The organism is Psychrobacter sp. I-STPA10 (assembly GCF_021012795.1).
Lineage (GTDB): Bacteria > Pseudomonadota > Gammaproteobacteria > Pseudomonadales > Moraxellaceae > Psychrobacter.
In genome coordinates this window covers 1-57,671 of the sequence record NZ_VFYU01000007.1, presented here as the reverse complement: position 1 = coordinate 57,671, position 57,671 = coordinate 1, and the positions used below count along the sequence as shown (strand labels likewise).

General features: G+C 39.4%; 55 protein-coding genes, 1 tRNA gene and 2 riboswitches (1 of these 58 running past the window's edge). Of the genes, 34 read left to right on the top strand and 22 right to left on the bottom strand.

Features of this window, described 5'->3' with window-relative positions; translation table 11 throughout:
- Both FHK89_RS03530 and FHK89_RS03525 read right to left on the bottom strand, forming a co-directional pair.
- A protein-coding gene (locus FHK89_RS03530) for a phospholipase D family protein (RefSeq protein WP_230656857.1) crosses the window boundary here: on the bottom strand, positions 1-131 show its 5' portion. The gene continues 1,480 nt to the left of window position 1, outside the view; only the first 131 of its 1,611 coding nucleotides appear in the window; the start codon lies at positions 129-131; its stop codon lies off the left edge, out of view.
- Positions 132-338: 207 nt separating this feature from the next.
- Entirely contained in the window at positions 339-1,295 is a 957-nt protein-coding gene (locus tag FHK89_RS03525) for an NAD(P)-dependent oxidoreductase (protein WP_230656839.1), read from the bottom strand.
- Between the two features lie 398 nt (positions 1,296-1,693).
- Here FHK89_RS03525 and FHK89_RS03520 point away from each other — a divergent pair, with 398 nt between their 5' ends.
- The 6 genes from FHK89_RS03520 to FHK89_RS03495 all read left to right on the top strand — a co-directional run bounded on the left by FHK89_RS03520 (position 1,694) and on the right by FHK89_RS03495 (position 9,255).
- Complete coding sequence (locus tag FHK89_RS03520) at positions 1,694-2,998, top strand: O-succinylhomoserine sulfhydrylase (RefSeq protein WP_230656837.1); 1,305 nt, start codon at positions 1,694-1,696, stop codon at positions 2,996-2,998.
- Between the two features lie 148 nt (positions 2,999-3,146).
- Positions 3,147-4,580: a WG repeat-containing protein gene (locus FHK89_RS03515; RefSeq protein WP_230656830.1), complete on the top strand. Its 1,434-nt coding sequence runs from the start codon at positions 3,147-3,149 to the stop codon at positions 4,578-4,580.
- Positions 4,581-4,717: 137 nt separating this feature from the next.
- Positions 4,718-6,124 carry a WG repeat-containing protein gene (locus FHK89_RS03510; RefSeq protein WP_230656828.1) on the top strand — a complete coding sequence of 469 codons (1,407 nt, stop codon included), beginning with the start codon at positions 4,718-4,720 and terminating at the stop codon, positions 6,122-6,124.
- 190 nt (positions 6,125-6,314) lie between these two features.
- Entirely contained in the window at positions 6,315-6,647 is a 333-nt protein-coding gene (locus FHK89_RS03505; RefSeq protein WP_230656826.1) for a YbaB/EbfC family nucleoid-associated protein, read from the top strand.
- Between the two features lie 450 nt (positions 6,648-7,097).
- Positions 7,098-7,691: a recombination mediator RecR gene (gene recR / locus FHK89_RS03500; RefSeq protein ID WP_230656824.1), complete on the top strand. Its 594-nt coding sequence runs from the start codon at positions 7,098-7,100 to the stop codon at positions 7,689-7,691.
- Between the two features lie 355 nt (positions 7,692-8,046).
- Entirely contained in the window at positions 8,047-9,255 is a 1,209-nt protein-coding gene (locus FHK89_RS03495) for a ribonuclease D (protein ID WP_442966555.1), read from the top strand.
- A gap of 64 nt (positions 9,256-9,319) precedes the next feature.
- Here the strand turns inward: FHK89_RS03495 and FHK89_RS03490 are convergent, their stop codons facing one another.
- The 3 genes from FHK89_RS03490 to FHK89_RS03480 all read right to left on the bottom strand — a co-directional run bounded on the left by FHK89_RS03490 (position 9,320) and on the right by FHK89_RS03480 (position 10,973).
- Positions 9,320-9,898, bottom strand: a complete 579-nt coding sequence (locus FHK89_RS03490) for a surface-adhesin E family protein (protein ID WP_230656821.1) — start codon at positions 9,896-9,898, stop codon at positions 9,320-9,322.
- A 36-nt stretch (positions 9,899-9,934) separates the two neighbouring features.
- Positions 9,935-10,612: an alpha/beta hydrolase gene (locus tag FHK89_RS03485; protein ID WP_230656819.1), complete on the bottom strand. Its 678-nt coding sequence runs from the start codon at positions 10,610-10,612 to the stop codon at positions 9,935-9,937.
- Positions 10,613-10,763: 151 nt separating this feature from the next.
- Entirely contained in the window at positions 10,764-10,973 is a 210-nt protein-coding gene (locus FHK89_RS03480) for a hypothetical protein (protein WP_230656817.1), read from the bottom strand.
- Between the two features lie 134 nt (positions 10,974-11,107).
- Between FHK89_RS03480 and FHK89_RS03475 the strand changes: the two genes are divergently transcribed.
- Together FHK89_RS03475 and FHK89_RS03470 are read left to right on the top strand one after the other, a co-directional pair.
- The gene (locus FHK89_RS03475; RefSeq protein ID WP_230656815.1) at positions 11,108-11,428 is read left to right on the top strand and encodes a type II toxin-antitoxin system RelE/ParE family toxin; all 321 of its coding nucleotides are present in this window, start codon (positions 11,108-11,110) and stop codon (positions 11,426-11,428) included.
- Positions 11,415-11,702 carry an addiction module antidote protein gene (locus FHK89_RS03470; RefSeq protein ID WP_230656813.1) on the top strand — a complete coding sequence of 96 codons (288 nt, stop codon included), beginning with the start codon at positions 11,415-11,417 and terminating at the stop codon, positions 11,700-11,702. Before FHK89_RS03475 ends, FHK89_RS03470 begins: the two co-directional genes overlap by 14 nt.
- Positions 11,703-11,796: 94 nt before the next feature.
- Here the strand turns inward: FHK89_RS03470 and gcvP are convergent, their stop codons facing one another.
- The 6 genes from gcvP to gcvT form a co-directional block, all read right to left on the bottom strand.
- Positions 11,797-14,688 (bottom strand): aminomethyl-transferring glycine dehydrogenase, encoded by a 2,892-nt coding sequence (gcvP, locus tag FHK89_RS03465; protein WP_230656811.1) that lies wholly within the window; start codon positions 14,686-14,688, stop codon positions 11,797-11,799.
- Positions 14,689-14,716: 28 nt separating this feature from the next.
- Positions 14,717-15,607: a nitroreductase family protein gene (locus FHK89_RS03460; protein ID WP_230656809.1), complete on the bottom strand. Its 891-nt coding sequence runs from the start codon at positions 15,605-15,607 to the stop codon at positions 14,717-14,719.
- Between the two features lie 257 nt (positions 15,608-15,864).
- On the bottom strand, positions 15,865-16,245 hold the full coding sequence (gene gcvH, locus FHK89_RS03455; protein WP_230656806.1) for a glycine cleavage system protein GcvH: 381 nt from the start codon (positions 16,243-16,245) through the stop codon (positions 15,865-15,867).
- A 95-nt stretch (positions 16,246-16,340) separates the two neighbouring features.
- Positions 16,341-16,733 (bottom strand): type II toxin-antitoxin system VapC family toxin, encoded by a 393-nt coding sequence (locus FHK89_RS03450; protein ID WP_230656805.1) that lies wholly within the window; start codon positions 16,731-16,733, stop codon positions 16,341-16,343.
- Positions 16,730-16,972: a DUF2281 domain-containing protein gene (locus tag FHK89_RS03445; protein WP_230656803.1), complete on the bottom strand. Its 243-nt coding sequence runs from the start codon at positions 16,970-16,972 to the stop codon at positions 16,730-16,732. Before FHK89_RS03445 ends, FHK89_RS03450 begins: the two co-directional genes overlap by 4 nt.
- Before the next feature lie 51 nt (positions 16,973-17,023).
- Entirely contained in the window at positions 17,024-18,163 is a 1,140-nt protein-coding gene (gcvT, locus tag FHK89_RS03440; RefSeq protein WP_230656801.1) for a glycine cleavage system aminomethyltransferase GcvT, read from the bottom strand.
- A 197-nt stretch (positions 18,164-18,360) separates the two neighbouring features.
- Positions 18,361-18,510: riboswitch (glycine riboswitch) on the bottom strand.
- A 7-nt stretch (positions 18,511-18,517) separates the two neighbouring features.
- Positions 18,518-18,620, bottom strand: a riboswitch (glycine riboswitch).
- 171 nt (positions 18,621-18,791) lie between these two features.
- On the opposite strand from gcvT, the gene FHK89_RS03435 reads away from it, so the two are divergent.
- The 7 genes from FHK89_RS03435 (at position 18,792) to FHK89_RS03405 (ending at position 24,970) form a co-directional block, all read left to right on the top strand.
- A complete protein-coding gene (locus FHK89_RS03435; RefSeq protein WP_230656799.1) occupies positions 18,792-19,112 on the top strand; it encodes a YcgL domain-containing protein in 321 nt (106 codons plus the stop codon).
- Positions 19,113-19,320: 208 nt separating this feature from the next.
- Positions 19,321-19,881: a hypothetical protein gene (locus FHK89_RS03430; protein ID WP_230656797.1), complete on the top strand. Its 561-nt coding sequence runs from the start codon at positions 19,321-19,323 to the stop codon at positions 19,879-19,881.
- Between the two features lie 130 nt (positions 19,882-20,011).
- Positions 20,012-20,863 carry an AAA family ATPase gene (locus tag FHK89_RS03425; protein ID WP_230656795.1) on the top strand — a complete coding sequence of 284 codons (852 nt, stop codon included), beginning with the start codon at positions 20,012-20,014 and terminating at the stop codon, positions 20,861-20,863.
- Positions 20,864-20,957: 94 nt separating this feature from the next.
- Positions 20,958-21,812, top strand: a complete 855-nt coding sequence (locus FHK89_RS03420; RefSeq protein WP_230656793.1) for an NADAR family protein — start codon at positions 20,958-20,960, stop codon at positions 21,810-21,812.
- A 135-nt stretch (positions 21,813-21,947) separates the two neighbouring features.
- A complete protein-coding gene (locus tag FHK89_RS03415; protein ID WP_230656791.1) occupies positions 21,948-23,180 on the top strand; it encodes a vWA domain-containing protein in 1,233 nt (410 codons plus the stop codon).
- Between the two features lie 99 nt (positions 23,181-23,279).
- Positions 23,280-24,050, top strand: a complete 771-nt coding sequence (locus tag FHK89_RS03410; protein ID WP_230656789.1) for a DUF3944 domain-containing protein — start codon at positions 23,280-23,282, stop codon at positions 24,048-24,050.
- Positions 24,051-24,061: 11 nt separating this feature from the next.
- Positions 24,062-24,970 (top strand): hypothetical protein, encoded by a 909-nt coding sequence (locus FHK89_RS03405; RefSeq protein WP_230656787.1) that lies wholly within the window; start codon positions 24,062-24,064, stop codon positions 24,968-24,970.
- 218 nt (positions 24,971-25,188) lie between these two features.
- On the opposite strand, the gene FHK89_RS03400 is transcribed toward FHK89_RS03405, so the two are convergent.
- The 5 genes from FHK89_RS03400 to metG all read right to left on the bottom strand — a co-directional run bounded on the left by FHK89_RS03400 (position 25,189) and on the right by metG (position 32,092).
- Complete coding sequence (locus tag FHK89_RS03400) at positions 25,189-25,983, bottom strand: ABC transporter ATP-binding protein (RefSeq protein WP_230656784.1); 795 nt, start codon at positions 25,981-25,983, stop codon at positions 25,189-25,191.
- A gap of 144 nt (positions 25,984-26,127) precedes the next feature.
- Positions 26,128-27,027 (bottom strand): ABC transporter permease, encoded by a 900-nt coding sequence (locus FHK89_RS03395; protein ID WP_230656782.1) that lies wholly within the window; start codon positions 27,025-27,027, stop codon positions 26,128-26,130.
- A gap of 396 nt (positions 27,028-27,423) precedes the next feature.
- Entirely contained in the window at positions 27,424-28,464 is a 1,041-nt protein-coding gene (locus tag FHK89_RS03390; RefSeq protein WP_230656780.1) for an ABC transporter substrate-binding protein, read from the bottom strand.
- 211 nt (positions 28,465-28,675) lie between these two features.
- Entirely contained in the window at positions 28,676-29,746 is a 1,071-nt protein-coding gene (locus FHK89_RS03385) for an ABC transporter substrate-binding protein (protein ID WP_230656778.1), read from the bottom strand.
- 240 nt (positions 29,747-29,986) lie between these two features.
- A complete protein-coding gene (metG, locus tag FHK89_RS03380) occupies positions 29,987-32,092 on the bottom strand; it encodes a methionine--tRNA ligase (protein ID WP_230656776.1) in 2,106 nt (701 codons plus the stop codon).
- A gap of 104 nt (positions 32,093-32,196) precedes the next feature.
- Between metG and FHK89_RS03375 the strand changes: the two genes are divergently transcribed.
- From FHK89_RS03375 to FHK89_RS03360, 4 genes are all read left to right on the top strand, one after another.
- Entirely contained in the window at positions 32,197-32,538 is a 342-nt protein-coding gene (locus FHK89_RS03375) for an SMR family transporter (RefSeq protein WP_329958680.1), read from the top strand.
- A gap of 161 nt (positions 32,539-32,699) precedes the next feature.
- On the top strand, positions 32,700-33,044 hold the full coding sequence (locus FHK89_RS03370; protein ID WP_230656774.1) for a hypothetical protein: 345 nt from the start codon (positions 32,700-32,702) through the stop codon (positions 33,042-33,044).
- 143 nt (positions 33,045-33,187) lie between these two features.
- The gene (locus FHK89_RS03365; protein WP_230656772.1) at positions 33,188-33,583 is read left to right on the top strand and encodes a hypothetical protein; all 396 of its coding nucleotides are present in this window, start codon (positions 33,188-33,190) and stop codon (positions 33,581-33,583) included.
- Positions 33,584-33,688: 105 nt separating this feature from the next.
- The gene (locus FHK89_RS03360; protein ID WP_230656770.1) at positions 33,689-34,972 is read left to right on the top strand and encodes a hemolysin family protein; all 1,284 of its coding nucleotides are present in this window, start codon (positions 33,689-33,691) and stop codon (positions 34,970-34,972) included.
- A gap of 118 nt (positions 34,973-35,090) precedes the next feature.
- On the opposite strand, the gene FHK89_RS03355 is transcribed toward FHK89_RS03360, so the two are convergent.
- A complete protein-coding gene (locus FHK89_RS03355; RefSeq protein WP_230656765.1) occupies positions 35,091-36,482 on the bottom strand; it encodes a GntP family permease in 1,392 nt (463 codons plus the stop codon).
- Positions 36,483-36,765: 283 nt separating this feature from the next.
- On the opposite strand from FHK89_RS03355, the gene FHK89_RS03350 reads away from it, so the two are divergent.
- The 12 genes from FHK89_RS03350 (at position 36,766) to FHK89_RS03295 (ending at position 47,719) form a co-directional block, all read left to right on the top strand.
- Positions 36,766-38,106, top strand: a complete 1,341-nt coding sequence (locus tag FHK89_RS03350; RefSeq protein ID WP_230656763.1) for a short-chain fatty acid transporter — start codon at positions 36,766-36,768, stop codon at positions 38,104-38,106.
- Positions 38,107-38,261: 155 nt separating this feature from the next.
- The gene (locus FHK89_RS03345; RefSeq protein WP_230656761.1) at positions 38,262-38,966 is read left to right on the top strand and encodes a CoA transferase subunit A; all 705 of its coding nucleotides are present in this window, start codon (positions 38,262-38,264) and stop codon (positions 38,964-38,966) included.
- Between the two features lie 75 nt (positions 38,967-39,041).
- Positions 39,042-39,671 (top strand): 3-oxoacid CoA-transferase subunit B, encoded by a 630-nt coding sequence (locus tag FHK89_RS03340; protein WP_230656759.1) that lies wholly within the window; start codon positions 39,042-39,044, stop codon positions 39,669-39,671.
- A gap of 188 nt (positions 39,672-39,859) precedes the next feature.
- Complete coding sequence (locus tag FHK89_RS03335; RefSeq protein WP_230656757.1) at positions 39,860-40,660, top strand: 3-hydroxybutyrate dehydrogenase; 801 nt, start codon at positions 39,860-39,862, stop codon at positions 40,658-40,660.
- A 248-nt stretch (positions 40,661-40,908) separates the two neighbouring features.
- Positions 40,909-42,159, top strand: coding sequence for an iron-sulfur cluster carrier protein ApbC (gene apbC / locus FHK89_RS03330; RefSeq protein WP_329958679.1), 1,251 nt, complete (start codon positions 40,909-40,911; stop codon positions 42,157-42,159).
- Entirely contained in the window at positions 42,159-43,268 is a 1,110-nt protein-coding gene (locus tag FHK89_RS03325; protein WP_230656755.1) for a DUF2804 domain-containing protein, read from the top strand. The genes apbC and FHK89_RS03325 overlap by 1 nt, the downstream gene beginning before the upstream one ends.
- A gap of 98 nt (positions 43,269-43,366) precedes the next feature.
- The gene (gene dcd, locus FHK89_RS03320; protein WP_230656753.1) at positions 43,367-43,942 is read left to right on the top strand and encodes a dCTP deaminase; all 576 of its coding nucleotides are present in this window, start codon (positions 43,367-43,369) and stop codon (positions 43,940-43,942) included.
- Between the two features lie 159 nt (positions 43,943-44,101).
- Positions 44,102-44,746, top strand: a complete 645-nt coding sequence (locus FHK89_RS03315; RefSeq protein ID WP_230656751.1) for a DUF6915 family protein — start codon at positions 44,102-44,104, stop codon at positions 44,744-44,746.
- A 118-nt stretch (positions 44,747-44,864) separates the two neighbouring features.
- Complete coding sequence (locus FHK89_RS03310; RefSeq protein WP_230656749.1) at positions 44,865-45,641, top strand: hypothetical protein; 777 nt, start codon at positions 44,865-44,867, stop codon at positions 45,639-45,641.
- Between the two features lie 268 nt (positions 45,642-45,909).
- On the top strand, positions 45,910-46,503 hold the full coding sequence (locus FHK89_RS03305) for a hypothetical protein (RefSeq protein ID WP_230656747.1): 594 nt from the start codon (positions 45,910-45,912) through the stop codon (positions 46,501-46,503).
- Between the two features lie 161 nt (positions 46,504-46,664).
- On the top strand, positions 46,665-47,159 hold the full coding sequence (locus tag FHK89_RS03300) for a hypothetical protein (protein ID WP_230656745.1): 495 nt from the start codon (positions 46,665-46,667) through the stop codon (positions 47,157-47,159).
- Positions 47,141-47,719, top strand: a complete 579-nt coding sequence (locus tag FHK89_RS03295) for a GNAT family N-acetyltransferase (RefSeq protein ID WP_230656743.1) — start codon at positions 47,141-47,143, stop codon at positions 47,717-47,719. Before FHK89_RS03300 ends, FHK89_RS03295 begins: the two co-directional genes overlap by 19 nt.
- A gap of 31 nt (positions 47,720-47,750) precedes the next feature.
- Here the strand turns inward: FHK89_RS03295 and FHK89_RS03290 are convergent, their stop codons facing one another.
- The 3 genes from FHK89_RS03290 to FHK89_RS03280 form a co-directional block, all read right to left on the bottom strand.
- Complete coding sequence (locus FHK89_RS03290; RefSeq protein ID WP_230656741.1) at positions 47,751-49,139, bottom strand: M48 family metalloprotease; 1,389 nt, start codon at positions 49,137-49,139, stop codon at positions 47,751-47,753.
- A 17-nt stretch (positions 49,140-49,156) separates the two neighbouring features.
- Complete coding sequence (locus tag FHK89_RS03285) at positions 49,157-49,750, bottom strand: LemA family protein (protein WP_230656738.1); 594 nt, start codon at positions 49,748-49,750, stop codon at positions 49,157-49,159.
- A 267-nt stretch (positions 49,751-50,017) separates the two neighbouring features.
- Positions 50,018-50,950 carry an ATP-binding protein gene (locus FHK89_RS03280; protein ID WP_230656736.1) on the bottom strand — a complete coding sequence of 311 codons (933 nt, stop codon included), beginning with the start codon at positions 50,948-50,950 and terminating at the stop codon, positions 50,018-50,020.
- 41 nt (positions 50,951-50,991) lie between these two features.
- Between FHK89_RS03280 and FHK89_RS03275 the strand changes: the two genes are divergently transcribed.
- The 3 genes from FHK89_RS03275 to FHK89_RS03265 all read left to right on the top strand — a co-directional run bounded on the left by FHK89_RS03275 (position 50,992) and on the right by FHK89_RS03265 (position 53,898).
- Complete coding sequence (locus tag FHK89_RS03275; RefSeq protein ID WP_230656734.1) at positions 50,992-52,116, top strand: protein kinase domain-containing protein; 1,125 nt, start codon at positions 50,992-50,994, stop codon at positions 52,114-52,116.
- Between the two features lie 148 nt (positions 52,117-52,264).
- Positions 52,265-52,349 (top strand) — tRNA-Leu (locus FHK89_RS03270).
- A 1,066-nt stretch (positions 52,350-53,415) separates the two neighbouring features.
- The gene (locus tag FHK89_RS03265; protein WP_230656731.1) at positions 53,416-53,898 is read left to right on the top strand and encodes a hypothetical protein; all 483 of its coding nucleotides are present in this window, start codon (positions 53,416-53,418) and stop codon (positions 53,896-53,898) included.
- Between the two features lie 218 nt (positions 53,899-54,116).
- Here FHK89_RS03265 and FHK89_RS03260 read toward each other — a convergent pair whose 3' ends face one another.
- Together FHK89_RS03260 and FHK89_RS03255 are read right to left on the bottom strand one after the other, a co-directional pair.
- Complete coding sequence (locus FHK89_RS03260) at positions 54,117-56,150, bottom strand: sigma 54-interacting transcriptional regulator (protein WP_230656729.1); 2,034 nt, start codon at positions 56,148-56,150, stop codon at positions 54,117-54,119.
- Between the two features lie 42 nt (positions 56,151-56,192).
- The gene (locus tag FHK89_RS03255; protein ID WP_230656727.1) at positions 56,193-57,512 is read right to left on the bottom strand and encodes a two-component system sensor histidine kinase NtrB; all 1,320 of its coding nucleotides are present in this window, start codon (positions 57,510-57,512) and stop codon (positions 56,193-56,195) included.
- Positions 57,513-57,671 lie beyond the last annotated feature (159 nt).

The window sequence follows — 57,671 nt, the reverse complement described above, 5'->3', positions numbered from 1 at the left end:
GCACTTAAAGAGTTTGGCTGATAGCTCGGGTCTGCATATATTTGAGCAAGATTACTACCCAAAGCAATACTTTGCGGTGTATGTGGGGTTTTGGGCAGACTTTGACAGCCAGTTAATAACGCAACTGTAATGATGAGGCTAAAGCAGACAACAAGCTGTAAAAAACAGTGCTGAGCTGCCTTATTATCTGAATATGAAGCATCAAAAATAAATGTAAAAGTCAGCTTTTGCAAAGTGGGTCAACCTTAGCGCATCATAATGGATGAAGTATTTTAAAAAAATTCATGTTTGTTGGCTACGTTTGGCATTATTATATCTAAATCTAAGTCTAGATAACGTTACTCATCTTGCAGGGTGAGGGTTGTCCATGACTCATAAAATTTGGCAAATTCAGAAAAATCAGCACTGCCTATGTCATGCTGCATGCTGGCAGCTCGTATTAGACTGGCGACTTGTGCCATGACAGGTGTGGGTAGTTTTTTTTCAGATTGTAAATCCATGGCGATGCCGCAGTCTTTTGCCATCAAATCAATGGTAAAAGTTTTGGGAAATTGACGGTTAATGATGCGATTTGGAAAGGTGTTTGAGGAAGCCATACTTTGCCCACTTGAATGATTAATACAAGTGAGGGCAGAACTGGGATTGACACCATGTGCTTTTAACACGCTCAAGCCTTCAGCACATGCCCACGCATTGATAGCAAATAGAGTGTTATTGACTGCTTTAACCGCAAAGCCTGCACCTGATGCCCCCACATGTTCAATCAGTCCTGCAAAGCAATCAATGGCAGGGTAAGCATGGTTGAGTGCTTGTGCTTCACCGCCTACCATGACAGTAAGCGTACCTGCTTTTGCCCCTGTGGTTTGCCCTGAGACAGGCGCATCTAAAAAGTAGCAGCCTTGTTGTTGTAGCTTGGTATTTGCTGCTTTTGCTTGTGCAGGCACGCCACTGGTACAATCCACCCAAACGCTACCTGAGTGTATATGAGGCAAGACCTTTGCAATAATGGCATCCACTTCATTGCTGGTTGGCAGGCACGAAAAAATTACATCAGCAGTGGCAGCTTGCTCAAGACTGACCGCTTGTGAACCAAACTCTTTAGCATGTTGTTCGGCTTTGGCTGAAGTACGATTATAAACCATGACCGTATCAAATTTGCCCACCAAATGAGTTGCCATTAAGTAGCCCATTGCTCCAAGTCCAATAAAACTAACACTTTTTATTTCAGTGGATATGGTCTGGGTGATGGAAGATTTGTTGGTGTTTGTATGATGAGTTGGATTTGCTTGGGTCATAAGTACCTCAGTGTAGGCGGTATGGTTGTATTGAGAATATGGAATAAGCATTTTGCTAAAAAGTTGATAAAGTAGGCGTATAATAGATGTTTTGACTTTTAACAAATCACCTTTTTACCCAAAAATTTTATAGTCGATGCAAAATACTACTGTTACGTAAAAGCCGAGTGAAAATGTACCTATAGTACTGTAAGCGAGGCTGCCAACGTAACAGTTTTGTATTGATATTTGTATTGATATTTATATTTATATTGTTTCGACTATATCTTGCTTTGACCTAGCCTAAGTCTAGCATCAGCCTAGCAGTGTTGGGTCACACGCCATGAAGCTATGACATCATAAAACCATGACATACAAAATGATATCCAAAAATTTAGCAAAAATAGAGAGAGTATAGTATGACGCAATCAAGCAATAAAGCAAATGATAACCCGACCAATGCCAGTCGCAATCTAACATCTAGCTCACAGCTTGATGGCAACTGGCAAGATGATGCCCTTGACCTAAACGCAGGCTTTGCTCCGCAAACCATTGCGGTACGAGCAGGGCATCATCGTAGTGATGAAGGTGAGCATAATGAAGCCATCTTTACTACCAGCTCTTATGTTTATGAGTCTGCTGCCGATGCTGCCGACCACTTTAATGGTAGTAGGACAGGTAATGTTTACTCACGTCATACTAATCCCAGCGTGCGCACGTTTGAACGCCGCTTGGCAGCCTTAGAAGGGGGTGAGCGTGCCGTTGCTACTGCCTCTGGCATGGGGGCAATTTTGACCATGTGCTTGGCGTACCTTAAAGCTGGCGACCATTTATTGGCAGCCAAGCAGTTATTTGGCTCATCTATTGGTTTGTTTAATAATTACTTTGTTAAATATGGTGTTGAAGTTACTTATGTGGACTGCTTTGACAATGACGCATGGGCAGAGGCAATACAAGACAATACCAAAGTATTATATTGTGAAAGCCCAAGCAATCCTTTAGGGCAAATCGCTGATTTGCAGTTTTTAAGTGAGCTTGCGCATAAGCACGATGCGTTATTTATCGTTGATAACTGCTTTGCCACCCCAGCCCTACAAAAGCCATTGGATTTTGGTGCAGATATTGTCATTCATTCAGCGACCAAATATATTGATGGGCAGGGACGTGTTTTAGGTGGCGCACTCGTTGGTAATGACGAGCTGATGCAGCAAGCCTTTGTGGTGGTACGCTCAGGCGGTATTAGCATGAGTCCATTTAACGCATGGGTATTTAGCAAAGGTTTAGAGACGCTTAATCTACGTATGCAAGCACATTGCCAAAATGCCAATAAAGTTGCTGAATTTTTAAACAATCACCCCAATGTATCTACCGTACATTTTTCAGGATTGGATAGCCATCCTGCGCATGAATTGGTCAAACGTCAGCATCATAAAGCGGACAGCTTTGGGGCGATTATGAGCTTTGAAGTCGCTGCAAAAGGTGATAAATCAGCAAAACAGGCAGCATGGCATGTGATTGATAGCACCCAGATGGTGTCTATCACCAATAATCTTGGTGATGCCAAAACCACCATTACCCACCCTGCAACCACTACCCATTTTCGCTTGAGTGATGAGGATAGGCTAGCGGCTGGCGTGACTGATGGCTTAATCCGTCTGTCGGTTGGTTTAGAAGATGTCGATGACATCATTGCTGATTTGCAGCGAGGGTTGGATAGCTTGTAATTTGACTGTTTATTAGGGTGACTGGCTAACAAAACAGTTGCCCACTGTGGTGTCTGTGTGTTATTTTTTATCCAAATGTTTTTTATTGTTATCAATCGTTATTAGCTAATGAATCACTAAGATTATCCTAAAATAAAAGGACAAAAAAATGAGCCCTCAGATACCAAGTAAAGCTAAGAGTTACCTTACCCGCACCATGCTGTCGCTCTCAGCGATGCTAACAATGGCAGTTAGCCCATTGGTAATGGCAAATACAGACTTAATGCCATATTGTTTAGGCGGTGAATGTGCTTATTTTGATACATCAGGAAATCAGGTGATAAAGCCGCTTAATTTTGATTCTGTTTATAATTTTACAGATAATGGTTTGGCTGCTGTTTCTAAAGATGGTCAATGGGGTTTTATTGATAAATCAGGAAAGCTAGTTATTCCATTTCAATATGACTATGTTGGGCCTATGGAGTATAGCGTGACAAAAAAAGGCTTTAGTGAAGGTTTGGCTGCTGTTTACAAAGATGGTCAATGGGGTTTTATTGATAAATCAGGAAAGTTAGTTATACCCTATCAGTTTAAATATGCCTATAGTTTCCAAAATGGTGTTGCCAGTGTTTCCAAAGATGATAAATGGGGAGTAATAGATAAAACGGGTAGGACAGTTGTGCCATTTCAGTTTAATTTAGTCTATCCAGTTGTTAATGGTGTTATGTCAGCTCAAAAAAACGATAATTGGGGGCATATGGATAGTACGGGTAAAGAGGTGACACCCATACATTTTAAAGTTGCTGGAGACTTTGGAATTAAAGGTTTTGGTATGGTGCAAAATAAGGCAGATGATAAGTTTGCATTGGTAAATAAATCAGGTGAAATTGTCAAAGCTTTAGCATTTGATATGGTTAAAGGTTTTTCAAGAAATGGTTTGGCAAGAGTAGAAAGAAGTGGTAAATGGGGGTTTATTGACCAATCTGGAAAAGTAGTTATCCCTTTACAATTTGATGAAGAAAAAGCATTTTTAGAAAATGATTTGGCGAGCGTTAAAAAAGATGGACTATATTATATAATTGATGAAGCAGGTAACAAAGTAGTTCCTTTTTCATTGAACGAATATACAGTATATAGTAATAATTTTATTAAAAATGATAATGATGGCACTGTATTTAATAGACAAGGTAATAAAATATTATTTACAAAAACTATATGTAATACCAAGGTATTAACCAATAATAAAGATGCCATACTTTTACCCAAGAAAACTGAACAACAAATATGTAAAGAAGCAGCTAACCGTAAGGTAGCTGAAGAGCAGCAACAAGCTGAACAACGTCGTCAAGCCGAAGAAGCAAAAAAACAAGAAGAACGTAATAGTAGGGAATGTGACCATGTGTATGTAGGAAAGACTTTTCGAGGGCGGCATCTTGTGGGTGGTACGATGTTTTCTAGTGCCTTTGAAACCAGTACTACATTTGTTGTCACAGGCTTCTCAGCTAAAACTGGGCGTGTATCTGTTAAAAATACAGAAACTAACAAATATGGCGAAACTTATTGTTCACAAGTGGGTAGAAATCCATTTATAGCTTCATATTAATCCATTATCTTGCTGAATCTGACTAAGATTGGGTGTATGTTGTTTATACACCCAATTTTTTTAGTTAGAATTATTTGTTTTATATATAAATTTTTAGTTTTATTTAATATATAATTGATATTATAAAGATAATAACAATGACTAAAAAAATCCACCAAAAACTCAAAGCCTATCTCACCCGCACCATTCTATCCATCTCATCATCTCTAGCAATGTTCTTTAGCCCATCATCATTGGCATCGGCATTAACAGATACTGCTATAAAAAAAATAGCAGATGCTGACTTAATTCCTTTTTGTTTAGACAATGAAGGCTGTGCTTATTTTGATATTTTTGGTAATCGAGTGATAACGCTAAGGGGGATTGATAGTGCTTTTAGTTTTAAAAATGGGCTGGCATTAACCAAAAAAAATGGCAAATGGGGATATATTGATAAAACTGGAAAATTTGCGATTCCTGCTCAATTTGAGGCGGCTGGAGAGTTTGCTAACAATGGCTTGGCAAATGTGAGTAAACTTGGTAAATCAGGATATATTAATAAAACAGGCAGATTTATCATTGCACCTATATTTGATGTTACGTTGCCTTTTGATGATGACAATCTGGCAAGAGTGGAGCAAGATAATAAAAAAGGAATGATTAATCAACGTGGTCAGTGGGTTATTAAGCCACAGTTTGATTATATTGGTGATTTTGCCAGTAATGGATTGGCAGTGATTAGAAAAGATGATAAATATGGTTTTATAGATAAAAATGGAGAAATAAAAGTCTATCCAATATATGAAGATGCGGGTAACTTCACTGTCAGCAATGTCACAGCCAGCAACTTTATAGATAATAGCTTAGCCAAAGTACAACAATCTGGCAAGTATGGCTATATCAACGCATCAGGAAAGGTCATTATTGATTTTGAGTTTGATTATGCAGGTGATTTTTCAGCACAAGCGTTGGCTTATGTTAAGAAAAATAATAAGTTTGGTTTTATTAATCAAAGAGGAGAAATTGTTATTCCTCTCAATTTTGATAGTGCAGATGATTTTGATAAAAATGGCTTGGCTATTGTCACATTAAATAATAAAGATGGTTTGATTGATAATACAGGAAAGATAGTTTTACCTTTACAGTATGATATTGCAATGCCTTTTTTAAATGATGATTTGTTAAAAGTTGAAAAAAATGCAAAGACAGGCATTATCAATAAGCAAGGGCAAATCATCATACCATTTGAGTTTGATGAGATATTTACTTTTTATGATGATAAACTGCTCAAAGTAGAAAATGATGGCAAAACTGCAATTATAGATATGTCAGGAAAGATAATCATTCCTTTCATTGATGGCTCAGTATTTTTTGATGAGTATCACCAGATAATTAAGCAGTTTAATGATGATTGTCAGTTAGATGCCATAGTGAATAAACAAGGTGAAAAAATTATTTTTACCAAAATTATCTGTAACAAAAAAGTGGTGGTCAATGCCAAAGGGGAGATTGTCATTCCTGATACTACGATAGACGCGCTTTGCCAGACTCAAAACCAAAATTAATTAATAAAAGTTAAATAACAAAAGCTAAATAACCATAGATGGTTTAATGCAGTCTAACTAACTCATTCAGTACGCTTTAAACACAAGTTGCACATACAAGTAAGGTTTACAATTGGCTTTTATAGGCAGTTTTTCGTTATAATAGCCATCAATCTTAAGATTATCTTTTATTATAAAACCAGAGGATACTATGAATATTCAAGCCTTGATGCAACAAGCGCAAACCATGCAAAAGCAAGTTGAGCAGAATGTCGAAAAAGCCAAAAAAGAGCTTGCTACTAAAGAAGTACAGGCAGAAGCGGGCAGCGGCTTGGTAAAAGTGACCATGACGGGTCGCCATGTGGTCAAGCGTTTGAGCATTGACCCAAGTTTATTGGAAGAAGAACCCGATATGATTGAAGACTTAATCGCTGCTGCCGTTAATGATGCGGTACGTCAAGCTGATGAGTTATCAGAAGCGACCATGACCAAAGCCACCAGCGGTATGGGCTTGCCACCAGGAATGCAAGGTTTATTTAGCTAAATCTATCATATTAGGCAGCCTGATAGCTTAAAAGCTATAACCTAAAAAAAGCGAAAAGAAAAGCTAAAAGAAAGAAAAGGAGGGTAGGGTTGTTATTGATACAAATCTGCCCTTTTTTGTGTCATTTTTCGTTTTATTTTTGATGGTGTTTCAAAAAGTATGCTGTGGATATTTTTAATAAATTACCATAGCCTCAGCCCTCCCCCTAGCCCCCTCCTTGTAGGAATTTCTATTTAAAGAAATTCCCTTGCGAGGCTAAAATTGCAATGCAATTTTTTAACGCCTCTCAGGGAGGGGGAATAGTTCCCTCCCCCTTGGAGGAGGGTTAGAGAGCGGGTAGCATACTTTTTAGAACCCATTCTATTTTTTATTTACTGTGTCAGTATTGCATATCATGTCTTGATTTATCATGTAATTCTTCTATATTAACGATTGTTTGAAGGAAGTCTATTGTTAACCCCAAAGTTTGATAATCTGGTCAAGCAGTTGCGCGTACTGCCCGGTGTCGGGCAAAAAACTGCCCAGCGTATGGCACTGCATCTGCTATCACAAAAACGCCCTCAAGGTATTGCTTTGGCACAAGCACTGGATATGGCGATGCATGATATTATCGAATGTCAGCAGTGTCATAGTTTTAGTGATGACAAGGTATGCCCAATTTGTCAAGACCCACGCCGAGATGACAGCATATTGTGCGTGGTAGAAACCGCTGCTGATGTGATGGCAGTTGAGCAAACTGCTGGTTTTCGAGGGCGTTATTTTGTGTTAGGTGGACATTTATCCCCACTTGATGGCATTAATGCGGATGATTTGCACATTGAGCAGCTTATTTATCGTCTAAAGCAAGAGCCAATAGAAGAGCTTATCTTGGCGACAGGTACGACAGTCGAAGGACAGACGACGGCGCATTTTATCAGTGAGGCGGCAAAAAACCATGTCAATAAAATCACGCGTATCGCTCAGGGTATCCCAATGGGAGGGGAGCTTGAATATCTTGATAGCATGACATTGACACAAGCATTACAAAATCGTAGTTTTTTATAGTATCGTTTTTTATATTATCAATGAAGCAGGTAGTTTTAGTTAAATGTCTTTATTTAATGAACTTTACTTGCTATTGACAACGGTGGGGATAGTTTTTATAGTCAAATCACACTAGAACGATTATCAATATAAAGGAATTAATTTGATGGTTTTAGTGATATGGAATTGACTCTATTTAAAAAGGAACTTATTTGTGTCTACTGCTCCAAATGTACCATCAAAACCCCCCGCTAGTCATAGTACGGCGGCTCCTAAAGAGCCTACGCCGCCAAACAACTCAATAGCAAAACCAACAGAAGATTCAGTAGAAAAACTGGTGCACAAAGTCGCTGTTATTGATAACCCACATAGACCAATTAATGCTAAGCAAATCCACGCCACATTACAAAAGGCAGCCACTTTGCCTGTATATTGGGTGCGTAGCTTTGATGACTTGGAAAACTGTCTAGATGTGCTAGAAACATGCGAGCGCATTGCTTTGGATACCGAGTTTATCAAACGGGATACCTATTATCCTAAGTTGGCACTGGTACAAATTAATACAGGTGATGCTATCTATCTGATTGATGCTCCCAAGCTTGATTTGAGTGAGTTTTGGGTGGTATTAGAAGAGATGCCATTAATGGTATGGCATGCCTGTGGTGAAGATTTAGGCATCTTTTATTTGTTGTCAAAGTGTGAAGCATTAACGAATGTGTTTGATACCCAAATTGCGCTGTCTTATCTGACAGGGCAGCTACAAATGGGCTATCAGCAAGCATTAGCAGAACAGCTAGCAATTAAGGTCGATAAAGGTGAGAGTCAGTCAGACTGGTTGGCTCGTCCTTTGACGTATGAGCAAGAGCAGTATGCCATTGATGATGTACGCTACCTGTTGGCATTACATGATATTTTGCAGCAGCAGCTTGAGCAGCAAGGCTTGTTATCCAAAGTGATTGAGGATTGTCAGTTGTATGCTAAAGAGTTGTATGACAGCGCAAATATTGAAGATGATGCAACCTATCTGGCAATGGCAGATTATCGTTATACAACGCAGCAGCTTGCTGTGCTGCAAGCAGTGTCCGCATGGCGAGAGGCATTGGCTCGGGCAACCAATCAACCCAAAACTTTTATTCTAAAAAAACAAGCAGTACGTGATATTGTGGTAGAGATGCCGCTGAATATGAAACAGCTTGCACACAAAACTTCAATGTATCGCAGTATGTTGCGCTTATATGGTGAAGAGCTACTTACCATCGTGAACGATGCTAGACAGTTGAGTGCCGCTGAACAACCTGCCCGAATTACGCCACCTTATCGCTCCAAAAATAAGATTTTATGTAAAGCAGTTGAACAGGCGACTAAAGCCTATGAGCAGCAAATAGGTGTCCCCGCTAATGTATTACTGCGTAAAAAGTGGCTGAGCCAGTTGTATGAAGTGGTCGCTTATGAGCTGCCACTTGAACATCTACCCGAAGGACTGCAAGGGTGGCGACGAGAGTGGGTGGTCAATACCTTAATACCAGTCATTGAGCAGCATAAAGAAGAGTTAAAAATGGGTATGGGACTGTTAGATAATGGCTAGATAACAGCTAGGTAATACTCAGTCTTAGTTTATTATCGCTTATTTGAATCTAATTTTTTTAAACTCACGAAGTTTGTGCATCAGTTGTGGTAACTGTGGTTAACCTATCTTCTATACTTAAATCCTTTAAATAGCAGGCAGTGTCAGCACTATAGTAAGCAGCAGTATTTGGCGTAATCAGTTTAGCTGCTGTTGGTGTTGCGTTAGTATTCATATAGCGTTTTTTGTCATTATCTAGAGTGTAGCTGGCATTGAGTATTTGATAGGTATGATTTTTACAGTCCACCAATAGATGAGTTAATGCGCTTTTTATTGGAGCATCAAATTTAAACATCAGCTCATCATTAATTGATGCATCGATGGGCATTCCTTGTTTTAATTCTATTTTTTCCCAATAGTCTACTTTAGTGTTTTTCTTATCGTTTTTTTTGTTTTCTAAGTTTATGTTGGATATATCGACAGATATGTCGGACTTATCACTTGCAAAGGCAAGTAGCCAAAGGGGCATTAATTTTGGCTCATTAGCTTGTACAACATGAATTTGAAAGTTGCGATAAGATGAAAATGCAACAAAGATAGTGGAAAAAAGACCAATGAGCATATATCTTTTATTAAGCTTATCTTTTTGAGATGGGTGATTCATAAAACCCTGTATTTTTACGGTTGTATTATTAAAAAACTAAAAAGTCGCCTCTTTATCAAATCTGCCATGATTTAAAAAATAAATCGTCTGCTGTGCCACTTCTTTATCCATCAGCATACCAGTGTGTGATACAGGCAAAATTAAGTGGTCAGTGGCATTGGGCAGGCGAGTTTCATATAAAAATACGCTGCCATCGTGCTGGCGTTTGTCTTCATCAAGCAGTTGCCGCTTGACATAATCTTGCAAAAAAAACTGCCCCACACCTCGTGGTTTATTACCTGCAATTACCCCCAAACATACTTCATCAGCAAGTACAGGTGTGTCACCATTTAATGCCCCTGTATAGGCTTGTCTAACCAAAGGAGAGAATAGCCGCTTAACATAGTCAGCCGATACACTGCCTGTATGCGGTGTGCCAAGAGTGACACAACGCCCAATCTGCCACTGTGGATAGCGAGATAAAAAGTCTCGAATCACCAAACCACCCAAACTATGCCCCACTAAGTTAATGGGGTCACGAGGGTGATGGTGTTGGCTAAGCCAGTTGTTAAGTGATTGGCTATGGGTATTTATGGAGTTTTTTAGACTGTAGTAACGGTGGCAATGGGTATCAAATCCTGCTTGTTGCAAGCGTTTTGCCAATGGTCGCATCACCCATGTGGTTTGGTGTAGACCGTGTAGTAAGATGGTTTTGGTGGGTTGAGAGTTTGTCATTTGTCTTATACATTTTAGTATGTTGGGAGTTGCTAATTATTAGCAAAATATTGACAGTTATTATATTGTCAATCTGTTACCCAATCCTCAACCTTTAAGCCAATTATTCGCTGAAATTCAAGAATATTATGAGTAACCAATAACATATAGGTCATAATGATTCTCTATCTTGCATAGGTAAATCATTTCTATTTTCTAGGTTTTTAATAAAATCTTTATCAAATTCAGAAAGTATCACCAATAACTGCTGACCTCGTGTCAAAATATTTTTATTTTCATTAATGGGTAAGGGTTGTAGTAATAATTTAGCATGAGTTGTTTTGGTGATTTTGACATTATCTATCTCTTTTTTTTGTCCCATAATTATTTATATTCCTATTTTTGGTAGATAAAGAGATGATATATCAATGCTGATGGCGTTAGCAATTTAGTCATAAAAAACTTGCTTGAATGTAGCCTATAGGCTACTATGAAGGTAGATATTAAGGGTTATTTATGACTTTAGAAATTGAAACGACAGAATATTTTGATAAATGGTTGTCGAAACTGAAAAATACTCAAGCGGTTAGATTAATAGCATTACGGTTGTTACGTTTACAGCAAGGACATTTTGGTGATGCGAAATCTATCGGTGCTGGGGTGAGTGAGCTAAAAATTAATACAGGTGCAGGTTATCGTATTTACTATACAATGAAAGGTGAAAAATTGGTGCTTTTATTGATAGGAGGTGATAAATCATCACAGAGCAGAGATATAGAAAAAGCCCAAAAGCTATTGCAAGAATATGAAAAGGAAGGCGATGATGAAAACGACTAAATTTAACCCTTTTAACTACATCACTAACGAGACTGAAATTCAGATATTTTTAAATGATTGTTTGCATGATGATGATCCACAAACTTTTATCAATGCTTTAGGGTATTTGGTGGATAAAAAGGGGGTGTCAGATGTGGCTAAATTAACTGGGCTAAATCGTGAAAGCCTTTATAAAACCATGAATGGTCAAACTAAGCCGACATGGGATACAGTTTATCGTTTAATGCAAGCCTTAAAGGTTGATTTGTCTGTTAGTTTATTAGAGCCAGTATAGGATTTGATTTTAGTGAAACACTAAGATAAAAAAGACACCTTTATGGTGTCTTTTTTATTAAAGCAAACATTTCAAAGTAAGAATATTTTAAATTCTACTCATAATTATCAATACTAGGGCAACTACACATCAAGTTTTTATCACCATAAACATCATCAATACGCCCAACCGATGACCAGAATTTATGCTGACGCACATACTCTAATGGGAAACTTGCCTCATCACGACTATAAGGGTGTGACCACTCCTCGCTAGCAATCACAAATGCAGTATGTGGTGCATTGACCAATGGGTTGTCCTCAAGTGTCCAACCGTCCTCACCTTTTTGCACCTTTAATGCCTCTTGCTTGATTTGTTTCAGGGCAGAGATAAAGCGGTCAAGCTCTTCTTTTGACTCACTTTCGGTCGGTTCAATCATCAAGGTACCTGCCACAGGGAAACTCATGGTTGGAGCATGGAAACCATAATCCATCAAGCGTTTGGCGATATCACTTTCGCTAATGCCGGTTTGCTCTTTAAGTGGGCGAATGTCGATGATACATTCATGAGCCACCCGACCATTTTTACCCGTATAAAGCACAGGGTAGTCATCTTTAAGCTGGCTGGCGATATAGTTGGCGTTTAGCAGTGCCAATTTGGTCGCCTCAAGCAAGCCGTCACGTCCCATCATGGTGATATACATATAGGAGATGGGCAGAATGCTTGCCGAGCCATACGGAGCAGAGGATACAGCGGTGCAGTCATTTTGAGCATTATGCACAGGGCTAACACTATGGTTTGCCATAAATGGGGCAAGGTGCGACTTCATGCCGATAGGTCCCATACCCGGGCCACCGCCACCGTGTGGGATACAGAAAGTTTTGTGCAGGTTCATATGTAGCACGTCCGCACCAACGTCGGCAGGTTGCATGATACCGACTTGAGCGTTCATATTTGCCCCGTCCATATACACTTGTCCGCCATGTTGGTGGATTAGGTCGCAAATATCACGGATACCTTCTTCAAACACGCCATGTGTTGATGGGTAGGTAATCATTAACGCCCCTAATTGCTCGCTATGTTCTTCACATTTGGCGGTTAGGTCGTCCAAGTCCACATTACCATTGTCATCAGTATTGACCACCACCACTTTCATGCCCATCATTTGCGCGGTGGCAGGGTTGGTGCCGTGTGCAGAACGTGGGATTAAGCAAATATTACGCTCATTTTGCCCAAGCGATTCATGATAACGGCGAATGGCAAGCAAGCCTGCATATTCCCCAGATGCCCCAGAGTTGGGTTGCATAGAAATCTCATCAAAGCCAGTAATGGCTTTTAGTTGCTCTTGCAAGCCGTCAATCATGGCGATATAGCCTTTTACCTGTTCACGAGGGGCAAAGGGGTGCACATTGGCAAACTCATTCCAAGTAATTGGCAACATTTCACTGGTAGCGTTTAATTTCATGGTACAGCTACCCAATGAAATCATGCTACGGTTCATCGCCAAGTCTTTGTCTTCAAGCGATTTAAGGTAGCGGAGCATTTCATGTTCGGTATGATGAGAGTTAAACACAGGGTGGGTTAAAATTTCGTCTTTGCGTAATAACTCATCTGCCAATGTGGTGCTTGCTTGCTCAGGTAGGCTATGCGATTTATTAACAAACAGTTGTGTTAGGATTTCAAAATCGGTTTGGTCGCTGGTTTCGCTAAAGGCGATTGCTAATTTGTCCGAACCAATTCGCCATAAGTTATAGCCCACATTTTCGGCATTTTCAAAGATTTGTGTTGCCAGTTTTTCACTGCCACAATCCACCAAAACGGTATCAAAAAACTGCTGATGAACCACGTTTAAAGGTGCATCTGCATTGTTAATCACCTCAGCAAAAGCACTGGCTAAGGCATGGATACGGTTGGCAATACGTTTTAGCCCAACAGGTCCATGATACACGGCATACATACCGGCTAAGTTTGCCAATAATACTTGTGACGTACAGATGTTAGAATTGGCTTTTTCACGGCGGATATGTTGCTCACGAGTTTGTAGCGCCATGCGTAGGGCAGTGTTACCCTGAGCGTCTTTGGATACGCCGATAATACGACCGGGGGCAGAGCGTTTGGCTTTGTCAGTAAAGGCAAAATAAGCGGCGTGTGGGCCACCAAAGCCCATTGGGATACCAAAACGCTGAGTGCTACCAAGTGCTACATCAGCCCCCATATCGGCAGGGGATTTTAGCAATACAAGGCTCATGATATCGCTGGCAACGATGGCATAAGTTTTGTTTTCTTTTACCGCAGTGATGATGTCAGTTAAATCAACCACATCACCTTCACGTCCAACATATTGGAACAATGCCCCAAAATAGTCGCCTGATTTGGCGGTTTCAAAATCACCAACCACCACGTCCCAACCAAAATATTTGGCACGGGTTTTAATCACATCTAGGGTTTGTGGATAGACGCGTTCATCCACAAAAAACTGATTGGATTTGCTTTTGCTGACTCGTTTTGCCATTGCCATTGCCTCGGCAGCGGCGGTAGCTTCATCAAGTAGTGATGCTCCTGCCAACTCAAGCCCAGTTAAATCAATACACACTTGTTGAAAGTTTAACAATGCTTCAAGGCGACCTTGTGAGATTTCTGCTTGATATGGGGTATAAGCGGTGTACCAGCTTGGATTTTCTAATACGTTACGTTGAATGACCGCAGGCATACGCACAGGTGAATAGCCTTGTCCGATATAGCTTTTATTAACAGTGATGTCATCTGCCATCGCCCGTAATTTTGCTAACGCATGGTGTTCACTGATGGCGGCTGGTAAATCAAGGGCTTTGTTTAGACGTACAGGGGCAGGCACAGTGGCGTCAATAAAGCTATCCATATCTTCATAACCCACCGCTTTTAGCAGTTCGGCTTGCTCGGTGGCATTTGAGCCTAAATGACGATGGATAAATTCACCTTCGTTAAAAAGGTCTTGGAAACTATCAAAAGTGTGTTGCTGTTTTTGCATAAAAATTCCTAGTTAGGTGGGGTTAATACTAAACTCGCTTAACAAACTGGCTTTGAGCAAAACGAAACTGCTCATGATAAATACCTTTTTCGGCACGTTCCCCAGCAGCAATCATCATCACAATATGGTGATTATCGCTAAGTTTGAGTAATTTTTTCATCGCAGGCTCATCAAATCCACCCATCGCACAGCTATCAAAACCGTACGCTCGCAGTGCTAGCATTAAATTTTCAGCAGCAAGAGAGGCGTTAATGCTTGCCCAGTTTTTAACATCATCAGCATCATAATAAGGCGATTTAATAGGACCTTTAAACTGTCTAAATCCTTGAATGAGTCCCCATTTTGCTACTGACAACACATTGGCAGGGCCTCGTAAAAAGTCGATAGTCACTGCTTGGTTATAATAGGCTTTGACCTTTTTTGGTACGGGTCGTTTGGGGTATTCACGCAAAATTTGCTGGGCGTGTTTGTGCCAAGTATCGGTACGAGCGACTACTGCAATCAATCTAGCAGCCGTTCTAGCAGCATTTTGGTTCATACAAATCTTGTTGGCTTGTTGACGCATGGTTGCTGAGTCAATGATATAAAACTCCCACGGTTGCAGGTTGCTAGAGTTAGGGGCAAGCATGGCAAGGCGTAAGCAGTCATCTAGCACTTCATCAGAGATGGGGGTATCGGTAAAACGACGCACCGAACGCCGAGATTCCACCACTTGCTTAAATGCGTCAAGCTGTGGGGTGTGATTGGGTGTGGCAAAATCAATGTTATTATCATTATTATTAGCACTGTTACTCTTGCTATCAGAGTTTTGAGAAGGTTGGCTGTTGTTTGTGGAATTACTATCAGAAGATTGATTTTCTTTAAGAGTTTGTGAGGCAGTATTTGAAGTGTCTGGAGTATTTGCGATCTGATCACTCATAAATAATTCCTATGTTTCATGGTAGTTTTTATACTGTAGCTATTTTTATAAATTGTCACAGCTTTTCGCTCTCCCCCTAGCCCCTCTCAGTATGAGGGGAAACAGTTCCCTCCACCTTTGGGGGAGGGTTAAGGAGGGGGATATTTCATAATAAAAACTTAAAGAAAATAAATATCTGCTTTAGGGGTAAGGGTTAGGCATAAAAACAGATATATTTCTATGCCTAATAAAAATCTAAAAAAGTTAGCGAATAACTATTACAGCTCGTTTTGATACTCTTCAGCCGTCAATAAGCTCTCATAATCATCAATATTGTCAGGCTTGATTTTAAAGAACCAGCCATCGCCATAAGGGTCAGAGTTGATAATCTCTGGCTCATCTTCTAGTGATTCATTGATGGCGACAATTTCACCAGTAATCGGGGCATAAACGTCTGAGGCGGCTTTGACTGACTCAACAACAGCGACTTCATCATCAGCGGCAACGGTAGCGCCTACTTCAGGTAATTCAACGAATACGATGTCTCCCAATAAATCTTGGGCATGTTCGGTGATACCAACGGTAATTGTACCGTCGTCTTCTAGGCGTAACCACTCGTGGCTGGCAACGTATTTTAATTCGGCTGGGATATGGCTCATGGAACTCTCCTAATAAAAACATAAGGGTTAAATGGCTATAGTAGCCATTTCATTGGCTAAAAATCAATGGTTAGTTTTGCATTATCTATGGCTTGCTAGTGTTGCACTAACAATGCCACCTCAGGGTGTTTGGCAAGTTTTTTATCAAATGTCCATAATTGATAATGGTTACTTTGGCAGTTTGATAAAATTAAATAGTCAGGAAAATCAGCATTTCCAGTTTTATATTTTTGCAAAGCAGATAAAAACTGAGCTCTATTTGCAAGCATATAATTTGAGTGATTTGCCATACTTTCTAATATCAATAAAATTTCTGCTTTTGATATTTTATAAGCTCGTTTTAATACCCAAACTAACTCCACTTGTACCACTTGAGAAATATAAACTACTTTAGCGGATTTCACTAATTCACGAACTAAATTAGATTGATTATTACTGGGTTCGTTGACAAATAAACGCACCAAAACATTGGTATCTAAAGCAATCAAAGTCTGCCACCTTCTTCTTCAATGGCTTGTTGTATATCCTCTAAGGATACATTGTGGTTAACGGTTACCAAGCCAAAGCTACTTTCTATACCTTGTATATCATTATCATCACTGACATTGATAGTTTGTGTTGGATAGGTTTTTTGTTTATTTGCCAAAAATTCTGCAAACTCAACGACTTGCTGTTGAGCATTTTTAGGCAAATTATTAATTAGCTTAATTTCGTCATCAGCAAGCATAAATTACCTCGTTAAGTTGTAATAGAACTGGTATCTAATTATTAGATAAAATTAATCAAATTGCTTTTTACCATTTCTGACAAATGGCATTTTAATCACACGTACATCAACAAATTTACCTTTACCACGCAAATCCACTTGTACCGTATCGCTATCAACGCTGGCAGGAATACGCGCAATGGCGATGGATTGTTTTAGACTCGGTGAGAAGGTGCCACTGGTGATAACGCCTTCTTGAGAGTTATCTGTACCTTGGTTAATGGTGACTTTCATTCCCTCACGTAATACACCTTTTGACTCAAGCAATAAACCAACTTGCTTCATTGCTGTGCCATTTTCTTTTGCTTGTTTGCGTTTGCTCACCAGTGCGTCACGACCGACAAAATCTCTATCGTCTTTTAGAGCGAGTGTCCACGCCATACCACACTCATAAGGACTGATACTCTCGTCCATATCATGTCCATAAAGGTTCATGCCCGCTTCCATACGCAAGGTATCTCTTGCACCAAGTCCGCAAGGTTTCACGCCATTGTCTTGTAAAAGATTAAAAAATTCGATGGCATTGTCTTTATGCAAAATCACTTCCACACCATCTTCGCCAGTATAGCCAGTCCGAGCAACAAACCAATCTTGCCCTTCAACGTCAGTCAAATCATAACCCACAAATGGTTTAAGATTATCCAAAACGTCTGTCCAGTTTGGCTTGGCTTGTTTTAGTTTTGCAATGGCGTTAGGACCTTGTATTGCTAGCATACCCAACTCTGGGCGTTCGGTTAAGGTAACATCAAAGTCTTTTGCGACTTTTTCAAATTGTGCCAAATCTTTATCACGAGTTGCGGCATTGGATACAATACGATATTGAGTTTCTTCCTCATTCATACGATAAGTAATCAAATCGTCAATCACCCCGCCTTCGTCATTAAGCATCGCGGTGTATAAGGCTTTGCCAACGCTGCTGAGTTTTGCCACATCATTGGCAAGCAGTTTTTGTAACCATGCTTTTGCATCACTGCCTTCAATATCAGTTACCACCATGTGGGAGACATCAAACATACCTGCGTCAGTGCGGACAGCTTCATGTTCCTCAATCTGTGAGCCATAATGAATGGGCAACTCCCACCCTGAAAAATTGACAATTTTGCCACCTGCATCTAGGTGAGCTTGATAAAAAGGGGTGCGTTGTAGGGTCATAATCAAAGTCCTTTGTTGTTAATAAGAAATATATTGCCAATTTTTCCTAAAACCTTTTTTCTTTTAATTAAAAAGAAAAGGTTTAATAACCAGTTCCTCCCCTTATTGTAGGTGGAGGCTTGGAGGGGGTGGCATAAAAAAGGGCAAATAAAACCAACATCACCATACCATCAAAAATGGCTAGTCTGTTGCTTTTATTTGCCCTATCTGTCCTGAAACCTGAGATTTTCAATAACTTAAATCAAGTCTAAGCAATAAAAGCTGATCAAATTAAGTTATCTTTGCCCCTTCGGTGGGTGTCTTATTGTTAATTAATATGGTGGACACCACTCTCCAGATTTTTCACTATGAATAATGAGTCTTTCAGTCCATTTACCTGAGCGATTGGCAGGGTAGATGCGCCTTCGGTGGTCAGTTATCATTATGTTTAAACCTGACACTCTCCTGAGAGACGCATTTATTATGAAAGGTAATCGGGTAATTTACAAGCGCAATTTACAGGGCAGTTTACAAGGAAAGTTTACCCACATGATTCTTTGATATCCAAAGTTACTAGATACCCTTATAATAGACAGTTTAATATTGACGTTTTTGATGTTGATAAGGTTAAGAAATAAAAGGAAGTGTGATGCACTGTGATATTTATAAATTCCCCAAACATGATGAGATGTATGTTTATATTGCCCGTCCAGATTATCCTGACGATACTGAAGCGTTAAAAGATTGGCTTGGAGTATTGCCTAAAGAGTTGCGCCAAAGCTTAGGTGAGGGTAAGTTTGTGATGCATTTAGATTTAGCAGAAACACCAAAGCTTGCCCGAGTGGATAAACAAGAGGTGTTAGATAAACTATCTTTACAAGGCTATTTTGTACAAACGCCGCCACAAGATGTACTAAGACGTCAAGCCGAGTTACGTGCCAAAGAAGCACAAGATAAAAAGTATGACTAAATCAGTTGGTTTGTGGTATCAGTTATCAAGTAACCATTATTTACTAAGTATATCAAGTATCAGAAGTAAGGGATAAGCCAGACTACGCATTTTGATGTCATCGTGATAAAATGCTGTCTGCAAAGATAAAAAGTTAAGGTAGTTTCATGCTTATGGCTGTTTAGGCTACCAGTGATTTTTATCATTATTTTATTTGACAGAGTGTCGCATGGATTGGTTAGATAACATCATACAAATATTACCACTGGAAACCATCAGTGAATACTTAAGTGACTTAATTATTTGGTGGAGTCATTTTGTGGCTGATGTGCCACCTGAGCAGTTACCATTGTATGCGTATGTTGGTTTTTCGGTAGTGGTATTGTTATTATGGTTGTTGGTTGCTCGTATGTTGCCACGTCCATTGGGTGGTATGAGCTGGCTAGCATTATGTGCGGTGCTACTCACGCCCAGTATGGCTTTGGGTGATGCAGGAGAAATTGCACCTGCCAGTATTGGAGTGGTTTATGGGGTGTTAATGAAGGACACTGCAGCTGCTTTAGCACATTTGCTGCCAATATTAGTGGTGTTTTCAGTTGGTTTGTTTTTAGGGTTTATCTGGAGCTTGATTCGTGGTTTGGTTGTATCTAACCTTAATAAAGCACGTCAACAAGCAGCAAAAGATGAGCGCGCGCAAATGCAGTTGAGCACAGGTAACTATATAGATCCCACTGCTGACCATATTTTAGAAGATGCAGAGCAGTCTTTGACTAAAAAACCAAAAAAATAGAAATAGCATCATATTTATGATGCATGATAAAAAAAGACACTTTAAGGTGTCTTTTTTTATCGGTACACTAAAGCCATTCTTCTACATTGTTTACAACAATTCTGTTTAATTTTTAACTAAGAGATTCTTTATGACGACACAAAAAAACTTTCAGGGTACCTCATCTTATATCGCCACTGATGACTTACAATTGGCAGTTAATGCTGCCATGACCCTACAAAAGCCGCTACTTATCAAAGGTGAACCGGGGACAGGTAAGACACTACTTGCCGAAGAAGTGGCAAAAAGTTTGGATATGCCGCTGATTACTTGGCACATCAAATCGACCACCAAAGCAGAGCAAGGCTTATACGAATACGATGCGGTATCTCGTTTGCGTGACTCTCAGCTTGGTGATGATAAGGTTTATGACATTAATAACTATATTAAACCGGGTAAGTTGTGGGAGGCTTTCACCAGTGAAAAACGCAGTGTGTTATTGATTGATGAGATTGATAAGGCAGATATTGAATTTCCCAATGATTTATTGCATGAGCTAGATAAAATGTCGTTTTATGTCTATGAGACAGGGGAGACCATTCATGCAGAGCAACGTCCTGTAGTGATTATTACCTCAAATAATGAAAAAGAGTTGCCCGATGCGTTTTTACGGCGTTGTTTTTTCCATTATATCGATTTTCCTGATGAACAGACCATGCGTCAAATCATTGATGTGCATTTCCCCAATATTCAACAGAAACTGGTCAATGATGCCCTAGATTTATTTTATAAATTGCGTAGTGTGCAGGGGTTAAAAAAGCCACCTTCAACGTCTGAATTGGTTGATTGGCTGACTTTATTACTTGCCGATGACATGGCACAAGATGAGCTTGAGCAAAATCTACGTGGCGAAAAATCCATTCCGCCATTATATGGAGCATTGCTAAAAAATGAAGCAGATGTCAGCTTGCTCCAGCGCTTTGCCAATATGATGCGTCGTTAGATTTACTTTAAGCATTGGTTGGATAATTGAGAGTTATTGTTAAATAAAATCAACCCGCTTTGTAGCTTGTATGAGCATATGGGAATAAGTATCAATGTCTATTTTACGTATGAGATGTTGTGTTACCAATATGGTGATGCCTCAAGAAAAGTGGGTTGATTTACCAGTAGATGAGTTTATATCTAAATTTTCTACATTTGCTGATTCTATATACTTTGGTTATTTTCCCCCTATTGAAATACTTAATGAGTATCTTATGATAGGTGAACAAAATGAAGGTATGGGGAATAATGCCATATGGTATCCATTTTGCTTAACAAAACTAGGATATGATGAAATATTTGATAGTATCAACTCTAATAAAAATATAGAAAAAATATCTAATAATGATAAAGGAAATAGTAGTATAAAAGACAGCACTATAAAAGATAGTGGTGTAGAAGCGTGGTGCTGGTATGTTACAAACAAAATTGTAAAAGATAATAATATTAATGAAAAACAAAAGCCGATAAAATTTAATTTACCACAAGATGAATTTGGTTATTTATCAAATTTTTCATTATATGGTTTTGAGATGGATAATAGATGGTGGAAATCAGTTGAACACTATTATCAAGCCCAAAAGTTTACAGACAATGATTATCAAGAAAAGATATTTTCTGCAAGCACCCCAAAAATAGCCTCTATACTGGGTAGAAGTAAAAAATATCCAATGCGTTCGGATTGGGAAGAGGTTAAAGATAACATTATGTATGATGCTGTGTTAAAAAAGTTTGAAACCCACGCAGATATTCGAGAATTGCTGTTATTAACAGGGGATAAAAAAATTATCTATGATGCACTTGGTGATAGCTATTGGGGGCATGAGGTTGATGGTTTTGGTAAAAATCAATTAGGTAAAATACTTGAAGAAGTTAGAGAAAAACTGAGAAAGTTATATAACAAATAGATTTGCTTTAGATATGAATAATATTTCCACCTTTTAATTTTTATTTATTAAAGATTTCCATCCTTAAAAATATGAGAATTATAGATTTTGATGAGTTATTAATTATTGCAAAAAATTCTAAATGGTAACTACTTTATGTTTATAAAACTATTTTATACCCTGCGGACTTATGGTGTGCCAGTAACCACCCGTGAATTACTGGATTTAAACGCCGCATTAGAGCAGGGGCTGATGATGCAGCCACATCCTGAGTTTCCCAATGACCCTGATATGCGAACCTTTGCCAGTCGTGAAGATATGTATTGGCTGATAAAGCTATGTATGGTCAAAGATGAGCGTCATTTTGATAAATTTGACCGAGCGATGGCAGATTATTTTGATGGGATGGATAGCCTAGATATTGATGAGTTAATGGCGAAATTAACCCATATTCCCCAAGAATGGCTAGACTTAAAGCTTGACCCCAAAAACCTTACCGAAGAGCAACGCCGTTTGCTTAAAAAATATGGCTCATTAGAAGAACTGATGAAAGCTCTTGAGGAGCGACTCAAAGAGCAAAAAGAGCGCCATCAAGGCGGTAGCAAATGGGTCGGTACAGGGGGAACGTCGCCATTTGGTGCTTACGGTGACCACCCAGAAGGCGTACGAGTAGGTGGGGAGTCTCGCAAACGCAGTGCGGTAAAAGTGTGGGAGCAGCGTAAATATCGCAATCTAGATGATGATAATCTGCTGGGTACACGCCAGCTACAAATGGCGTTGCGTAATCTGCGTCAATTTGCGCGGACAGGCAGTGCCGATGAGTTAGACATTCATGAGACCATCAAACGTACTGCCAAAAAAGGCATTTTAGACATTTATATGCAACCAGAGCGGCGTAATCGGGTGAAAGTTCTGATGCTGTTTGATATTGGTGGCAGTATGGATATTCATATTGATGCGTTAGAAAAGTTATTTTCAGCCGCCAAAAATGAATTTAAAACCTTAGAGTTTTTTTATTTTCATAATTGCCTATATGAGTATGTGTGGAAAGATAATAACCGACGTCATAATGAGCGCATGCCAACGATGGAGCTACTCAATAAATATGGGCGAGAATATCGAGTGATATTTGTTGGTGATGCATCCATGTCACCTTATGAGCTATTTACTGTGGGTGGTAGTGTTGAGTATATGAACCCAGAGGCAGGTATTGTATGGATTATAAGGGTGTTGACACACTTTGATAAAGTGGCGTGGCTTAATCCTGAAAAACCTGAATATTGGGGTTATACCCAAACCATTGTTGAGATTAAAAAGCTATTTGAAGGCCACATGTACCCAATGAGCCTGCATGGGGTAGAGGAGATGACAGGGTATTTGGCGAGGTAGGATTCATATTATAATGATTGATTTGTGTATATGTTTTAAGTAAGATCTCGATATAAATATTTGTTTACTGATTTTAAATAATGAATAGTAGGAATTTATATGTCTAAACAAAAAAAATTTCGTGAAGATAGTGGATTAGGCTTCTTACAAGATGCAGATTGGCAGGATTTAAAGGTATTAGCTACTATATTAATTAATGATTTTGATGGAAAGCAGAGAAGAAGCCAAAGTTTAAAATCAAAACTCCAACGTAATAAAGATAAATATGGTTATACAGAATCTGATTTATATGAGAAAAGTTGGAAAGATATAGCAGAGGAGTTACAGTTGTTTGGTGGTGATACTATAGTTAATATTACGCGGGGAAAGGGTGTTTTGTATGAAGATATAGTAAAAGATGTTGCAGAAAAGATAAATATTAATAAAGAAAATTTAGCTAACAATACAGTTGAGGATATTGAGAAGAGTATTTTACGAGAGGTGTTTGGAAAGATTCCAAACAAAATAGATTTGAATTTATTGGAATCTAAATTAAAAGAAAAAGGTTATTTAGGGATTTGGGCTATAAAAGGGGATCCTATAAATTTTATTAAACATAGCATAAATAAAAAAAGAATATTAGGTGGTGTAAATGGTGCAATGGGTGTGGGAAAAGCTGTGAAGTATGCCAAGTATGCCAAGTATGCCAAATCAATGACTTTTGCTGGCAGAGCTTTGGCCTCTACTGCTACTGTATCACCACTTGGTATAGCAGTCGGTACAGCACTTTTGGCAATAGATATTACATCTCCTGCATATCGTGTGACGATTCCAGCAGTATGTATTATTGCTATCATGCGTATTAAGCATAAACCAAAAGACGAATTTTAGGAAAGGTGAAAATGGAACAAGTGATTTTAACCTATGACATAGATAGGTTTACAAATACTTTAATAACAGCTATAGATAATAATGAAGTTATTATTAGAGATGGTGTTGCTTATTGGAAAGCAGGATTAGGTAAATCAGGAATTATTCAACATATACCTTTTAAAGAAATTAGCATTAGTTCAGATTCTTTTATTCAAACTTTAGGGACACTACAGACTACTATCCAAAATACTATTGTAGCTACACAAGCAGTTTCAACAGGTAGTCTTATGATTGCTACTATTATTCAAACACAAATTTTAAGCAAAAAAATAGAGGCTGTGAATAGAAATATATCTGAGGTATCACAAAAGATAGATGAGCAAAATATTGTACTTTATCTTAATAAATTTAGTGAATACTTAGCTATTATACAGAGTTTACAGACTATTTTAAAATCAGATAGAAATCATATAAATGTAATTGAGATTTTAGCTAATAATGTGTTGGCAGAATCTATAAAGTCAAAAAATAATATGGTTTCGTTCACAGAAAGCCTAATACATTTTGTAGATTCTAATAGCATACAAGATCAAAATCACTTAATGTTAGTGATGCAGTTTATTAAAAATATTATGGAGTTATTACCAATTGGAATGAATCTTGAATTCACTCTTTCACATCGTCTTAAACAAGAAGATTTTTCTCAACATCTAATTGAAGATAGTTATCAAAAATATTCAGATTTACTAAGTTGCTATCGTAGTTATCTTAATAAAATAAATAATAAAATAAAATATTTTGAGTTAAATGAAAAAGACCATCAATACTTTAGTATTATTAAGAAGCCAGCAAAAGAATTAATACAAAGTAATATTGTGAAAGAGCTTTTAGAAAAACCTGCTAAAGAAAAGCTATCTTATACAGCTTTTTCTGAATAAATGTGTAACTATATATGTTTATTTTGAATAAAAATATTAACTTAGCTATAGTTAATTTAATATATGCAACCTATCTTGCTTGAATTTAAGCAATAAAAATCACTAATAAGATAGGTTGTTATATCATAGATATAGTCAAAATATTAAGAAACTATTTTAATCATATTCTTTTGAAATAAAGCTACTTGCTATTGAAGTATGAAGTAAAACAAATCGGCTCAGCTTAAGATCAAACTGTCATCTTCAACTTTTTCACCGCGCGTCTGCTCAAACATATCCAATAAATCATGCACATTCATGCCTTTACGTTTTTCACCTGAGACATCTAATACCACTTGTCCTTGGTGTAGCATGACAGTGCGGGTGCCGTGTGCCAAGGCTTGCTGCATCGAGTGAGTGACCATCATCGTGGTTAAGCGGTTTTCAGTGACAATTTTGTCGGTCAGCTCAAGCACAAAAGCGGCAGTTTTGGGGTCAAGGGCGGCGGTATGCTCATCAAGTAGTAAAATCTTAGAAGGCTGTAGTGATGCCATTAGTAGGCTTACTGCTTGACGCTGCCCACCTGATAGTAAGCCCATACGGTCGCTAAGACGATTTTCTAGCCCTAGCTTTAAAATAGCCAGCTTTTCTTGGAAGAGTTCACGATTATTAGCATTAAGGGCAAAGTGTAGCCCACGTTTACTACCTCGTTTATAGGCAAGTGCCATGTTTTCTTCAATGGTTAAGGCTTCACAAGTACCTGCCATTGGATCTTGGAATACTCGGGCTACCCAGTGTGCTCGTTGGTGAGCTGTTTTTTTGGTGACGTCGATACCATTGAGTAATATGCTGCCACTATCGACCCGAGTCGTGCCACTGATGGCATTTAAAAAAGTTGATTTGCCTGCTCCGTTAGTACCAATAACGGTGACAAATTCACCATCAGCAATATTTAGACTAATACCACGCAAAGCAGGGTTTTCTATCGGTGTGCCCGGATTAAAAGTCAGGCGTAAATCATTGGCTTGCATCATGGTCAGTTATCCTTACTAAATTTTGCAGTTTTCTATGAGTCTCAATGCCGCTATTTTTATATAGATGCTAGTGAGCAGACATATTATTTTGTGCTATGGCTGGTTGCTATCGTGGCATTTTTAATCCAAAGTTCACCGCTAATATTAATGGTTATGTCTTTTGGTTAAAATTTTCGCTTTAACCTGTGGTAGCACTAAAGCAATTACCACCAATAAAGCCGTGATAAGATTCAAATCTTGTGAGCCAAAACCAATGCTACGCAGCGTATCACTAGATAGGGCAATCTGAATAAATAGTTTGTATAAGATGGCACCAATAATGACGGCAAAAGTAATTAGCCAGATACGTTTGGCAGGAATGATGGTCTCACCAATGATCACCGCTGCTAAGCCAATAACAATCGTACCGATACCGATAGAGATGTCTGCACTGCCCTGAGTTTGGACAAATAAAGCCCCTGCTAAGGCAATCAGTCCGTTGGAGATTGCCATACCTAGGATGGTCATCCATGAGGTATTAATACCTTGAGCCTGTGCCATACGTAGATTAGAGCCAGTAGCACGCATCGACAACCCTGTTTCGGTGCTAAAAAACCAGTCCAAAAACAACTTAGCGATGAGTACAACCACCCCAATAACCACACAGCGCATCCAAAAGCCGTTGTCTTGAGTAACCACTGAGGTAAAGACAGAGGGTTCTCCCAATAATGGCAAATTTGGTGCACCCATAATACGTAGGTTGACAGAATATAAGGCAACCATGACCAAGATACTGGCAAGCAATTGTAAGATACCCAGTTTCACATGCAGCCATGCAGTAACAATACCAGCGGCTGACCCTGCCAACATTGCAAAGATGCAAGCCAGCCAAGGGTTGATGCCAGCGATAATCGCTACACCAGCAACAGCACCACCGAGTGGAAAACTACCATCAGCTGTTAAATCAGGAAAGTCGAGAGTTCGAAAAGAGATAAGAACACCAAGAGCGACCAATCCGTAGATCAGACCGCTCTCTAGGGCTCCAAAAAAGGCAATTAAAGACATAGTTCATCAAAATTTAGCTGGGCGTTCGGATATAGCGACTATAATATAAAAACAATATAAAATATAAACAGCCAATCTAAACGTAAAGTGGGCGTTAACAGATTAAGCAATCTGCGCTAAGAGTAAACCAAAAAGCATCAAGATGAATGGTGTTTGATGGTAAATATTGCGCCATAACATCTCCCTAGTTGATTAAAATATAGTGAATACTTATTTCAAGCGTGTTTTAGTCTTCTTCGACTATAGAAGAATCCATACATTAACACAAAAGAAACATCACTCAAAAAAAGCAAAAGAAACATTGTAGCAAATAAATAGGGTATAAAAAAAGCACATGACCCAAATCATGTGCTTTAGTAGGCTAAAAAATTAGTAAGAATCAGTAAGAAATATTATTTACTGACTGTTGGGTTCAACGATTTGTGCCCGTTCCAATACTTCTTTTGGAAGCTCTAGCCCCACCGCAGCAGCATTGGTTGGGCTGACAAATAAATCTAAATCTTTGGCAGTATAAACAGGAATATCACCTGCTTTCTCGCCATTTAAAATACGAGCCACAATTTTGCCAGTTTCAATACCAAGGTCATGGTAGTTGACCCCTAATGCAGCAACGGCACCACGAGCCACAGAGTCAGTATCAGAGGCAATCAACGGTACTTTGCTCTCTTTGGCGACTTGATACAGTGATTCATAAGCAGAGACCACGTTATTGTCAGTTGAAGTATAAATGACATCAACATCACCCACAATACTACGAGCTGCCATAGCGATGTCATTACTGCGCTGTGCAGGAGCTGCATGCACCGTAATCCCCATCGGTGTCAACTTGTCTTCTAGGTTTTTAAGTACGATGGTTGAGTTTACTTCACCGGGGCTATAGACATATCCCACATTTTTTAGGTTAGGGATAATTTGCTTCATTAGCTCAATTTGTGGCGCATAGGGCAGGGCATCTGATGCGCCAGTGACGTTTGTACCAGAGCCGTCCAATTTGCTGACTAACTTGGCTTCTACAGGATCAGTTACCGCTGAGAATACAATAGGAATAGTGGTGGTTGCAGCAGCAACAGATTGCGCTGATGGGGTAGCAATGGCAACAATAACGTTAGGGTCATCACCAACAAACTGCTTGGCAATCTGCCCTGCTGTTGCGGTGCTACCTTGCGCACTTTGGAAGTTAACAGTTAAGTTTTGACCTTCTGTAAAGCCTTCATTACCAAGCTCTTCAATCACACCTTCACGTACAGCATCTAAGGCAGGGTGCTCAACAATGGCAGTAATCGCTACAGTTTTGTTATCAGTAGCAACAGCAGCAGGGGTATCAGTGGTTTCAGCGGTTGTGTTATCTTCAGTAGCTGGTTTATTACATCCGGCTAATAAAGCGGCACATACGCCGCCACACATCAGTGATTTGATAAAACGATTTTGATTAAACATAGTGTTCTCCTAAAAATTGACTTTGAGGCGGTGAATATTTGATATGCCTCAAAAGCACACGTGTGTGCTACGCATATTGGGCGTTGTCAGAATAAGACGGTATCCCTACCGCCATATTAAAAATTATAATGTAGCATTTTACAAGCAACATTTAAAAAACAATTAAAAACTGCTTAGTTTTTATGTTTGGATTGTGTCCTTAGTTTGGTGTTTACTTTGATTGATTGTTTGCTGCATCGACATTGATGGCATTAGCCATGACTGCTTCAGGTATCGTTGTTCCTTGTGCTGTGGCATGCTCAGGGCTAACAAATAAAGTAAGCTTATTCATCACTGTTGGCTTAACCTCAGTAATGGCTTCACCATTTAATACTCTATACACCATCTTACCTGTGGTGCGCCCAAAGTCATAATCGTTAACGCCTAGAGCAGCGGTTGCGCCACGTTTGACACTAAATTCATCAGAGGCAATGATGGGGATATGTAGCTCGTTGGCAGCTCCAGTCATCGCTTCAAATGCCGAAGCGACATTGTTATCCATTGAGGTATAAATCACATCAGCCCGCCCCTCTAAGCTACGAGTCGCCATGGCAATATCGGTAGAACGGTTGGCAGGCACATCAAGTAATTGCATGCCACGTTTGGGCAGTTCTTCTTTGAGTCTTTCTAGCAGCGCAACCGAATTGGCTTCACCGGGGCTATAGACATAGCCGACGGTTTTGGCAGTAGGGACGATTTGTTGGATTAAATCTAGCTGTGGTTCAAGTGGTAGCTCACTGGATAAACCGGTAAGATTGGCTTGTGTGGGCACATCTTGAGTATCAACAAGTTTGGCAGCCACAGGGTCAGACACTGCCGTATAAATCACAGGAATGGTGGTGGTGGCAGCAACGACTGTTTGTGCAGAAGGGGTGGAGATGGCAACAATGGCATCAGGCTTATCACCGACAAATTGCTTGGCAATTTGTCCTGCGGTGGCAACGTTGCCCTGTGCAGTTTGGAAATGTACGGTTAGATTTTGCCCTTCTTTAAAGCCATTGTCTGCCAATTCATCGACAATGCCACGGCGAATGTCATCAAGCGATGGGTGCTCGACAATTTGGGTAATGGCGACAGTTTTTGCTGGTTGTGCATTTTGTGTGTTGCTATTTGCTTCTTCACTTTGGGTGGGCTGGGTTTTGTCAGCACAGCCAGATAATAATAAGGCACTGCTGATGGCAGTAAGACTCAAACCAAGTTTGAATTTAGATAAAAAAGATGAATAAGAATAAGGTGTTATCATGGCTTAAGTTAATCCAAAAAAATAATATGACAGTAATGTAACATAATTAAGAAATATAGGGGAGGCCATCAAGCAAAGATTTTAGCCATTAATCACATGAATGTTATTAATGTCATAAAACCGTTCAATCTGATAACCTGTATTCATTTACAATCCAAAGATTAATGTAGTCATGTATTTGTTTTATAAAAAAAGCCATCATTGTGGATACAAATACAGGTTTTAAGTAAAAAGCAAAACTTAGCCCAATCTATCCCCAACTACCGCCTCATCGGGTAGGGTAATCACCACCAAGCCTGTTTTTGGGTCACCAGAAGATAAAATCATGCCCTCAGATATCCCAAATTTCATTTTGCGTGGGGCAAGGTTGGTGACACAAATCACCTTTTTATCTTGCAATTGTTCTGGCTCATAAAACTTGCGAATACCACTAAATACATTGCGTGGTTTGTCTTCTCCCACATCAAGGGTAAATTGCAATAACTTATCTGCGCCTTCCACATGATTACACGCAAGTACTTTTGCCACTGTCATTTCAACCTTAGCAAAGTCTTCGATACCAATAAATGCTGTTGCTGGCGACTCTGTGTGTTCAGTTTGCTCTATCGGCTTTGTCTTATTGCTGGTGCTGGTACTGGCTTTTTTATCGTCAGCCTTATCGTCAGTTTTTTCTAACGATTCTTTTGATGCCTCGATCATTGCATCAATTTGGCTTTGCTCAATACGCTGCATCAAGGGTTTGAATTTATTAATCTGATGCCCTAGTAGTAATTCATGACGACTGGCAAAGCTTAACTCATCAATATTCAAAAACTCTTTGGCATTATTGGTCAGCTCTGGCAATACAGGCGCAAGATAGACCATCAATTGGCGGAAAATATTAATCGCCACCGAGCACACGTCTTGTACTTCTTGCTCACTGCCTTCCTCTTTTGCCAATGCCCATGGTTTTTTGCTGTCGATATATTCATTGGCTTTGTCCGCACACTGCATAATCAAACGCATGGCTTGGCTAAATTCACGATTTTCATAAGCAGTGGCAATCTCATCGCCCGTACGTACAATATCAGCGACCAGTTCAGGCTCGGCACACTGCTGTGATAACATGCCATCGTATTTTTTGACGATAAACCCTGCTGAGCGACTGGCGATATTGACGACTTTACCGACCATATCGGAGTTGACTTTTTGCATAAAGTCTTCTAAATCAAGGTTAATGTCCTCGACCTTATCGGTGAGTTTACTGGCAAAATAATAGCGTAAATACTCAGGGTTGAGATGCTCATTGAAAGTTTCAGCCTTAATAAACGTGCCCCGAGACTTACTCATTTTCTCACCATTGACCATCAAAAAGCCATGCGCAAATACCCCTGATGGGGTACGAAACTCACTGCCGGCAAGCATTGCTGGCCAAAACAGCGCATGGAAATAGACAATGTCTTTGCCAATAAAATGATAAACCTCGGTTTTATGTTGATTTTCTGCCAACCAATAATCATCGAAGTTTAAGGCTTGCTCTGAGCCTTGACGCTGCTCGCACAAGTTTTTAAAACTTGCCATATAGCCGACTGGCGCATCAAGCCATACATAAAAGTATTTGTCGTCTTCATCGTCAGGTGTATCAGGGATTTTAAAGCCAAAATAAGGCGCATCACGTGAAATATCCCAACTGGCAAGCCCCGCATCAAACCATTCTTGTAACTTATTAGCAATTGCTGGCTGCAAGCGACCTTCATGGCGAGTCCACTCGCTTAAAAACTCACTGAACTCAGGTAAATCAAAAAAGTAATGCTTTGATGATTTAAGAATAGGTGCTGCCCCAGATAGAGTTGAGTAAGCATTTTTTAGCTCGGTGGCATTATAAGTGGTGCCACAGACTTCACAGTTATCACCGTATTGGTCTTTTGCCGCACATTTTGGACATTCACCTTTGACAAAACGGTCTGCTAAAAATAGCCCTGCTTCGGGGTCGTATAACTGCTCAACATCACGGGTGGAGATATGTCCTGCACCATTAAGCCGGCGATAAATCAGCTCAGAAAACTCACGGTTTTCTTCTGAATGGGTAGAGTAATAATTGTCAAAATCAATCAAAAATTTGGCAAAATCTGCTTCATGTGACGCTTTAACCGTAGCAATTTGCTCCTCTGGGGTAACACCATTGTCTTTGGCCTTGAGCATGATGGCGGTGCCATGCGCATCATCAGCACACACATAGGTCACTTGATGACCTTGGGCTTTCATCGCTCGCACCCAGATATCTGTTTGAATATATTCCACCAAATGTCCTAAGTGGATTGGACCATTGGCATAAGGTAGGGCAGAAGTTACTAGAATTTGACGCACACAGTCACCTATTTATTTTGCAGATTAATTTTATTGGGTTTAGGGTAATATTTAGATTGCACTATAATACCGTAATTTGCTCAAAATGTCTTAGGGCTAACATAATGATGATGACAAATCCTTGGGTTTTATTGGCGTTTGCCATTGTATTAGAAGTGATAGGCACGTCATGTCTAAAAGCGAGCAATGGCTTTAGTCATTGGGGATTTACGTTAGCATGTTTGCTGTGTTATGTCGGTTCGTTCTTTTTACTTTCCAAAATCATGCAGGTGCTACCCATAGGTATCAGTTATGCTATATGGTCAGCCGTAGGAATCGTCTTGGTTTCAATGATTGGCTGGATATTTATGGGGCAAAAATTAGATTTGCCTGCCATATTGGGTATTGGTTTGATTATTTGTGGGGTGTTGGTGATTCATATATTTTCAAAAACGACAGGACATTAGGGTGCTGATTCCTAAAGTTATATTTTATCAACCTCACTCTCAACTTTATTTTCTAACATCATATATGATCTTGTAATGGCTCAATATAATTTCCAGTCGCTTTCTAAGGTTAGTATCGTACTGTTGTGTCGCTGCTAATTGCTAATTAAGGAACAAGATATATGAAAGTCTCAAAACATAACTTATTGTGTGAAATCAAGGAAACAACCGCATTGATTAATCAAATAGAAGCGTTAACGCAAGCCATTGAAAAAAACTCGAAGCTGAAAATGAAAGATGTACTTTCATTATTTTTTGTAGAAGATCAATTTACAGAGGAGTTGGTGGGGTATATTTATGATAAAAAAACCAGCAATATTTATGAGTATGTCTATAACCCAAAGAACGATAGTATTTTATTCTCTAACATGGATATGGATGCGATGAATCAAGAGGGTTTTGTGACCATGCCCATTATTGAAGAGTATTTAAGCTTAACTGAGCAGCAGTTAAATTGCCTTAAATAAGATAAACACAGGGTGATTTTTGATCTATAAATGTATTGGACAGATATGTTAAATATTAAGTCAAACTGATATGATAGTGATTCTACTATAATAAATAATCATTCTATTTTTTATCTTTATATCAGGGTGTCCGGGGAATTAATATGTATATATCGAACGAGTTGCAACAAATCAAATGCGACCTACAAAAAATGCAAGCTGAGATAGACAAACTTAAATTTCATCGATCTACTTTAGTTACATGGATAGGGCATATTATTGAAGGTGATAAAACATCCCCTTCTATCTATGAAGCCAGTATTTTATTTGATCTCTCTAAGCAAGAGTTACGTCAAATCATGGAATGTATCAATCATTATGATGGTAACTTAGAACTTTTTAAAACAAGAGTTTCTCCAATCTGTGATGAGGGTATTTTTTTTATCGTCGAGGGTATTCAAAATAGCTGTAGTGGTCAGCTATTTGTTAATGCTCAAAAAATTCTAGCTGATTACGAATTGCAGAAACAAGGCAAACAGGAGAATGAGAAGCCAAACTAAAATAGCAGGGCTATATGAATACCTATCATGATTTTAAGGTATAATCTGTGCTTTAATCCATCCAATCAGATTGCCTGTCATGATTATCTTTTCATGAGTTTTTTTATGAGCATATTCGTTGCACTTGCTTTGTTATTTTTGCTTATCTTATTTAGTGCCTTTGTTTCAAGTTCAGAGATATCTTTAGCATCTGCCCGCAAAATCAAATTGCAAAACATGGGCAAAAATGGTGATTCACGTGCCATTGAAGTATTAAAATTACAAGAACACCCAGGTAGTTTTATCACCGCAGTGCAGATTGTGATGAATGCCATTGCTATTTTGGCAGGTGTGGTGGGTGAGGCAACACTACGCCCTTATTTTTTGCAATTAATCGGGCATGAGCTTATCGCTTCTCTGCTGTCTTTTACCCTTGTCACCAGTTTATTTATTTTATTTGCCGATCTAATGCCAAAACGCATGGCAATGACCCAGCCTGAGCCCATAGCTGTGCGTTTGGTACGCCCAATGCTGTTTTTAATCTTTATCTTTAAGCCATTGATTTGGGTGTTTGATGGCATCGCCACCTTATTTTTTAAGTTGTTGGGTGTGTCTACAGTGCGCCAAGACCACCTGACTTATGAAGATATTTTTGCGGTGATGGATGCAGGGGCAAAGGCAGGGGTGCTCAATCAACAAGAGCATCATTTGATAGAAAATATCTTTGATATGCAGCAGCGTACGGTCACCTCAACGATGAATACGCGTGAAAATATCGTCTTTTTTGATGTTAATGACAGTAGTGATATGGTGTTACAAACCATTGATAATGTACCACATCGGCGTTATTTAGTCTGTGATGGCGTATTAGAGAAAGTATTGGGTTATTTTGAGTCACATACCTTGCTGACATTGATACTCAAAGAGCAGCAGGTGAAGCTTAATGATAAGCGAGTCTTGCAACCTGTGTTATTTATTCCTGACACATTAACCTTATATGAGGTATTAGAAACCTTTAAAACCACAGGCAATGATTTTGCGGTGGTGGTCAATGAGTACGCATTGGTGGTGGGGGTGGTGTCGCTTAAAGATGTGATGAGTATCGTGATGGGAGAGTTGGTGACTACCATTGATGACCCACAAATTATTCAGCGTACTGAGGACTCATGGCTCATTGATGGTGTCACTCCTGTTGAAGATGTGATGCGTGAGTTGGGTATTATGGATTTTCCCAATTCACAAAATTATGAAACCATTGGTGGTTTTATGATGTATATGCTGCGTAAAATCCCTAAAAAGACAGATAGTGTCGAGCTTGGAGAGTTTCGCTTTGAGATTATTGATACTGAGCATCTAAAAATTGACCAATTATTGGTGACTAAGTTGGATAAGGGGTTGGATAAGGGTTAGTGTGTTTTTCTGAAGCTATAAATTTGATGTGATATCGCAAGCATAAAAAAGGACATATTGACTGCTCAATATGTCCGATTTTTTTGGCTGATACGTTTTCAAAAATAGATAGAACGAATTAAAAAGAACCAAATATAGAACCTAAAATAATCACTGTTACAACCGCACATAATGGAATCACTATCGTCACCATCGCAAGGCTTAAATAAGATTCTTTATGAGTCAAGTTACAAATAGCAAGTAAGGTAATTACCGCACCACTATGAGGTAGAGTATCTAAGCCACCTGCCGCCATCACCGCTACACGGTGCATCAGTTCAGGATCAACCCCAGTTTCGACCGCCATTCTTAAATAATCTTCACCAAGTGTAGATAAGGCAATACTCAAACCACCCGATGATGAGCCTGTAATCCCTGCCAAAGTGGTCATGGCAACTGCCTCAGATACTAAAGGATTGCTTGGGTCTAAGGCTAAGATATTATCACGGATAATCGCAAAGCCTGCTAATGAAGCGATGACGGCCCCATAGCCTACTTCTGAGCCAGTATTAAAAATCGGTAACATCGCATCATAAGTGCCTTTGTTAACCGTTTTTTGTAGGTTATTCCAATGTCCAATTTTTAAAATCACCAATACCAAACAGGCAACCATCAATGAGATGATAATTGACCATAAACCCAACGAGCCTTCAATACTTAAGTCAGGGAATTGCGCTTGTAGTGAGCTAAAGTCCATATTCGGAAATATAGCATAAGTCAATAACGCATTGATACCAATCACCAACACCAAAGGAATCATGGCAACCGCAAATGAGGTATGGTGTGTGGTTAAGGTCTCAGATTGAATCTCATCGTCTGTATGGTTGCCAAAACCTTCTCCTGATTTTTGTGCTTTATTGGCACGGCTTTGTAAAAACCACCAACCGCCTAAAAACATCACCAAACCACCAATAATCCCTAAGATAGGTGCAGCAAAAACATTGGTATGGTAATAAGGAATGGGAATGGCGTTTTGAATCGCTGGTGTGCCGGGTAGGGCGGTCATGGTAAAAGTAAAGGAACCCAATGCAATCGCCGCAGGGATTAGGCGTTTTGGCACATCGGCAACTTTAAATAAGTCTTTGGCAATCGGATAAATAGCAAATGCCACCACAAACAGTGACACACCACCATAAGTCAAAATACCACATACCAAAATCACTGATAAAATGGCTTTGCTTGCACCTAGTTTATCGACCACAGTACGAGCAATGGCTGTGGCTGCACCTGAGTCTGCCATTAAGCGACCAAATACTGCACCCAATAAAAAGATGGGGAAGAACTTCATTAAGAAGCCACTTAATGCCCCCATAAATACACCTGTATAAGCAGGCATACTATTGATAAAGTCTCCTGATAAGAAGACCGCTAAAATCGCCATAATTGGGGCTAAAATCAGTACCGAATAGCCTCGATAAGCAAAAAACATCAGTAAGATTAGGGTGAGTAGAATAGCCAAAATGCTAAACATAGTGTCCTCCTTGACAGGGGCAAGAGTTTGATGTTCTGTTGTTATAGTTTGTTAAAAGTGTAAAAAAACGTTACTTATTATGAACAAAGTTAACCAAATGGTCAATCAAGATTGTTTTAGAGCTTTTTAATTGATGAATTGATTTTTCTGTTTGTTTATCGGTATGATGTAGCTGCTAAGCAATTGAAGCACTATTTTTTATTAAATTTTTCTTTATTTAAAAATTTAAAAAGTCATTGATTAAACAATCAGCGACCAAATAAAGTTTACAGGGAATGTAACCATGCTCCGTGTCATCACCAATGCCAGTGTGCAACTGGTCAACCGCTATCTGCCCTCACCTTTTGTATTTTCCATTATTTTAACGGTTATTGCCTTTATCGTTGGTATCGCTACCACAGGGCAGAATATGATTGCGATGGCAGGTCATTGGGGCAGTGGGTTATGGTCATTACATAGCTTTGCCATGCAAATGGCATTGATATTGGTCACAGGCTACGCCCTTGCCAATGCTCCTATTATTCAGCGCATGTTAGATAATCTTGCTAGTAAAGTTAGCTCGCCTACCACTGCCATTATGGTCTCCACATTGGTTGGCTTAGTTGGTGCTTGGATTAACTGGGGTTTTGGGTTGGTGATTGGCGCAGTTTTTGCCAAATCGCTTGCTAAAAAAGTGCCTAATGTGGATTATCCATTATTGGTGGCAGCAGCCTATTCAGGGTTTGTGATTTGGCATGGAGGATTGTCAGGTTCAATCCCTTTGACTTTAAGTACAGGTGGCGATACTTTAGTAACTTTATCCGGTAATGTGATGACAGAAGCCGTGCCATTATCGCAGACCATATTTGCAGGCTATAACTTATTAATAGTTGGATTATTAATGGTTATCTTGCCACTGTTAAACCGCTTTATGCATCCCAAAACCCCAACCGTCATTGACCCAAGCTTAATCAAAGACAAGCCCTACCACATTCCTGACCGCAACACTCCTGCACAAAAGCTCGATGACAGTCCTATCATTGCTTTAGTACTGTTGGCAATGGCAGTGATGTATTATATTAATGAGTTTGGTAGCAATGGCTTTAATTTGGGCTTAAATATTGTTATTGGCTTATTTTTATTTGTTGGTTTGCTTGCTCATGGCACGCTGGAGCGGTATTATCGGGCGGTAGATTCGGGAATTAGTGGTATTACAGGAATTGTGCTGTTGTTCCCATTTTATGGCGGTATCATGGGCATCATGACAGGGGCAAATGCTGAGGGTGTTTCTATCAGTACCCAAGTGACCCAGTTTTTTGTTAATTCGGCTTCAGCAGAGAGCTTTCCCATATTTGCCTTTTTAAGTGCAGGACTGGTGAATGTGTTTGTGCCCTCTGGTGGTGGACAGTTTGCAGTACAAGGTCCGGTGATGATACCTGCTGGTGTGGAGCTTGGCGTTAATCCAACTGTTACAGCCATGGCAATTGCTTGGGGTGATGCGTGGACCAATATGATTCAACCGTTTTGGGCATTACCATTACTTGGTATTGCAGGGCTTGATGCACGCGCGATTATGGGCTATTGTTTGATGGTATTGGCAGTGTCTGGTGCAGTGATTATGGGTGTATTTTGGTTAGTGGCTTAATATAATCACCAGTAGCCAAAAATAAAAAAAATGTGATACATTATGTATCAGTGTAATGGTGTTCACTATAGATTGAGTTAATAAACAGAGATGTCTAATCAATGATAGTGAATGAAAAATAAATTTTTAGTATAAGTAATACAAGGAGTTGTAGTATGAGTCAATCAAAAGTGTATGACAATGCCAAACAGGCATTAGATGATGTGATAGCTGATGGACAAACTTTGGCTATTGGTGGTTTTGGACTGTGTGGTATTCCTGAAGCATTAATTACAGCACTACGTGATAGTGGCGTTAAAGAGTTAACCTGTATTAGTAATAATGCGGGGGTTGATGGTTTTGGTTTGGGGCTACTGTTAGAGACGCATCAAGTTAAAAAAATGATTTCATCTTATGTGGGTGAAAATAAAGAATTTGAACGCCAGTTTTTATCAGGTGAGCTTGAAGTTGAATTGACCCCCCAAGGTACATTGGCAGAAAAACTGCGGGCAGGTGGGGCGGGTATCCCAGCATTTTATACCGCCACTGGTGTGGGTACACAAGTTGCTGAAGGTAAAGAAACACGTGACTTTGATGGGCGTACTTATATTTTAGAGCATTCATTAACTGCTGATGTGGCGCTGGTAAAAGCACAAAAAGCGGATAAAGCGGGCAACCTGATATTTAACAAAACTGCGCGTAACTTTAATCCAGATTGTGCAATGGCAGGTAAGGTGACCATTGCTGAGGTGGAAGAGATTGTTGAAATTGGTGAGCTAAACCCTGATGAGATTCATCTACCGGGGATTTTTGTGCAACGTGTCATTCTCAATGCCAGCCCAGAAAAACGCATTGAAAAAGTGACTACCAAAGCAAAGTAGCTACCAAAGCGAAATAATGAACAATTTTGAATAACAAGCTATTGAATAAATAGACAAATACAAGGAGAGGTACTTATGGCGTGGACAAGAGATGAAATGGCACAGCGTGCTGCCAAAGAGCTAGAAGATGGTTATTATGTAAACTTAGGTATCGGGCTGCCAACATTAGTAGCAAACCATATCCCTGAAGGTGTCAATGTCTGGCTACAGTCAGAAAATGGCTTATTAGGGATTGGTGAATTTCCTGAAGAAGATGCTGTCGATGCAGATTTAATCAATGCGGGAAAACAAACCGTCACTGCTGAAAAAGGGGCAAGCTTTTTTTCAAGCTCAACCTCATTTGCGATGATTCGTGGTGGACATGTAAACCTTGCTATTTTGGGTGCAATGGAAGTATCAGAAAAAGGTGACCTTGCTAACTGGATGATACCTAAAAAGATGGTCAAAGGTATGGGTGGGGCGATGGACTTAGTTGCTGGTGTGCAGCGAGTCATCGTACTCATGGAACAAGTCAATAAACATGGCGACCCAAAAATTTTAGCTGAATGTCAATTGCCTCTAACAGGTACAGGCGTGGTCAATCGTATCATCACTGAACTTGCTGTTTATGATGTGACTGAGCAAGGGCTAAAACTGGTCGAACTTGCCGATGGTGTTACTTTTGAAGAAGTGCAAGAAAAAACGCCAGTGACCATACATCGTTAAGAAGTAGTATTTTTTAACTGATTTTTAACTGATGTTGTATAATTTGATGGTATTTATCATACACTCTCTCCTTTTTATTTAAGAGTAAATAAATAAATAAAGGGAGGGAGTTGTTTTTTAGTAATTGCAAGATAATTGAAAGTTAAATAAAAGCTATATGAAAGATAATAGAGATAAGGATAAAAACAATGGCAACTGAATTAAAACATGACTTAACCGATAAAGTCGCTTTGGTCACAGGCTCAGCTAGTGGTATTGGACGTGATATTGCTGAAACCTATGCTAAAGCAGGGGCGGCAGTGGGTATTGCTGATATTAATCTTGAAGCAGCACAAAAAACAGCCGATGAAATTAAACAGGCAGGCGGTAGGGCTATTGCGCTTGCGATGGACGTGACCAATGAAGACGCGGTCAATGCAGGCGTACAAAAATTGGTCGATGAGTTTGGTGGTATTGATATTTTGGTATCCAATGCAGGTATTCAAATTATTAACCGTATTGATGAGATGGCATTCTCTGACTGGAAAAAAATGTTAGCAATCCATTTAGATGGGGCATTTTTAACCACTAAAGCTGCCGTGAAGCACATGTATAAAGAGGATAAAGGCGGCACAGTCATTTATATGGGGTCGGTGCACTCACATGAAGCCTCATTGTATAAAGCCCCTTATGTGACTGCCAAACATGGTCTACTCGGTTTGTGCCGTGTGCTTGCCAAAGAGGGCGCAGCGCATAACGTACGCAGTCATGTGATTTGTCCCGGATTTGTAAAAACCCCATTGGTAGAAAAGCAAATCCCAGAGCAAGCCAAAGAAAAAGGCATTAGCGAAGAGCAAGTCGTGAGCGATATCATGTTGGTAAACACCGTGGATAAAGAATTTACTACGGTTGATGACATTGCCCAGTTGGCGTTATTTTTAGCAGCGTTCCCAACCAATGTGTTTACAGGACAGTCGATTGTCGCCAGTCATGGTTGGTTTATGAATTAATACTAAGTGTCAAGCGAAGCACTAAAGACATGCTTAAGTACTAAAGAAAAGCTAAGTACGAGAGTATGATAAGCTTTGCAAGGTAAGAATAAAAATAGGGGCTATGAATAATAGCGCCTATTTTTTTGTGTCATTGTAGCGTGAATATGTTGCCCCAATATCAAGGTTGGTTTTATGGTTTTTTTATTGCCCAAAGTCGGTTAAACTGCCTAGGGTAATCACTGTATTAGATATTATTTAGGGCAACTATGTTTAACTTTGGCAAAAAATTTAACGCAAAAACTCCCGTTATTAGCAATGAGCAGTTGCAGCAAGTGTTGCAGGATTTTTCCATTACAACTCCAACTGCTAATACAACATTGGCAAAATTACTGCGTAAGCAAGATATCAAGGGTACAGTGGTGACTTTGGATTTAAGTTTGCCCCATGATGCCAATCCAGAACAAATACATCAAGAATTAGGGCAACGCTTACATATTATGGGGGTTGAAGAAGTTAACCTTAATATTGCCATGCAGCCACCACCAACTAAGACCACTGATAAACTATCTCAACCAAAGCTTCCGAAAACTACCAATGCCATGGCTGCTCATCAAGATACCATTAGCCATAAGGACGCGGGTTCAACTCCCGCCATCTCCACTGCCTCTAATGCACCCAATGTCAAAGCCCCACCGACACAGCAGAGCCTAGCAGCACACCCACGCATTACTCATATTGTGGTCGTTGCCTCGGGCAAAGGTGGGGTGGGAAAATCGACCACCACGGTCAATCTGGCATTGGCACTACAAAAGCTTGGAAATAGAGTGGGTGTACTCGATGCCGATATTTATGGCCCGAGTATTCCGACCATGTTGGGCGTTTCTGGGATTAAACCTGCACTAGAGAATGAGCAATTTGTGCCGATTGATGCCTGTGGTATGCCGATGTTATCCATTGGTAGCTTGCTAGATTCTGATAATACACCTGTGGCATGGCGAGGACCTAAGGCGACAGGGGCACTGATGCAACTGTATAATCAAACTAACTGGCCACACTTGGATTATTTACTGATTGACATGCCACCGGGGACGGGTGATATTCAGCTTACCCTAGCCCAGCGTATCCCAGTGACAGGCGCGGTGATTGTGACCACACCGCAGCATATTGCCTTGCTTGATGCGCAAAAAGGCATTGAGATGTTCCGTAAAGTCAATATTCCTGTACTTGGCGTGGTGGAGAATATGGCATTGCACGTTTGCTCTAATTGTGGACACAGTGAAGCGATATTTGGGGCAGGCGGTGGCGAGCAAATTAGTGAAGAATATCATGTGCCATTATTGGGACAATTACCACTTGCCAGTGATATTCGTCAAAACTCTGATAATGGCAAGCCAAGTGTGATTGCCAATGATGGGGTAGGTGATGATTATGCCCAATATTATATTGATATTGGCAAAAATATTGAGGCTAATATTGCCAAATTTGCTCGGGAACATGACAGTAAGCGGATATTTTAATGATCACCCAGCCCTCGAACTCACCTGATAGGTTACCCAGTATTGATAGACTTATTATAGAGGGTCAACCACAATTTGGCGTATTTAAACGTGTTGAAACCATCAACTATTTGGACTATCACAGCCATCTTATCTCACAAAAACCCACTCGCCAATGGCAAAAAAAGCTCAAAGCCAATCAATTTTGTTTTTTGCAATTTAGCCAGTTACCCTATCGCATTTGTGTGGCAGTGGCGACCATCAAACTGGCAACCACTGCTTTTTGCTATATTTTTAATGAAGATAGCCAAGCCTTTGAATGTGTCGAAGGATTACAGCCGTTAACCCGTCATAGCCAGTTTACCCAGTCACCTTATCAGGGTGACATTGTTTTTCAGTACTCAAGCCTAAGCGTAGAAATCCAATTTTTGGCTCAAATCATCAAGGTGAAAATTAATAGCAAATTAATTCATCTGCAAGCCAATTTACAAAGGCATTCGTCACCATTAGCAGTTTGTAGCCCAGCAGGACGCTATGGTTGGACATTTACCCAAAAAGAACCATTACAACTGCAATCAGGAAAGCTAATTATTAACAGCAATAAAGTCAAAAATAGCTTACAAACGCTTGATTTAACAACAGATACCCTAGTCAATATGGATTGGACGCTTGGTTATATGCGTCATATCACCAATTGGTTTTGGACAAGTATTAACTGCTATTTACCCAACGATAAGAGAGAAAAAGAGGACGAGTATAAAGAGAGCAAAAAACCACGTCATTTTGCCCTAAATTTGGCAATGGGAGTCAATGAAACAGGCATTTGTGAAAATGCTTGCTGGCTAGATGGCAAGATTTATTATCTACCGCCTGTACTGTTTTCTCGACCTAATAATTCTGTAGATACTACATGGCATATCTATCATCAAAACTTAGGTTGGTCAAATGTACGCTTGGATTTAACCTTTACCCCCATTCGAGCTTATGAAAAAAAGGATAATTTTGGCGTGATTGCCAGTGTTTTTGAGCAATGGTTGGGACTGTATTCAGGGGAAATTGAGGTGGCAGGGCAATGTATTGTCTTAGATAAGGTGTTGGGCTTGGCAGAAGACCATTTTGCTAAGTGGTAAGCTGATAGAAAATTTTATGAAAACCTAAGGGAAATTGCTTATAATCCCTATCAATAAATTTTTACTATGATTTTTTAAATTTAAATTAAGGAAACCCAATGTCAATAAAATCTGACCGCTGGATACGCAAAATGGCTGAGGAACATGGCATGATTGAGCCATTTGAAGCTGGGCAGGTACGTTTTAATGAAGCAGGCGAGAAGCTAGTCAGCTATGGCACGTCCAGTTATGGTTATGATGTGCGCTGTGCCAGAGAATTTAAAGTATTTACCAACGTGCATTCTGCCATCGTTGACCCCAAGCATTTTGATGATAAAAGCTTTATTGATATTGTCGGTGATGAATGTATCATTCCGCCCAACTCATTTGCACTTGCCCGTACTGTCGAATATTTTCGCATTCCTCGTGATGTGTTGACCATTTGTTTGGGTAAATCGACCTATGCTCGCTGTGGCATTATTGTCAATGTCACCCCGCTTGAGCCTGAGTGGGAAGGGCATGTTACCCTTGAGTTTAGCAATACCACCAATTTGCCAGCACGTATTTATGCAGGTGAAGGCGTGGCGCAGATGTTATTTTTCCAAAGTGATGCTGATGATGTGTGCGAAACGTCCTATCGTGATAGAGGCGGTAAATATCAAGGGCAAACAGGGGTGACACTGCCTAGAACCTGATGTTTAAAATTCAGTGTGTAAAACATAGTATCTAAAATATAGCCCTAACTAAAATATTTAACACGTCACTCATTGGCGTGTTATTTTTTTGCCTACTGTTTTTAGAAAAAGTTTATTGATATAGTCTATTTTATAAATATTTTAACACTCAATATGCTTATGAACTCAATCAAACATGCTCAAATCTCTAGCCGTCGTCGAGGCGGACAGCCCAGCGATTACATTGCCATTCATCAATTTATTGATAGCACCAAAAACTTATGTAGTGACAATCGTCATCGTATTTTTCATACTTTGTGGGCGGTGAATGAAATAGTATTACCGATGTTTGGGCATACTTTAATCAATAGTGATGGGGTGGAAGTTGATATTAAAGATGTTTGTGAAAAAGACCATTTATTGGTGGATTTTCGTCATCGGTTTATACCCACTATTGGTGATTTTGTACAAGCCATACACACAGAATTAACCAGTCAACAGCAACAACAAATTGAACAGTTTCATCGTAACTTTGCCAGTGGACATCCTGCTATTAGCCGTTTGCTGTTATCACCATTGGCAATTACTGGACAATTAAAGTCGCTATTATTAACCCATAATAGTTGGTTTATGTTAGAGGTCATTCCACAATTGCCCCATTTAGCGCAACAAGTTGAGGTTGCTGAGTTAATCACTGATTTTAATATTGCTGGTGATTGTATTTTTAAGGACATGGATTTTGAGCTATGGATGGATAATGGCAATGACTATCCACCTTCTGCGATGGGTTTACATAAACATAAAAAAGAGGCGGTATTATCTTGAATCGACTATATAAAAGATTTTTGAATAATGGTTTTTAATTATAGTTTTTTAATTATGATTTGCAATGATGTTATTAAATTCTAGTTTAATTTTTTAAATAAAAATAGGAGCAATTCTTATGAGTGAAAAATATGCAATCCATCGCTTTGATTTTATGTATAACGATGAGTGGTATGATGTTGAGCGTGGTAATGATACCTTGTATGACATTGTTGATGATGAGCAAACCGCTTATCAAGTTTGGGCAAATCTTGAGCGTGAATCGTTAAATGAATATCCATTAGCAAGTCTAAGTACTTTTAATAGTCAATTATCAGCTGAGCAGTATCAACAGTTGGCAACTTTTATTAAAGAAGACTGCGGTTTACCTTTGCCAGTTAAAGAAGATGGTTATTTTGATGCAGATGATGTGCCTATTGATAAAATGAGTGATGAGCAATTACTCACCTTTTTGCAATTGGCACAAAGCAATCACTATACTGTCAAAGAATATGTTGCTCTGTGTTCTCGTTATGTTATTTGGATGCCAAAAGAGGGTTATTTTTTACAAGACCCTGTCGGTTACTCTGATAGTGTGTGGTTTACATATGATAATGAGAATGTGATTGAACAATATTTAGACGAGGTTGGTCCTTATTATTATAAGCCATATGAGAGTCATACAAAATTAACCCACCAAGATTTACAAAATCCCATTGTGCAGAGTTTAATCAATCAGTATCAAGAGCAAATAAGCATTGATTATAATAGTGATAACACAGAAGCAACGATTGATTTTGCAAATAGTGATGATGAGGTGGTGAAAGCATTTAATGCGGTGATAGAACAGCCAACCTATTTGATTAAAGAAGTTGATGACATGACCTTTGCAAAAATTAATCGCGGAGAGTGGTAAATTTTTTTAGAATATGACCCTTATTTATTGGTAATGAATGATAAATTAAAACAGCACGTCATTAGTTGGCGTGTTGTTTTCTTATTGGCTATTTTTTGTGTTTGCGTGTTGTTATGATTGCTGAGTATTTTAATGTCATTACTTGTATGAAATTTAAAACCTGTATTTAAAACCTGCTCATTGTGGATTATAAATACAGATGTTTAAAAATAAACAGTTAAACAGTTAAATTGCTCACTGCTAAACATAATGAAATCAGGGAATAAGTATGAATCAACAATATGCTATCTATAAAATTGAGTTTATCTATGATGGTGAATGGTATTATTTTAATCCTGATAATCAAAACTTGTACGAAATTATAACAGAGGGACAAAATAGCCAGCAATGTTTGGCAGGGTTAGAACGAGAAAAGTTAGTAGAGTATGATTTGGAGCGTTTAAGAAACTTTGGTAATGGTGATTTATCAGAGGAGCAATATCAGGCAATCGTCACTTTTATTAAAGAAGATTGTGGTTTGGCATTGTATGTTGAAGAAGATGGTTATTTTGATGCAGATGATATACCTGTTGATGACATGAGCGATGAACAGCTATTGCAGTTTTTGCAATTGGCACAAAGCAATCATTATATATTAAAGGCTTATGTTGCCAGTCCGCCACGTTATGTATTATGGGCAGATGAGCAAGGTTATATTACCCAAGACCCTTATGGCTATTCAGATAGTGTGTGGTTTACCTTTGAGGGTAGTAATGTCATTGAGCAGTATTGCCAAAAAAATGATTTTTATGAAGATAAAGATAAGTATAAAGCACAGCAAGTTGATGATAGGATGTTTGCAAAAATCAATCAAAACCAATGATATTAAGACGTTAATCATTTGCTAAATGCGGTATTATTTGTTCAATGGTTATTTAGAGAGTTATCCTGTTTGTATCTTAGGATAATTTAAATAACTGTAAATAACTTAAGTTATTTAAAATAGCGACAAACAATTCTGCTGACAACAAAAGAGACTGTCTTATGAAACTTATAAAAACCCCCTCACTTTTTGCCCTTATCCTTGTCCCCATCGTTGGTATGATGATGGGGTGTCAAAATACACCCACTGTAGACCCCAATAGCCCCGATAATATTAACTTAGGCGGTGAAGTGCCTTCACATTCTATGTTAGAAGTCAGCTATCTTTGTAATAACAAACAAAGCAATAACAATCAAAGCCCAAATGGACAGCTTATCAGTGTCTTTTATGATAGCCGCCATACGCCAACGAACGATAGTCAACAAGCCAGTAGTGCTAATAACACTTATAATCAGCGAGTGACTTTGAGAATGGGAGATAATGATTACCCCATGCAAAGTATGGCAGAAAACACCTACATTAGTCAGCAAGCAACAGCTGATGGTCACTGGCTTATCTGGCATGCACCGATATCTACTCAAGGTAAGTTGATAGTGAGTAAAACAGCAGATATGCAGCAAGTGGTAAGCCAACAGTTATGCAAAGTAACTCGCTAATTCGAGCCTATCAACCAACTGATACAAACAGGTTGGTTGATATTTTTGAACAAGCGATACTTGGTATTGATGAGCATATTTATAGTCATAAACAAAAGCTGGCATGGTGTGGCGTGTCAAAAGCTTCTATAATCTTAGATAATGATAAGCCTAATGATAAACCTGAATATGATAAATGGGCACAACGTTTTGCCATGACTCAGCCTTTGGTAACGACAGATGATAATGATGTTGCCATTGCTTTTATTGAGTTTTTAGCCCATCAAAACCATCTGGGTGAACACGTTATGGGGCAAGGTTATATTGATTGTCTGTATGTTCACCCTGATTATCAGCGTCAAGGTGTGGCACAGCGGTTATATCAGTTGGGTGTTGCGGCATCTGCCAAACAGCAACGTATTCATCGTATTTGGGTACATGCCTCTGATGTTGCCAAGCCTTTTTTTAGTCGGCAAGGATTTGTGTGTGTTGCCAAACAAAAGGTCATACACCAAAGTGTTGAGCTAGAGAATTGGCTGATGCAAAAGGTGATAAAAAAGGATAAGAGAATAAATAAGTGAGCTGAGTTGGTTTTATGATGGTTGGTGGTCTTTACTTGGCTTGTCGTTGTGCTTGTATTTTATCGAGCATTTCAAGGTTAAGATTGCTATGCTCGGTAAGCTCATGGGCAAATGCTTGGTATTCGCCTGAGTTAATGGCTTGCATCCGACTGCTTAAACTGGGGTGGGTGGCAAACCATGCGCTGTCAGCAATATCTAGCCCACAAGGGGCAAAGAAAAAATGACTCATGCCATTCATATTGGGGGTGCTGTAAAGCTCAGAGCCAATATTGTCTCGATAAATGGCTTTTAGAGTCTCTAAGATAGCAGGCGAGCGAGTAAGTTGAACACTGGTGGCGTCAGCAAGAAATTCACGCTCACGATTAAAGCTGTGCTTGATAAATTGTGCCGATGCCATACTTGAATAGCTCAGTAGGTGTAAAAAAGAAGAGGAAATATTACCCTCTAGCTTTTGAGTTAAAAAAGCTGAGGTGTTTGTGAGTCGGTTACCCTGTCCTGATGGTCTTGATGAGTAGTAAGGATGATGGGCGTTATTTGTCAGCTGATTTTTCAACTGATTTTGTTGTCGCCAATAGTCTACCCATTGTTGTTTTGTATTTAAATTTGCCGTTTGCGCTTCTAATTGCCGAGCTTGTTTATCCACCTCAGATTGTGGCATGTCTGCCAGATTGTGGCGATTTAAGATGGTGCTATAACCTTGCTGACGGCTTTGTTCTTCATCTATCGGGTTGGTGGCATCAAATATCATTTGTAATCCTGCCAGCACCACCATCAGATGTAAGTTGAATTTGGCATCACCATGTAAGATATGTCCATATTCATGGCCAATTAATCCATATAATCCCTCATCAGACAGCTTATCAAGTGCGCCTTGGGTGACGACCAATGCCATGTCAGATGCGTGTCTGCCTGCCACAAACGCATTGATGCCTTGCTCATTGGCTAATACATACAAAGTCGGTGGTCTTATACCACAAGCGATTGCCAACTGTTCGGCAAATTCATGGTAACGGCGATAAACGGGGGCAAAATGGCGTGGATTTTTGACAGCGATATGATAAGGAGTGACTCGCATGGCAGGCGTTGAGCCTGAATGTGAGTTAAGCTCAGAGCTATGTACCCACGGCTCTGAGCTGGTATCGACAAACAAACGTATTGCCCCCACCCGTTTAGCAACCGCTCTTCCACCATCTTTGAGGCGACTATATTCAGCGATACTGCCTCCCACAAAGCTGAGTACAGTCATCATCATTGCCAGCGCAATAAACCCAAGCTTGCTTTGGCTATCATCAAGCAATAATAAAATGCCATAGCAAATCGCCACCACCAACAACACATGCAAAGCCACCACCACAAAAAATAAGCCGTAGAGTAACAGACTGCGCTGGGTGTGGTGACGTTGTTTGGCAAAAAAGTCCATCTGTCAGCCCTTTTTGCTTAACGACCAAAGTTCACTGTAGGGGCTTGGTCAATCGCTGCTTTATCGGCAAATTCTAATTGGCTCATGGGGACAAATCCAAAGGCACCACTCAATAGGTTATTTGGGAACATTTCACGTTCATTGTTATACATCATCACCGAGTCATTATAATGTTGACGTGCAAAACCGATACGGTTTTCGGTATTGGTCAACTCTTGCATCAAATCACGCATGATGCTGTCCGCTTTTAATTCGGGATAATTTTCTACCACCATACTAAACTGCCCCAATGCCTTGGATAATAAGCCTTCAGCCTCAGCAAATCGTGCCATGTGAGCCAACGATTCTGGATTGTGGGTGTTGGTATTTTGCAATGCTTGGGCTTGATTACGGGCTTGTATCACCTGTGTTAGGGTGTGCTCTTCGTGTTGCAAATAGCGTTTTGCTGTCTCGACCAAACTGGGAATCAAATCATGACGGCGTTTTAATTGTACGTCAATTTGCGCAAAGCCATTTTTTGCCTGATTACGACTGCGCACCAATTTATTAAAAATAGCAATCGCCAAAAAGCCAACGATGATAATCAACACAAGAAGTATCCAAATTGCCATGTGCATTCCTTATAACAAATCACTTAATTTGAAGTCAGATGATTTAAAAAAGGTTATTTAAAAAAAGAGTAGGCTATTGAATATGTTAGCGAATAAATATGATAGAAAAATGACAATTGTTTAGCTGCTTTTATAGTCAATCTAATATAATTTCACCACAAGGCAACCGAGTGAAGATAGTACAAGTAGTACATCGAGTGAGGTTAACACCGTGGTGGATTTATATTGGGCAGACTATATCTATTGTTTGTATGCGTTTTTTATTGATTACTGTTGTTGGCTTAACAAGTTTTGTCCAATCCAATCTCGGCTAAACTGATATGCCACCCGTCCTGAGCGTCCGCCACGCGTAGACGCCCATTTTAGTGCCTCTGCGCGCACATGCTCATCATAAGGCATTTGTTGCTGAGTGATATAGTGCGCAACGATTTGCAAATAGGTGGCTTGATTCATCGGATAAAAAGATAACCACAATCCAAAACGGTCAGATAAGGATACCGTCTCATCAATGGTTTCATAGGGGTTCACCTCATCGGTTTGCCCATTATAAATACTGACGTTATCCTTCATAAGCTGTGGTAATAAATGACGACGATTACTGGTGGCATAAACCAGTAGTTTGTCTTGCTCAGAGTCTAACGCCCCATCTAGCACGCTTTTGAGGGTACGATAATTTTCATCTTGCCCATTAAATGCCAAATCATCACAATAGACAATATAACGACACTCGCAGTGGTTATGAGACGAGTCGGGTAGAGCTGTGATGGCTTGGCGAATTTTATCTAACATTTGCAAATCATCTCGTGCTACCTCAATAAGTCGTAAGCCTTGAGGGTGTAGCTCATTCAGTAATGCTCGAATCAGTGAAGATTTTCCTGCCCCACGTGTGCCCGTCATCAATACATGGTTGGCAGGAACACCTGCCAAAAATTGCTCGGTATTTTGCCGTAGTTTGTGTTTTTGGGTGTCAATGCCCAATAAATCGTCTAGCCCTAACGTGGATTGAATGGTGACAGGTTTTAGATATCCTGTATTACCGCCCACCCAGCGATAGGCAAGTTGCTCGGGGTCAAGCTCAATGATTGGGGTGATTTGTTGGCGTAAATATTGGGTTAATAATGTGGTCAACTCATCGGGTAGTTGTAACTCGTTGGCAGAATCAGGATTAGAGGTTATGTTAGAATGATGTTCAGTGGTCATAATCGGCTCGGCTTCAATAATGAATATCAATAACTATTAATATGGATACAAATATAAGTGTCAATATAAATGATACGCTAAAAAACTGGGTAAATAACTGTATTTCTCATATTAATCAACAGCTATATGAGCTGGGTTATCAGCAAATTAAGCATAAACGACTTAGTTTTATGCAAAATGAGGAGACCAGCCAGTCTATTAATCTTAGCAGTCAATACCAGCAAACAAAAGTCAGACAACTGAGCGGATTATCCAAGGCGGTTGATGCAGATTTTGGCGAGGTGATAATAAAATGGCAACTGCGTCCTTGTTTGGTTAATCAAACGCACTATAAGAACAATTTTGATACATTGGCGTATGAGCATCATGCTTTATTAGCCTTGTCCGAAAATGGCTTAGATGCTATTTTGCCAGTATATGATTGGCAGACACGACAGCTTGAACTTAATATAGAAAATGCAAATATAGAAGTTGATAGCAATGAGGGTAGACAGGGCAGTCAGCAAAATGAATATCAACTACCCCAACATTCGCACGCTTACTGGCAATTTAGCTCACTTACTCTGCCTTATTATCACAAGGGCAGTGTGCAAGATTATCTTAAACAACAACAGACCCCCTTAACCCCAATACAAAAATATGCCCTGTTATTAGCAATGGCTCAAGCCTTGGCAACAATTCATCAATGTGGTTGGGTGCATGGAGATATCAAGCCCAGCAATTTTTTAATCACCGCAACATCTCATACTATTGATATGGCTTATCATATTGTGCTGATTGATTTTGTGCTTGCTCATAAAATTGATGGTATATATCCCTATCATCAACCATGTGGTACACCTGCTTATCTTGCGCCTGAGTGCTGGCATGGACAATCTGGCAGTATCCAAAGTGATGTCTATGCATTTGGCATCATGATGGTAGAGATATTAATGGGTAAACGTCCTTTTCATATTATTAAGAATATGGACAGTGCGGAGCAACAGCAAAATAGTGAAAACAGTGAGTATCGGCAATGGGCAATACAGCATTGTCAAACCCTAATCCCTATGTTGCCATCACAATGGCATCGTTATCAACCCATCATTGCAAGATTATTGGCAAAACACAAACACCATCGTTATGACTCAATGGTGCAGGTTATGACTGCGTTACAACAGCTATAAAACTTATAAATTGGGCGTTTTGGCAAAAAAATTAAAATAATTGCAAAAAAATGCAAAAAAGGGGTTGCCAACTTCATTTAAATCTATATAATAGCCAACCACTGAGACACACTAACTAGATAGTTGGTCTAAAATCAGTTAACAACATGGGGCTGTGGCGGAATTGGTAGACGCACCAGATTTAGGTTCTGGCGCCGCAAGGTGTGAGAGTTCGAGTCTCTCCAGCCCCACCATTTAAATAATTGATTTTATTGGTGTTTTCATAAAGAATTTAAACTGTGACGCACTTTTGACACAGTTATTAAAAAGCCCTCTATATAGAATATATAGAGGGCTTTTTTTATTGACTAAATTTTAAGTGAAAATGTGTTATATACCATAAGCATGGAAGTTTGGGTGTGAATTGAAGTTATCTACTGATTAGATAAATCTAAAATAGCATTTGTGGATAAATTGTTTTGAAGCATTGTATTTGCGATGTTAGTTTGATAAATTATTAATTATGAATACTTACTTGAAAAGTATTCGAATATGATTGAGTATGGGAAAGCATGATACTCTACAAAAACATACTATCAACAAGAACACTATAAAGAAAAAAAATAATATTTTTAAGTAAAAATTAAGTTTGTATATAAAATATTAACCTTGTCAAACTTCTACTTTTCTATAATTTATATTGGACGATATGGCTATGAAACAATATCTATTTAAAAAATTTAGTATTATTTATATATGGTCTTTAACGATTGTCTGGGCCTTTTTTTGTTCATTTCTATTTTATCAGATCTTTAACGAACTAACTATTGATATCATCATGAGTAGTATGCAAAACATCATGTATTTATTTTTATACATTACATTTTATTCGATTCCTCTTTTATTTTTTATAAAAAAATCCATTGATACGATAACTGTAGATAAAAAAAGAAGCTGCTAGTATAGTTAATAATACTAATGATATGCCAAATTTGCCTTTTTTGATTGAAGCTTTTAAATACGTTTCAGCCTATTACATTTGATATCTTGGTATATAGATGTAGTATCTGTACCGTTGATATTAACAGTGGGATACGATGATGAGACAAACAAAAAGCCCCACTATATTTAGCGGGGTTTTTTGTTTATTGCTATGATGGTATGGACGATTGTGGATAAGACTGGTATAAGGAAAGCTAGTTTTGTACTATGTGTTGTGTAATATTGAACTAATGCAGATAAAGAAAAGTTGTTATCGTGATGATAAAAAATCACATAATTGTTATATCATAATAATATAAATTCATTTGGAGCATAAAAATGGTTAATAAGCCAGATATAGAGGATGTTGATAAAATTGCTTTACAATTTGTCCAAGTCTTAATCAGTGCAAATGCTGAAAGTCCTAAAAGCAATGCAGAAATATTTGAAAAAGCAACCGATATGGCGATTGAGTGGTTAGCAGCTAAAGAATCTAGACAAATTCAAATTGAACGTTATTATCCTAATTGGATAGATTTATCAAAACAGACCAGTGCTTCAGAATTACAATTAGACATAGGGCGAAACTATTGGTTTTTTGCACAATGTAATAATTTAATCAAAACTAATGTGCGTAAAGTGATACGTGGCACAGTCATTGAAATTAGAGAAAATAGTGTTGGAACACCCATAGTACACTTGATTAATACACAAGGCGCTGAACGCTATATTGGATTATATTATTTAACAGACAAAGATGGAGAGATGTTTAGTGAAGCATTCAAGCCTGCACCGCCTATACCATCTAGAAATGAGTCGTGATAGCTCGTACCGTCTTTGACTACGACTGCACTTTTGCCATGTGTCATATCTTGTAAAGAGTATATCCCACATTATTTTATTTTTTATTGCTTGTTTTTAACGCCTTGAACTTTGGTAAATTATTTCAAGCATATATAAAAACTGTACGATAGACAATTGTAGCAGGTTTTTTAGTGCAAAAAGCCACCATTGTGGGTTGAGAATATAAGTTTTTGGTTTTAGTTAGGACAAAGATTTATATTCTCATCATCTGCTGTTGCATGCTTTGATGCTTCTAACTGCTGTATCTTGCGCGTTAAGGTATTACGTCCCCAGCCAAGTAGCTCTGCGGCATCACCTTTACGCCCATTACTATGCTCTAGTGCCACCTCAATTAATATGCGTTCAAATTCGGGGGTGGCAATCTGCAAAATATCTGTTTTGCCTGCTTGTAGGGCATTATCTACCCAAGCTCTTAATGCTTGCTGCCATGTGTTTGTAGACAGTGATGCTGTTGTTGGATTTGATGCTGTTACTGGGCTTGATGATGGGAACGGTAGCTCATTATTAACAGTATGGTGAGCATGTGGTGTGTTGCTTTGATGGTCAGTTTGAGGTTGGTGTTGAGCATGATTGTGACTGTGTTGTGGGTCACTATACTGAGTATTTTGAGAGTCAAGCGATGGTTTAATTTGAGCCGCATTATCATCAGTATGGAGGGTAGAAGCATAGGACACGGTAGAGTGAGATAAAGTTGGGGTAGAGTCACTTGTTTGGGAATAGTGACGGGCAAACTCTAATAGCTCTGGTGGTAAATCTTCTATCATCACCAAATCTCCCGTAGCCATCACTGTAATCCAGCGGCACGCATTTTCAAGTTGGCGCACATTGCCCGACCAGCCGAATGCTTGCATTAATTGCATGGCTTCAGCAGATAGCTGCTTTTGGCTGCTGTTCATCTCAGTAGCGGCTTGCTGCATAAAAAATTCAACTAAAGCAGGAATGTCTTCAGGTCGTTCGCGCAAAGGGGGCAGGGGTAGGCGAATGACATTGAGACGATAAAATAAGTCTTCACGAAATTTGCCTTGTTTCACCAAATCTTCTAAATTTTGGTGGGTGGCGGCAATGATACGTACATCGACTTGAATGGGCTTTTGTCCGCCCACCCGAAAAAACTCACCATTTGCCAATACTCGTAAAAGCCGAGTCTGGGTACTAAAAGGCATGTCGCCAATTTCATCTAAAAATAATGTGCCGCCATTGGCTTGCTCAAAGCGACCTTGACGCATGGTAGTTGCACCTGTAAACGCCCCTTTTTCATGTCCAAACAGTTCCGATTCGATAAGGTCGTGTGGAATGGCTGCCATATTAAGCGCAATAAAATTGCGCTCTCGTCGAGGGGAATGTTGATGCAGTGCCCCTGCTACCAACTCTTTACCTGTGCCTGATTCCCCAGTAATCAGCACTGTAATGGGTGAGTTTGCCAGCCGCCCAATGGCACGAAACACCGTTTGCATGGCGACAGATTGCCCAATAATACCCGATGGATTGTTGTTGCTGAGCGTATCAGCATGTTTTTTATGGCTTTGATGACGGTTATTATGTTGCGCTGTTTTGCTTGGATTATTGATGGCTTGTTGCGCAGTTAAATCCCTGCTTGTAGAAACATGGCTTTTATTAATATTGCTAAGCATAGGCTCTGCATTGATGGTGGTTGAATGCTTGGTATCATGTTTGCTTTTGCTAATGTCTTTACTATTGTTGCTATGGTTGGTTACTGCATTTTCTTTATCATTGCGATTGTCATCAATGTCGTTATTAATATTATCATTGTTGGATTTTTTGTTTGCAGGGCTGGGCTGCGTTTTTGCCCTCATTTTGGGTTGAATGGCTTTGTTGATGATGGTGACCGCATCATCTAAATCAAAAGGTTTGGGCAGATAATCAAATGCGCCCGTTTGATAGCTGTCCACGGCAGATTTAAGGTCAGAGTGAGCGGTCATAATAATAATGGGAATCTCAACAAAGTGCTTGTGCACCCATTCACTAAACGACAGTCCGTCCATCATTGGCATGCGAATGTCGGTTAAAATAACATCAGGCAGTTCATCTGGACTGCTATGCCCATGCAAGACATCGTTGAGCTTGGTCCATGCCCCTTTGGCTTGGGCAAATACCACCACATTTAGCCCCGCATCATTAAAAGTATCTTCTAATATCAAGCGTAGAGCAGGGTCATCATCGATAAGCCAAAGCGTATTGTTGTGATTCATAAGTATCCTTTGTTTTTGTTGTGCTTTATTTATTGTGCTTTGTTATAGGGTCTGTTGTAGGGGTAAATAAATGCTAAAAGTGGTGTCGCCAACTTGTGAGCTGACATCGATACTACCGTGGTGACAATGCACCATATCTTGTACCAGTGATAACCCCAAACCTGTGCCATGTGCGCGACCTGTGACCAATGGAAAAAAAATGCGGTCTATGATTTCGGGTGCGATGCCACCGCCATTATCATGAATACAGATTTTAACCACCTTTTTATGAGCAGTCGTGCCGATGGTATGCTGAAACTCAATGCGGGTGGTGATGGTCAGTTGGAGTTGATAGTCTGCGGTGCTCACTTGCTCTAACATGGCATTGCAGGCATTGTTGGTAAGGTTTAAAAATACTTGAATTAACTGGTCTTTATCCGCCATTATCTCAGGTAGCGAGAGGTCATAATCTCGCTGTATTTGTACTTGTGGGTGCTGAGTTTGGGTGAGCATCAATACATGCTCTAGTGGCTCATGGATATTAATACTTTGCCAATGTGGTAGCCTGTTTGAGCCTAATAATTGCTCAATAAGATGACTTAAACGGTCTGTCTCAGAGATAACAATGTCAGCATAAGTACGCATTTTTTTGTGGTCACTGGGGGTAATGCGCTCAGGCAGATTGCTAAAATATTTGTTTAATAATTGTGCCCCACCACGAATGCCCGCCAGTGGATTTTTTACCTCATGCGCAACCGAGCGTAACATTTGTTTTGCCATGTCATGTTGCTCTTGTTGGCGTTGCTCTTGGTCAATACGGATATGGCGGTTTTTTCCCCACAGCTCAATAAGATAATAACGTGCTTTGTTATACTCAACAGGGGTGACACTATAATCCACCAGCAGGTTTTTTGTGATACCAATAATGGTTTGATTATAGTCAATAAAAGCTTGTTGATAATTGAGTGCATGGCTAAATTGTTGTGCCAAGATTGTGACACTCTCCTCATCTAACTCAGGGTTTTGTTGTACCGTCTCATGAATATATTGGCGTACCTGCTCTGTTAAGGGCATGTCATTGTGCATGTCGCTTGTTGTTAGCGTCGCGGACATATTTTTTGTGTTAGCCTGTTCCGTTTTTTTACCCATGGTTTGCACATCAATGATGGGGGTAAGGAGTGCTAAAATACATTGACCAAGTAGGCGTGAGCGACTACAAGCAAATAGTTGCTCTGCTTGTGCATTGACCCAGCAAATTTGCAAATCAGCATCGACCCATAACACCGCAGTAAATAAATGCTGCATCATATGGCTAATGTGATTAATATTTTTAATATTATCTGCTTGTGTCTGCTTGAGTTTAGGCTGCTGAGGGGTGCTCATGTCATTAATAACTCTAATTGGTTGTTTTGCATCAATCTTAAAGGCAGTTTAAATAGGGCGTGAAAGAATAATTTTTAAATATCAGTTTATTTAATAAAATAAAGCATTTACTCCACTCTCAACTTTATTTTATAAAATCATATATGACCCCTCCCATAC

Coding starts and splice junctions, on each gene's coding strand:
- FHK89_RS03525 (WP_230656839.1), bottom strand. CDS start 1,295: ATGACCCAAGCAAATCCAACTCATCATACAAACACCAACAAATCTTCC.
- FHK89_RS03520 (WP_230656837.1), top strand. CDS start 1,694: ATGACGCAATCAAGCAATAAAGCAAATGATAACCCGACCAATGCCAGT.
- FHK89_RS03515 (WP_230656830.1), top strand. CDS start 3,147: ATGAGCCCTCAGATACCAAGTAAAGCTAAGAGTTACCTTACCCGCACC.
- FHK89_RS03510 (WP_230656828.1), top strand. CDS start 4,718: ATGACTAAAAAAATCCACCAAAAACTCAAAGCCTATCTCACCCGCACC.
- FHK89_RS03505 (WP_230656826.1), top strand. CDS start 6,315: ATGAATATTCAAGCCTTGATGCAACAAGCGCAAACCATGCAAAAGCAA.
- FHK89_RS03490 (WP_230656821.1), bottom strand. CDS start 9,898: ATGAATCACCCATCTCAAAAAGATAAGCTTAATAAAAGATATATGCTC.
- FHK89_RS03485 (WP_230656819.1), bottom strand. CDS start 10,612: ATGACAAACTCTCAACCCACCAAAACCATCTTACTACACGGTCTACAC.
- FHK89_RS03480 (WP_230656817.1), bottom strand. CDS start 10,973: ATGGGACAAAAAAAAGAGATAGATAATGTCAAAATCACCAAAACAACT.
- FHK89_RS03475 (WP_230656815.1), top strand. CDS start 11,108: ATGACTTTAGAAATTGAAACGACAGAATATTTTGATAAATGGTTGTCG.
- FHK89_RS03470 (WP_230656813.1), top strand. CDS start 11,415: ATGAAAACGACTAAATTTAACCCTTTTAACTACATCACTAACGAGACT.
- gcvP (WP_230656811.1), bottom strand. CDS start 14,688: ATGCAAAAACAGCAACACACTTTTGATAGTTTCCAAGACCTTTTTAAC.
- FHK89_RS03460 (WP_230656809.1), bottom strand. CDS start 15,607: ATGAGTGATCAGATCGCAAATACTCCAGACACTTCAAATACTGCCTCA.
- gcvH (WP_230656806.1), bottom strand. CDS start 16,245: ATGAGCCATATCCCAGCCGAATTAAAATACGTTGCCAGCCACGAGTGG.
- FHK89_RS03445 (WP_230656803.1), bottom strand. CDS start 16,972: ATGCTTGCTGATGACGAAATTAAGCTAATTAATAATTTGCCTAAAAAT.
- gcvT (WP_230656801.1), bottom strand. CDS start 18,163: ATGACCCTACAACGCACCCCTTTTTATCAAGCTCACCTAGATGCAGGT.
- FHK89_RS03435 (WP_230656799.1), top strand. CDS start 18,792: ATGCACTGTGATATTTATAAATTCCCCAAACATGATGAGATGTATGTT.
- FHK89_RS03430 (WP_230656797.1), top strand. CDS start 19,321: ATGGATTGGTTAGATAACATCATACAAATATTACCACTGGAAACCATC.
- FHK89_RS03425 (WP_230656795.1), top strand. CDS start 20,012: ATGACGACACAAAAAAACTTTCAGGGTACCTCATCTTATATCGCCACT.
- FHK89_RS03420 (WP_230656793.1), top strand. CDS start 20,958: ATGTCTATTTTACGTATGAGATGTTGTGTTACCAATATGGTGATGCCT.
- FHK89_RS03415 (WP_230656791.1), top strand. CDS start 21,948: ATGTTTATAAAACTATTTTATACCCTGCGGACTTATGGTGTGCCAGTA.
- FHK89_RS03410 (WP_230656789.1), top strand. CDS start 23,280: ATGTCTAAACAAAAAAAATTTCGTGAAGATAGTGGATTAGGCTTCTTA.
- FHK89_RS03405 (WP_230656787.1), top strand. CDS start 24,062: ATGGAACAAGTGATTTTAACCTATGACATAGATAGGTTTACAAATACT.
- FHK89_RS03400 (WP_230656784.1), bottom strand. CDS start 25,983: ATGATGCAAGCCAATGATTTACGCCTGACTTTTAATCCGGGCACACCG.
- FHK89_RS03395 (WP_230656782.1), bottom strand. CDS start 27,027: ATGTCTTTAATTGCCTTTTTTGGAGCCCTAGAGAGCGGTCTGATCTAC.
- FHK89_RS03390 (WP_230656780.1), bottom strand. CDS start 28,464: ATGTTTAATCAAAATCGTTTTATCAAATCACTGATGTGTGGCGGCGTA.
- FHK89_RS03385 (WP_230656778.1), bottom strand. CDS start 29,746: ATGATAACACCTTATTCTTATTCATCTTTTTTATCTAAATTCAAACTT.
- FHK89_RS03375 (WP_329958680.1), top strand. CDS start 32,197: ATGATGATGACAAATCCTTGGGTTTTATTGGCGTTTGCCATTGTATTA.
- FHK89_RS03370 (WP_230656774.1), top strand. CDS start 32,700: ATGAAAGTCTCAAAACATAACTTATTGTGTGAAATCAAGGAAACAACC.
- FHK89_RS03365 (WP_230656772.1), top strand. CDS start 33,188: ATGTATATATCGAACGAGTTGCAACAAATCAAATGCGACCTACAAAAA.
- FHK89_RS03360 (WP_230656770.1), top strand. CDS start 33,689: ATGAGCATATTCGTTGCACTTGCTTTGTTATTTTTGCTTATCTTATTT.
- FHK89_RS03355 (WP_230656765.1), bottom strand. CDS start 36,482: ATGTTTAGCATTTTGGCTATTCTACTCACCCTAATCTTACTGATGTTT.
- FHK89_RS03350 (WP_230656763.1), top strand. CDS start 36,766: ATGCTCCGTGTCATCACCAATGCCAGTGTGCAACTGGTCAACCGCTAT.
- FHK89_RS03345 (WP_230656761.1), top strand. CDS start 38,262: ATGAGTCAATCAAAAGTGTATGACAATGCCAAACAGGCATTAGATGAT.
- FHK89_RS03340 (WP_230656759.1), top strand. CDS start 39,042: ATGGCGTGGACAAGAGATGAAATGGCACAGCGTGCTGCCAAAGAGCTA.
- FHK89_RS03335 (WP_230656757.1), top strand. CDS start 39,860: ATGGCAACTGAATTAAAACATGACTTAACCGATAAAGTCGCTTTGGTC.
- apbC (WP_329958679.1), top strand. CDS start 40,909: ATGTTTAACTTTGGCAAAAAATTTAACGCAAAAACTCCCGTTATTAGC.
- FHK89_RS03325 (WP_230656755.1), top strand. CDS start 42,159: ATGATCACCCAGCCCTCGAACTCACCTGATAGGTTACCCAGTATTGAT.
- dcd (WP_230656753.1), top strand. CDS start 43,367: ATGTCAATAAAATCTGACCGCTGGATACGCAAAATGGCTGAGGAACAT.
- FHK89_RS03315 (WP_230656751.1), top strand. CDS start 44,102: ATGAACTCAATCAAACATGCTCAAATCTCTAGCCGTCGTCGAGGCGGA.
- FHK89_RS03310 (WP_230656749.1), top strand. CDS start 44,865: ATGAGTGAAAAATATGCAATCCATCGCTTTGATTTTATGTATAACGAT.
- FHK89_RS03305 (WP_230656747.1), top strand. CDS start 45,910: ATGAATCAACAATATGCTATCTATAAAATTGAGTTTATCTATGATGGT.
- FHK89_RS03300 (WP_230656745.1), top strand. CDS start 46,665: ATGAAACTTATAAAAACCCCCTCACTTTTTGCCCTTATCCTTGTCCCC.
- FHK89_RS03295 (WP_230656743.1), top strand. CDS start 47,141: ATGCAAAGTAACTCGCTAATTCGAGCCTATCAACCAACTGATACAAAC.
- FHK89_RS03290 (WP_230656741.1), bottom strand. CDS start 49,139: ATGGACTTTTTTGCCAAACAACGTCACCACACCCAGCGCAGTCTGTTA.
- FHK89_RS03285 (WP_230656738.1), bottom strand. CDS start 49,750: ATGGCAATTTGGATACTTCTTGTGTTGATTATCATCGTTGGCTTTTTG.
- FHK89_RS03280 (WP_230656736.1), bottom strand. CDS start 50,950: ATGACCACTGAACATCATTCTAACATAACCTCTAATCCTGATTCTGCC.
- FHK89_RS03275 (WP_230656734.1), top strand. CDS start 50,992: ATGGATACAAATATAAGTGTCAATATAAATGATACGCTAAAAAACTGG.
- FHK89_RS03265 (WP_230656731.1), top strand. CDS start 53,416: ATGGTTAATAAGCCAGATATAGAGGATGTTGATAAAATTGCTTTACAA.
- FHK89_RS03260 (WP_230656729.1), bottom strand. CDS start 56,150: ATGAATCACAACAATACGCTTTGGCTTATCGATGATGACCCTGCTCTA.
- FHK89_RS03255 (WP_230656727.1), bottom strand. CDS start 57,512: ATGAGCACCCCTCAGCAGCCTAAACTCAAGCAGACACAAGCAGATAAT.